Raw genomic sequence first — 57,671 nt, 5'->3', positions numbered from 1 at the left:
GACGCGCGCGGCTATGGCAGGTCGCCCGCCCCGACCGCCCCGTTCTCGCTGGTCGAGGACCTGATCGCGGTTCTTGACCACCACGGCGTGGGCCGGGCCGTCCTGGTGGGATCGAGCATGGGCGGCGCCACGGCCATCAGCCTCGCGCTCCGCGACCCCGCGCGGGTGGCGAGCCTCGCCCTGGTGGTCCCGGGGGTCACCGGCGCCGACGAGCTCCAGCCGCCCGAGTTCATGGCCGAGGTCGGCCGGCTCGCGCAGGCGGGCGACGTGGACGGCATCGTGACGATGGTGCGGCGCTCCTCCGCGGCGATGGGCACCGGCGCCGACCCCGAGGTGACGGCGCTGCTCGAGGCGGTGGTCCCGGCGTGGTTCGCCGTGCATCCGCATCAGGTGCCGGACCCGCCCGCGTACGACCGGCTCGGCGAGCTCGACGTCCCGTGCGTCCTGGTCATCGGGGAGCGCGACGCGCCCGAGGTGGTCCGCGTGAACGAGACCATGGCGCAGCGCATTCCGGGCTGCCGTCTGGTGCGGCTCGCGCACAGCGACCACTTCCCGACGGTGCGGGACCCGGACGCGGTCGTGGACGCCATCCTGGAGGCGTACGCCGAGGCGCGCTGACGGGTCGGCACGTTCGGGGCCGCCCGGCACCGGCCGCACGGTCCGCCGGACCTCCGCACAGCGCCGCGCCGCCGGGCACCAGGCCCGGACGGCGCGGCGCACGCGGCCGTCAGTGACCGTGCCGGTGGCTGTCGGCGTGCCCGTGGTCGTGCACGCCGTTCGTCGCCGCGATCTGCTTCCACGACTTCGGCTTGGCCGGGGCGGCCGCCGACCGGGCGATCCCGGCCTCGCGCACGGCGGGAGCCTCGGGGCGCGACGGCTGGTAGAGCCACGTGTCGAACAGCTCCGCGAGCGGCTTGCCCGAGATCTTCTCCGCGTACTTCACGAAGTCGCTCACCTTGGCGTTGCCGTACGCGTGCTTCTGCGGCCACCCCTTGAGGATCGCGAAGAACGTGTCGTCGCCGACCTCGTTGCGCAGGGCCTGCAGGGCCAGTGCGCCCCGGTCGTAGACCGCGCCGTGGAACTGGTTGTCGGGCCCCGGGTCGCCCGGCTTGACCTTCCAGAACGGGTCGTCGGCGGGGTGCTGGGCGTACACGTAGTCCGCCAGCTCCTGCCCCGTGCCCTCGCCCTCCTTCTCCGACCACAGCCACTGGCTGTAGCGGGCGAAGCCCTCGTTGACCCAGATGTCCTTCCAGCCGTCCACGGAGACGCTGTCGCCGTACCACTGGTGGGCCAGCTCGTGGACCACGATGGAGGCGTTGGAGCCGTTCGCGAACGCGGAGGGGCTGTAGAAGGGCCGCGTCTGGGTCTCCAGGGCGTAGCTGCTCTTCACGTTCGGGACGTAGCCGCCGAGCGCGTTGAAGGGGTACTTGCCGTAGAGCGTCTCCAGCCACTCGGCGACCTCGGTGGTCCGCTCGATGCTGGCCCGCGCCGCACCCGCGTTGTCGCCCAGGTCCTTGCTGTACGCGTTGAGGACGGGCAGGCCGCTCTCCGTCTTGTCGGTCGTGATGTCGAACTTGCCGACCGCGAGCGTCGCGAGGTAGCTGGCCTGCGGCTTGTTCGAGCGCCAGCTGTAGCGGGTCCAGCCGAGCTTGGAACTCTGCGACTGCAGCACACCGTTGGAGATCGCCTGGGTGCCGTCGGGCACGGAGACGGAGACGTCGTACGTCGCCTTGTCCAGCGGGTGGTCGTTGGACGGGAACCACCACACGGCGGCCTCGGGCTCCTGCGCCGCGACGCCGCCGTCGGGCGTGCGGTGCCAGGCCGTGTAGCCGTTGATCTTCAGCTCGGACGGCTTGCCGGAGTAGCGCACGACGACGGTGATCGGCGTGTCCTTGGGCAGTCCGGCCGGCGGCGTGATCTCCAGCTCCTGGTCGCCGGTCTTCTTGAACTTCGCCTTCTTGCCGTTGACCCGCACCTCGGAGACCTTGAGGCCGAAGTCGAGGTTGAAGCGCGAGAGGTCCTGCGTGGTGCGGGCGTTGAGCGTCGCCGTGCCTTCGAGGAGGTCGGTCTTGGGCTGGTACTTCAGCCGCAGGTCGTAGTGCGAGACGTCGTATCCGCCGTTGCCGCTCGCCGGGTAATAGGGGTCGCCGATGCCCGGGGCCCCGGGGGAGAAGTCGGCGGCCGATGCCGGGATCGCCAGCAGAAGAGAGGCCGCGAGAGCGCCCGGGGCGATGAGTCTGCGGTGCACAAGAGCTCCAAGTCGTAGGGGCACAACATCTTTTGGTCTTGAACGTGGAGCCTATTCAGCCCCTTCCGCACGCGTCATGTCCATGGCCCCACACGTCACACGATTGCCATTCGGCCGACATGTGCCTGGATGTCCCATGCACCTGTCGTTGCTGCCTGCGGCCCTCTGTCGCACAGGGGTTCACCGGTGTAGCTTCCGCGCCATGCCGATACGTGCGCGACGGACCCGCATCCTGTGGAGAACGCTGCTGACGGCGGCCCTGGCCGCCCTGATCGCCACCCTCATGTCCCCGGTCGCGGCGCAGGGAGCCGCCAGTGCTCCCCGCGCACCGGGCGAGAGCAGACCCGTGTACTCGTACGAGGACGCGATACGCGAATCCGTATGGGTCGACATAGTCAGACCCCGTGAACTCGACCGCACGGGCCGCCGGATACCCGTGATCATGGACGCGAGCCCGTACTACTCCTGCTGCGGACGCGGCAACGAGAGCCAACTCAAGACGTACGACGAGAACGGCGACCCCGTCCAGCTCCCGCTGTACTACGACAACTACTTCGTGCCCCGCGGCTACGGCTACGTCGCGGTGGACCTCGCGGGCACCAACCGCTCCGACGGCTGCGTCGACGTCGGCGGCCGCTCCGACGTCCGGTCCGCGAAGGCCGTCGTCGACTGGCTGAACGGCCGCGCCCACGGCTACACCAGCCGCACCGGCAAGGAGCGCACGAAGGCCACCTGGACCAACGGCGCCACCGGAATGATCGGCAAGAGCTACGACGGGACCGTCGCACAGGGCGTGGCCGCCACCGGAGTGCGCGGCCTCAAGACCATCGTCCCGATCGGTGCGATCTCCTCCTGGTACGACTACTACTTCGCCAAGGGCGCCCCGCTCTACGGCAGCGGCCCCGAGTGGCTGTCGAACTACGTGGAGAGCCCGGAGGCCCGCGCCCGCTGCGGTGCCGTGCAGCAGCGCCTGATCGACGGGGCGCCCCGCTCCGGCGACTGGACCCCGCTGTGGAGCGAGCGGGACCACGTCCCGGACGCCGACAAGGTGCGCGCCAGCGTCTTCGTCGTGCACGGCATGCAGGACCTCAACGTCCGCACCAAGCACTTCGGCCAGTGGTGGGACGCGCTCGCCGACAACGGCGTCGACCGCAAGATCTGGCTCAGTCAGACCGGCCATGTCGACCCGTTCGACTTCCGCCGCGCCGACTGGGTGCGCACCCTGCACCGCTGGTTCGACCACGAACTCCTCGGCCACGACAACGGAGTCGACCGCGAGCCGATGGCCGACATCGAGCGCGCCCCGGACCGCTGGAGCACCGACCGCGTCTGGCCCCCGCGCGGCACCCGCGCCGTCCAGCTCCGCCCCGCCAAGGGCACGGCGCCCGGCGTCGGCACCCTCGGCACCCGGCCCGGCAAGGGAGCCGAGACGTTCACCGACGATCCGCGCCTGAGCGAGACGGCCTGGGCCGAGCGGATCGACACATCGACACCGGGCAAGGCGGGCTTCACCAGCAAGCCGCTCGCCCGCGACCTCCGGCTGTCCGGCTCCTCCACGGTGACCGTCACCGCGACCCCGACGACCCGCACCGCCCACCTCTCCGCGGTCCTCGTCGACCTGGGCCCCGACACCATCCGGGACTACTCCGCCGCCGGAGAGGGCATCACCACGCTTCCCGAACGTACGTGCTGGGGAGCGAGCACCACGGGTGACAGCTCCTGCTTCAAGGAGACGCGCGCGAAGACCGCCGACGTCGACTACACGATCTTCAGCCGGGGCTGGGCCGACCTCGGCAACTGGGCCGACGCCGGACACGGCCGTCCGCTCACGCCGGGCAAGCCGCACACCATCACCCTCGACCTGGCCGCCACCGACCACGTCGTGCCCAAGGGCCACCGGCTCGCACTGATCGTGGCGGGCACCGACCGGAATCTGATCGAACCCCCCGCCGACACCCCGACGCTCACCCTCGACCTGGCCCGCACCTCGGCGCATCTGCCCTTGGTCGGCGGCACCGACGCGTTCACCACCTCCGCGACCGTCGTTCCCCGCGCATCCCGTCTCGACGGCGTGGCTCCGCCGCGTCGCATCAACCCCGTCCCGGGAGGCAGCACTTCATGACCCCGCGCATCCGCTCCCTGGCGCTCGTCTGCGCCACCGCCGCACTGGCCGCCCCCCTCCTGACGGCGCCCGCCCAGGCGACGCCGACCCCGCCCCGTACCGGATTCGAGGAGACGAACGGAGCGCGCTGGACCACCCAGCCCGAGGAACAGGACCTCCTCGCCACCGTGGACAGAGCCACCGAGCGGGTCTCGGTCGCCCGCATCGGCACGACCAAGCAGGACCGCCCGGTGCAACTGGTGCGCATCGGCGAACGCTCGACCAGGAACACCGTGTTGCTGATCTGCAGCCAGCACGGCGACGAACCGTCGGGCCGCGAGGCCTGTCTGTCCACGATCCGCGACCTGGCGTACGCGAAGGACAAGAAGACGAAACGCTTTCTCAGCCGCACCACGCTGCTCGTCGTGCCGACCGCCAACCCAGACGGACGCGCCGCCGACACCCGCGGCAACTCCGACGGCACCGACATCAACCGCGACCACCTCGCCCTGCGGACCGCGGAGGCCCGCGCCATGGCCGCGGTGATCCGGGACCGCAAGCCCGACGTCATCTACGACCTGCACGAGTACGGCGCCACGCCCAAGTACTACGAGAAGGACCTGTTCGACCTCTGGCCGCGCAACCTCAACACCGACGAGGCCGTGCACGGCGAGGCGCAGACGCTGTCCAAGGCGTACGTGCGACCGGCCGCCGAGAGCGACGGGTACACCACGGGCACGTACGGCATCTGGACCGACCCGGTCACCGGCGATCCCATCAAGCAGACCGCGGGCGACGGCCAGGAGCGCATCCTGCGCAACATGTCCGGCATCAAGCACGCCGCCGGACTGCTGATCGAGAGCCGCGTCGATCCCCTCACCGAGGCCGAGAAGAAGGACGAAGCGCTGAACAACCGGCGCCGCGTGACGTCCCAACGCTCCGCGCTCGGCGGCCTGCTCCACTTCACGGACGAGCGCCGCGGGACGCTGGAGGCGGCCACCGGAGCGGCCCGCGCCGAGGGCTTCCGCGACCGTGGCCCGGTCTACGTCGGCGGCGCCGACAACGACCCCGCGGAGCCGTCCGAGATCATCCAGGACCCGCCCTGCGGATACCGCCTGAGCGCCGCTCAGTACGCCGACATCAAGGACGAACTGGCCCTGCACGGAGTCACCGTGAAGCGCGCGAAATCTGGCGCATACGTGCCGCTGCGGCAATCCGCGCGGGCTCTCGTGCCGCTGCTGCTCGACGAGCGCGCGCCGTATCACATGGTCACAGGTACGCCCGACATGGCCTGTTGAAAAGGTGAGAGGTACGTCACATGTGGTAGGGGGTAACGGAGAACAAAGTCTCGACTCAATACGGACCCCTTGAAAGGTGTCACTTGTGACGCAGGATCAGCATAAAGCGGACGACGGGGGAGGGGCGTCAGAAGTCATGGCGCCCCACCACGGCGGCCGATCCCCACAGACGGACCGGGTGGTGTTCGGCGTGACCGCCGTGCTCACCCTGGCGTTCGTGGTCTGGGGCGGGGTGTCGACGGACTCGCTCGAGAATGTCTCCACGGACATGCTCAACGGTCTGATGCACAACGGCGGTTGGTTCTTCATGCTGACCGCCACCGGCTTCGTGGTCTTCGCGCTCTGGCTGGCGGTCAGCAGGTACGGGAAGATCACCCTCGGGCAGGAGGGCGAGGACCCGGAGTTCCGCACCGTTTCCTGGGTCGCCATGATGTTCAGCGCCGGCATGGGCATCGGTCTGATGTTCTACGGAGTGAGCGAGCCCCTCGCCCACTTCAAGGACCATCCGCCGGGCACCGACCCGGCGGACGCGCCCGCGGCCATGGAGACCGCGATGGCCACCACGCTCTTCCACTGGACGCTCCACCCGTGGGCGATCTACGCGGTCGTGGGCCTGGCCATCGCGTACAGCACCTTCCGCCGCAACCGCCGGCAGACCATCAGTGCCGTCTTCGAGCCGCTCATCGGCGAGAAGCACGCCCGGGGGACCTGGGGCCGGGTCATCGACATCCTGGCCATCTTCGCGACGCTCTTCGGTTCGGCCGCCTCGCTGGGTCTCGGCGCCCTGCAGATCGGCAGCGGCATCGAGGAGGTCGGCTGGATGGAGAACGCGGGCACCGGTCTGCTCGTCGTGATCATCGCCGTACTGACGCTGGCCTTCGTGGCGTCCGCCATCTCCGGTGTGGAGAAGGGCGTCCAGTGGCTCTCCAACATCAACATGGTGCTGGCCGGGCTCCTGGTCGTCTTCGTCTTCATCGCGGGCCCGACCGTCATCATCCTCGACATGGTGCCCACGTCCATCGGCGCCTACCTCAACGACCTGCCGCAGCTCATCGGGCGCACCGAGGCGTCCAGCGGCAAGGGCGTCGCGGACTGGCTGAGCAGCTGGACGGTCTTCTACTGGGCCTGGTGGATCTCCTGGACGCCCTTCGTCGGCATGTTCATCGCGCGCATCAGCCGCGGCCGTACGATCCGTCAGTTCGTCGGCGGCGTCATCCTGGTGCCGAGCACCGTCAGCCTCATCTGGTTCGCGGTCTTCGGCGGCAGCGCCATGACGGTGGCCGACCGCGGTGGGCTCAAGGGCGACACCACCCAGGAGGCCCAGCTCTTCGGTCTGCTGAACGAGTACCCGATCGCCACCGTGACCAGCCTGCTGGTCATGATCCTCGTCGGCATCTTCTTCGTCTCGGGAGCCGACGCCGCGTCCATCGTCATGGGCACGCTCTCCCAGAAGGGCGCCCTCGAACCCGGCCGGTTCGTCGTGGTCTTCTGGGGCATCGTGACCGGCGCCGTCGGCGCGATCATGCTGCTGATCGGCGACGGCTCGGACGACGCGCTCACCGGTCTGCGCAACCTCACGATCCTGGTCGCCGCGCCCTTCACCATCGTGATGATCGGCATGTGCGTGGCCCTGATGCGGGACCTGCGCCACGACCCGCTGATCGTGCGCGGCGAGCACGGCACCGAGGTCCTGGAGAAGGCCGTCATCGCCGGCCACGAGCACCACGACGGTGACTTCGAGCTCCAGATCGGCCCCGCCACCGACGACGGCGACGGTCCGGAAAAGGACAACGACCCGGTCGCACCCCGCTGACCGGTCGCCTCAGGAGGCGGCGCCCACCAGTCGCGCCGCCTCCTGGGCGCATCCCCAGGCCACCGTCACACCGCCCCCGCCGTGCCCGTAGTTGTGCACGAGCACCCCGCCCTCCGGGACCCGTGCACGCTCCAGACGCACACGGCGCCGGGCCGGCCGCAGCCCCACCCGGTGCGCGAGGACGCGGGCCCCCGCGATCTCCGGCCGCACCGCGGCACACCGCGCGACGATGGCGTCCGCCACGGCGGGGTCCGGCTCGACCGACCAGTCGCCGTCCTCCGCGGTCCCGCCGAGCACCAGACCGCCCGGCTGCGGAAGGAAGTACGTCGTCGCGTGCGACGCGGAATCGGCGGCCGTGAACCACGTCTCGACCCCCGGGTTCTCCACCACGACGAGCTGCCCCCGCACCGGATACACCTCCGCGTCCGGTACGAGATCGCGCGCACCGAGCCCCGCGCAGTTCACCACGGCGGCCGCCTCGGTCAAGGGCTCCGCGAGCCGCCCCACCGCACGCTCCTCCAGGACGCCGCCCGCGGCGCGCAGCCGCCCCCGCAGCCAGGCGAGATGAACCGGCATGTCGATGAGCGGCAGCCGTGCCCACAGCCCCCGCCCCGCGTACTCCGCCCGCTCCGCGACGCGCAGCCCGCTCACCCGCGAGGCCCACGCCCCGAGCTCGTCCAGACCCGTCTCGGCATGTACGCCCTCGACCATGCGTACGCCGGTGCGTGCGTCCCGGCCCGCCAACTCCTCGTACACGGCGAGGGAGTCCAGCGCCCAGGCGCCGGCCGACTCCTCCGGCTCGATGCGATAGGGCCACCACAGGCCGCCCGCAACGGCCGAGGTGGTCCGCTCGGCGGGCTCCCGGCTCCACACGCGCACCCGCCGCCCCAGCTCCGCCAGCACGACGGCGGTGGTGAGCCCGACGACCCCACTGCCCACCACGATCACAGCGTCATCAGCCATCCCGGGAACGTATCGGAATGTGCGATGCCGTGCTCACATCACACGTCAGGTGGGGATACTCACAGCATGTCTGCCGAGTACGCGACCTTCGGTCTGGCACCGGCCATGCGCGCCGGTGGGGTTCTCGCCAACGGTGGCTATCAAGTGCACCGCGATTTCGTCGACTTCATCGTCAACGGCCGCCCTCTCCTCTTCCAGCTGTCCGACCTCGACGCGGTGTCGCCGCTGGCCGCCGACATCCCGCCGGCGATCTTCACCGCACATGTGCGGCGCCTGCTCCTGGAGGCGCGGGCGCCGCTGGAGGAAGGGCGTTACGTCATATACGGCTGCCCCGAATGCGAGGGCCTGGAGTGCGGTGCGGTCACGGCGGTGATCGAGAAGAGCGCCGACGGCGGCGACGACTTCGTCTGGCGGGACTTCGCCTGGCAGACGACGGAACGGGCCGACCTGGAGCTCAACGGCTACCACGGCATAGGGCCGTTCCGCTTCCGCGGCGACGAATACCGGGCGGCACTGCGGCAGTTGCTCGTCGAGGACGACCCGCAGGCCCGCCGCCGGGTCCTCCTCATCGGCGCCCGGGTGGCGATCCTCGCCAAGCTGGCCGCGGCGCTCCGCACGATCGGGATCGGCGCGGAGATCGCGGCGGACGCGACAGGTGTCGCACCCGACGAGCTCCGAACGTACGGTGCGGTCGCCTTCGGCCCGACGGTGGCCGATGCCACCCGGCAGTCCGTCCGCGCGGTCTTCGACGGCGCGGACGTCCCGGTCGCCTACGTGGACGGCCTCGCCCCGATCGTCCCGCTCCTGGTCGCCCAGATCGAGTACGCCCTGGACCGCAGCCCCCACGAACAACGCCGCCTCACCCGCCTCGCCGCCGACCCCCGCTCGGCGGAGCTGGAAGTCACCTCGACCTGCCGGGTCCAGCTCACGGCGTACCGGATGGACCGCTTGTCCCGCACCCACGTCCACGAAGTCCTCGACGAGGTCCTGGAGCCGGGGCACCACCGGGTCCCCCTGGCCGCCAAGGCCACGAAGGGCTCCGCCTACGTGGTGGCCCGGACCTCCACCCACGTCCTGGTCACCCCGACGTCCCGCTAGGCACACCGCCCTCCCGGGCAGGCGCACAGCCCCCGGGACAGGCGCACCACCCGCCCCACCCGCAGACCTACAATTGCCCCCTGATGACCGCAACCCTCGTCGCCAAAGACCTCGCCGCCGGCCACGGCGACCGCACCCTGTTCGCCGGACTTGACCTCGTCGTCGCCCCCGGCGACGTCATCGGTCTCGTCGGAGCCAACGGAGCGGGCAAGTCCACCCTGCTGCGGCTGCTCGCGGGGCTGGACGCCCCCGAAGGGGGAGAGCTGAGGCTCTCGCCGCCCACCGCCTCCGTGGGACACCTCCCTCAGGAGCCGGACCGCCGCCCGGGCGAGACCATCCGCGCCTTCCTGGCCCGCCGCACCGGCGTGGCCGAGGCCCAGCGCGTCATGGACCAGGACACCCAGGCCCTCGTGGACGGTGCCCCGGGCGCGGACGACGCGTACGCGACGAGCCTGGAGCGCTGGCTCGCCCTCGGTGGCGCGGACCTCGACGAGCGGGCAGAGGAGGTCGCCGACTCGCTGGGCCTCGCCGTGAGCCTGGACCAGCCGATGACGTCGCTCTCCGGAGGCCAGGCGGCCCGCGCCGGACTGGCGTCCCTCCTCCTCTCGCGCTACGACGTGTTCCTCCTCGACGAGCCGACCAACGACCTCGACCTGGCGGGCCTGGAGCGCCTGGAATCCTTCGTCCGCGGCCTGCGCGCCGGCACGGTCGTCGTCAGCCACGACCGCGAGTTCCTCACCCGCACCGTCACCAAGGTCCTCGAACTCGACCTGGCCCAGCAGCAGATCAACCTCTACGGAGGCGGCTACGACGCCTACCTGGAGGAGCGCGAGACGTCCCGTCGGCACGCCCGCGACGAGTACGAGGAGTACGCCGACAAGAAGGCGGCGCTCCAGAGCCGCGCCCAGATGCAGCGCTCCTGGGCCGACAAGGGCGTCAAGAACGCCCGCCGCAAGGCAAAGTCGGGCGGCGACAACGACAAGATCGGCCGGAACTTCCGCAGCGACGCGAGCGAGAAGCAGGCGGCGAAGGCCCGCCAGACACAGCGCATGATCGAGCGCCTGGACGTCGTCGAGGAGCCCCGCAAGGAGTGGGAGCTGCGCATGGAGATCGCGGCCGCGCCCCGCTCCGGCGCAGTCGTCGCGAGCCTGCGCGACGCGGAGGTCCACCGGGGCGAGTTCACGCTGGGCCCGGTCACCCTGCAGATCGACTGGGCGGACCGCGTGGCGATCACCGGCGCGAACGGCTCCGGCAAGTCGTCGCTGCTGGCGGCTCTCCTGGGACGCCTGCCGCTGGACAGGGGGCATGCCGCCCTCGGCTCTGGCGTGCTGGTCGGCGAGGTCGACCAGGCCCGCGCCCTGTTCCACGGCGAGGAGTCGCTGCTCGACGCGTTCTGCGCGGCCGTCCCCGACACCGAGCCGGCCGAAGTCCGCACGCTGCTGGCCAAGTTCGGCCTCAAGGCGGATCACGTGCTGCGCTCGGCGGCCACGCTGTCCCCTGGTGAGCGGACCCGCGCGGGCCTAGCGCTGCTCCAGGGCCGCGGCGTCAACCTCCTCGTCCTGGACGAGCCGACGAACCATCTGGACCTGCCCGCGATCGAGCAGCTGGAGACGGCCCTGGAGGCCTACGAGGGCACCCTGCTCCTGGTCACGCACGACCGCAGGATGCTGGACGCGGTCCGCGTGACGCGCCGCCTGGAGGTGGCGGAGGGCAAAGTGACGGAACTGTCACTCTGACCTCCACCCCTCCTGGTCCTACGACGGGTCAGCGGCGCTTCGGGTCGACCAGCCCGGCCCGCCGCAGCGCCTCGGCCATCGCGTCGTTGGCGGGCGGCGGTCCCTGCCGCTGCGGCTTCTGTCCACGGCCACCGCCCTGCTGGCGTCGGCCCTGGCCGCCGCGCTGGCCACCGCCGTCGCCGCCGCCCTGGCCACGCTGCCGCTGCTGGGGCGGTCGACCGCCGCCCCGCCTCGGCTGCTCGCCGTCCCCGCCGGAGGCGTTCGCCTCGTCGTCGAGACGCAGCGTCAGCGAGATCCGCTTGCGCGGGATGTCGACGTCCATGACCTTCACCTTGACGATGTCGCCGGGCTTCACGACGTCCCGCGGGTCCTTGACGAACGTCTTGGACATGGCGGACACGTGCACCAGACCGTCCTGGTGGACGCCCACGTCCACGAACGCCCCGAACGCGGCCACGTTGGTCACGACGCCTTCGAGGACCATTCCGGCGGCCAGGTCGGAGATCTTCTCGACCCCGTCCTTGAAGGTCGCCGTCTTGAAGGCGGGCCGCGGGTCGCGCCCGGGCTTCTCCAGTTCCTTCAGGATGTCCGTGACCGTGGGCAGGCCGAAGACCTCGTCCACGAACGCGTCCGGCTTCAGGGAGCGCAGCGCCGCCGTGTTGCCGATCAGCGAACCGACCTCCCCGCCCGCCGACTTCACCATCTTGCGCACCACGGGGTACGCCTCGGGGTGCACGCTGGAGGCGTCCAGCGGGTCGTCGCCGCCGCGGATGCGCAGGAAGCCCGCGCACTGCTCGTACGCCTTCGGGCCGAGGCGGGCGACGTCCTTGAGTCCCTTGCGGCTCTTGAACGGGCCGTTCGAGTCGCGGTGCGCCACGATGTTCTCCGCGAGGCCCGCGCCGATGCCGGAGACCCGGGAGAGGAGCGGGGCGGAGGCGGTGTTGACGTCCACACCGACGCCGTTCACACAGTCCTCGACGACCGCGTCGAGGGAGCGCGACAGCTTCACCTCGGAGAGGTCGTGCTGGTACTGCCCGACACCGATCGACTTGGGGTCGATCTTCACCAGCTCGGCCAGCGGGTCCTGGAGGCGCCGCGCGATGGAGACCGCGCCACGGATCGAGACGTCGAGGTCGGGCAGCTCCTGCGAGGCGAAGGCCGATGCCGAGTACACGGACGCGCCCGCCTCGGAGACCATCACCTTGGTGAGCTTCAGCTCGGGGTGCTTGGTGATGAGTTCACCGGCGAGCTTGTCGGTCTCGCGCGACGCCGTGCCGTTGCCGATGGCGATCAGGTCGACGTCGTGCTCCTTGGCGAGGCGCGCGAGCGTGGCCAGGGACTGGTCCCACTTGTTGGCCGGGACGTGCGGGTGGATCGTGTCGGTCGCGACGACTTTGCCGGTCGCGTCGACGACGGCGACCTTCACGCCCGTACGGAACCCGGGGTCGAGGCCGAGCGTCGCGCGGGTGCCCGCGGGCGCCGCGAGCAGCAGGTCGCGCAGGTTCGACGCGAAGACGCGCACCGCCTCGTCCTCGGCGGCGGTCCGCAGGCGCAGCCGCAGGTCGATCCCGAGGTGCACGAGGATCCGCGTCCGCCAGGACCAGCGGACGGTGTCCTGCAGCCACTTGTCACCGGGCCTGCCGCGGTCGGCGACGCCGAAGCGGTGGGCGACGATGCCCTCGTACGACGACGGGGTGCCCGGCGTCGTGTCGGGCTCCTCGGGTTCCAGGACGAGGTCGAGGACCTCCTCCTTCTCGCCGCGCAGCATGGCGAGGACGCGGTGCGAGGGCAGATCGGTGAAGGGCTCGGCGAAGTCGAAGTAGTCGGCGAACTTGGCGCCCGCCTCTTCCTTGCCGTCCCTGACCTTCGCGGCGAGACGGCCGCGCACCCACATGCGCTCGCGCAGCTCGCCGATCAGGTCGGCGTCCTCGGAGAACCGCTCGGCGAGGATCGCCCGTGCGCCGTCCAGGGCGGCCTGCGGGTCCGCGACGCCCTTGTCGGCGTCGACGAACGCGGCGGCCGCGGCCTGCGGTTCGACGCCCGGGTCGGCGAGCAGTCCGTCCGCGAGGGGTTCGAGCCCGGCCTCGCGGGCGATCTGCGCCTTCGTGCGCCGCTTCGGCTTGAAGGGCAGGTAGATGTCCTCGAGGCGGGCCTTGGTGTCCGCCTCCCGGATCCGCGCCTCCAGCTCGTCGGTGAGCTTGCCCTGCTCACGGACCGAGTCGAGGATCGCGGCGCGCCGGTCCTCCAGCTCGCGCAGGTAGCGCAGGCGCTCTTCGAGCGTGCGCAGCTGCGCGTCGTCGAGCATTTCGGTCGCTTCCTTGCGGTAGCGCGCGATGAAGGGCACCGTGGAGCCGCCGTCGAGCAGGTCGACGGCGGCCTTCACCTGCCGCTCCCGTACGCCGAGCTCCTCGGCGATCCTGCCTTCGATGGATGCTGGGGTGGACGTCTTCAAAGCTGCCACGTTCCGGTACCGCCTTCTCGCTGAGGTTGCCGGGCAATTGTGGCAGGTGGCGCCGACAGAGGCTGATCAGACCCGGCTGCCCCGGCCCGTGTGTCCCGGTCGCCGCCCGCCCCGCCCCGCGGAACGGGACGCTCCGCCGAACAGCCGGGCCAGCGCCCGGAACGGCAGCGTGACGACGGTGGCGAGGGCGGCGCCGATCTGGCGCAGGACGTCCGCGATGGCACGGAACATGAGAGCTCCCCTTTCGTCCCCGACGCCGCCGGGAGTCGGCGGAGCCGGTGGACGACCGGGTACCTCGGACGCGCGAAGCCATGCGCGCCGGGCGGCGGGCGCCGGGCGCGCGCCCGGTCAGCGCTTGCCGAGCAGGTCCGCGGGGAACGCCCCGGCCTGCATCGCCTTTCCGACGAAGCGGGTGCCGAGCTCCGTCAGACGCTCGATGCCGGCGGCGCCGAGGTGCTCGTAGGGCGCACGGTCGAGGCGGTCCGTCTCGGCCTCGACGTCCCGGCGCAGCGCCACGCCGTCCTCCGTCAACTCGCCCTCGCCGTCCAGCAGCCCGCGGGCCCGCAGCCGGTCCGCCGCCGCGTCCCACTCCTCCTGGTTCCAGCCGCGGGTGGAGAAGACCCACTTCGGCCTGGTGCCCTTGCCGGTGGCTGTGTGGCTCACCAGGGCCTCGAGGCCGTCGAGTCCGGCGCCGAGCAGCACGGTGAGGTGGCCGTCGCCGCGGTGCTCGCGCAGCAGCGTCGCCGCGTGCCAGTAGGCGAGGTGCGGCTCCTCGGGGACGGGCAGGTCGGCGTGCGCGGCGTACAGCGGGCGCGCGCCGCGGCTGCAGGCCTCGGTGGCACGCAGCGCGAGGCCCGCGGCCTCCGCCATCTCCGGCGAGGCGACGAGCTCCTCGCCGAGCAGCCGCCGCAGCGTGGTGTCGACGCCCCGCAGGCGCGCCGCGAGGACGTCCTCGGGCGAGGCGGTCCGCCAGATCTGGGGGACGTGCGCGGCGACGAGTTCGTACTTGTAGTTGTAGAAGGCGGCGGTCACGGTCCCGGGGCCGACGGCGCCCAACGCGGCCGCGCGCACGGCGAAGTTGACGGCGCTGGGGTGCTTGATCCCGAGGCCGCTCAGTTCGCGGTTCACGTCGGGCGAGAAGTAGTGCGTGGAGTGCAGCGGGTTCAGGACGTTGTGACAGCGGCGTCCGGCCCGCGACTCCAGTGCGACGGACGGGGAGGAAGTCGTCGAAGAGGTCATGGGTGCACGTTACCTACTGGTCGGTATGTCGTGTGCGGGGTGATCCCGTGAGATGGCAGGAAAGGTGGGCTCCTCGTCATTGCGGACATCGTGGGCCGGGCGAAGAATCGAGGGCATGGCGCAGCGAATCGTCCTGGTCGTGCTCTTCGACGACGTCCAGAGCCTTGATGTCACGGGGCCCGTGGAGGTGTTCACGGGGGCCGGGCTCTGCACGGCCGACCCCCGGGGCGGGTACCTCGTCCGCACCGCCTCCCTGGACGGCGGGCCCGTACGCACGTCCAGCGGCCTCACCCTGGTCCCGGACTTCGCGCTCGCCGACGCCCCCGAGCCGCACACGCTGCTGGTCCCGGGCGGCCTCGGCACGCGAGGGCAGGACCCCGAGCTGACCGGCTGGCTGCGCGAGAACGCTCCGCGCGCGGAGCGCCTGGTGTCGGTCTGCACCGGTGCGATCCGGCTCGCCGAGGCGGGGCTCCTGGAGGGGCGCAGGGCGACGACGCACTGGGCGTACTGCGACCGGCTCGCCAGGGACCATCCGGGCATCGAGGTCGACCCCGACCCCATCTACGTGCGCGACGGCCACGTCGCGACGTCCGCCGGGGTCACCGCGGGCATCGACCTCGCCCTGGCGCTCGTGGAGGAGGACCTGGGCCGCGAGGTGGCCCTCACGGTCGCCCGGCATCTGGTGGTCTTCCTGCGGCGCCCGGGGAACCAGGCGCAGTTCAGCGTCCAGCTCGCCGCGCAGACCGCGCGGCGCGAGCCGCTGCGCGAGGTCCAGCAGTGGATCACCGAGCACCCGGCCGACGACCTCTCGGTCGACGCGCTCGCCGCCCGCGCCCGCCTCTCGCCCCGCCACTTCGCCCGTGCCTTCCAGGCGGACACCGGTCTGACACCGGGCAAGTACGTCGAGCGCGTCCGCGTCGAACACGCCCGACGCCTCCTGGAGGACACCTCCGACGGGGTCGAGGAGATCTCCCGCGCCTGCGGCTACGGCACCCCGGAGGCCATGCGCCGCGCCTTCGTGAAGCTGCTCGGCGCGGCCCCGGCCGAGTACCGCCGCCGCTTCCATCCCGTACCGCCCGTACCGCCCGAATCCCGTCCCGCACCGGCCGCACCGGCCGATGCGCCCATCCGTCACACCCACCCACACCGATAGGGACACCATGCAGATCGCCATCGCCCTGTACGAGCGCTTCACCGTGCTGGACGCCATCGGCCCGTACCAGACACTGAGCAGCCTGCCGGGCGCCGAGACCGTCTTCGTGGCCGAGCAGGCGGGTCCCGTCCGGGACGACACCGGCTCCCTCGCCCTCGTCGCCGACAAGTCCTTCGCCGAGGTCCAGCGGCCCGACATCGTCGTCGTGCCCGGTGGCCCCGGGCAGAGCGACCAGATGGAGAACGAGGCGCTCCTCGGCTGGCTCCGCGCGGTCGACGCCACGACCACCTGGACGACCTCCGTGTGCACGGGCTCGCTCGCACTGGCCGCCGCGGGCCTCCTCAAGGGCCGCCGCGCCACCTCGCACTGGCTCGCGCTGGCCGAGCTGGACCGGCTCGGCGTCGAGTCGACGGGGGAGCGGGTCGTCTTCGACGGCAAGTACGTGACCGGGGCCGGTGTCTCCGCGGGCATCGACATGGGCCTCACGCTGGCCGGGAAGATCGCCGGCGACGAGCACGCGCAGACCGTACAGCTGCTGACCGAGTACGACCCCCAGCCGCCCTACGACGCCGGGTCCCCGGAGAAGGCCCCCGCGCACATCGTCGCCAGGTTCCGCGACAAGAGCCGCTTCGGCCAGTAGGCCGGTGGGCGCCCTGCTCCGGCGGCTCAGGCGCCCGGCGCGGCCCAGGTGAAGCGGGGCTGCCTGCGCTCCAGGAACGCGGCGACACCCTCGGCGGTGTCGCCGCTGCCGCGCGCCTGGTCCGTCCAGTACGCGTCCCGGTCCGTGCGCCCCGTGGCGAACTCCTTGGCCGCCGCCTGCGTCAGCTGGGAGCGCGCCGCGAGGACACGGGTGAATTCGGCGACTCGCTTGTCCAGTTCACCGGCGGGCAGCACCTCGTCCACCAGGCCGGTGCGCAGTGCCCGCTCCGTGCCGATCAACTCCCCGGAGAAGAGCAGGAACTTGGCGGCGGCGGGCCCCACCAGGGACACCAGGCGCCGGGTGGACGACGCCGGATAGACGATGCCGAGCTTCGCCGGCGTGACGCCGAACGAGGCGCCCTCGTCCGCGAACCGCAGGTCGCACGCGCCCGCCAGCTGTGCGCCGCCGCCCACGCAGTAGCCCCGCACCGCCGCGAGCGTCGGCTTGGGGAAGGCCGCCAGGGCCTCCTCGGCCCGGACCGCGAGGTCCTGCGCCGTGCCGGAGGACTCGCGCAGCGAGGAGATGTCGGCGCCCGCACAGAAGGTGTCGCCCGCGCCGGTGAGGACGACGGTGCGCACGGCCGGGTCGGCGCCGAGGGCAGCGAAGAGCGGCGGCACCTGCCGCCACATGTCGGCGGTCATGGCGTTGCGCTTGGCCGGATGGTCGATGAGGACGGTGGCGACGCCGTCCGTGACGGCGTGCCTCAGCTGCGGCTCCATGCGCCGGATGCTATCCGCACCCCTCGAACGTACGATCAAGAAGGGGGTGGAGCAAAAGGAGCATACGGAGCAAGAGGTGCAGAAGGCTCCGCCGAGCGGGACGGAGACGCCGATGGACGGCCCCAAGGACACCAAGAACCCCGATGCCGCGGACACCGCCCGGCTCAGCCGCAGCTTCGGCTGGCTCGCCCTCTTGGGGGTGATCCTGGCCGTGGCCGGGCTCGTCGGCCTCGTCTACGCCGGTGTCGCCACGCTGACCTCGATGCTCCTGTTCGGCTGGCTGCTGCTCGTCGGCGGCATCGTCGGCCTGCTGCACGCCGTCCAGTCGCGGGGCAGCAGCTTCTTCTGGCTGGGCGTCGTGGTCGCCGCGCTGAACCTCGCGGCGGGCGTCGTGGTCATCCGCAGGCCCGAGGTGGCGGCGGAGGCGCTGACCATGTTCGCGGCCCTGCTCTTCCTGACGGGCGGTGTGTTCCGGCTGGTCGGCAGCCTGGTCGTACGCGGCCCGCAGTTCGCCCTGACGCTTCTGCAGGGCGCCTTCGGCCTGCTGATCGGCATCCTGGTCCTCGCCGGGTGGCCCAGCAGCAGCCAGTACGTGATCGGGTGCTTCTTCTCCCTGGCGCTGCTCTTCGACGGGCTCGGCCTGATGGCCACGGGAATCGGCGGGCGCCGCATCGTCAGCCTCGTACAACCTGAAGAACGCTTGAATACGGAACAACGGGGCCAGGACCAGTCGCACAGCTGACGGGGTCCGACCCAGGCGGTCAATTCCCGTCGATACTCGCTGACTTATGGTCAGTGGCGCGGTCCGGACCAGAGCGTTCCCAACACTCGATGTGTGGCAACAATCGAGCGCGAGGGCGGCGACCGGACGATGGGGAACGACGGGAGAGGGCGGCGCCCACTCCCAAGGGGCGGCGGATCGGTGCCGTACGAGGGGGTGTGGCGCTTCACCGCCCCCGCCGTCGACGCCTCAGTGCCCCAGGCCCGGCACGCGGTGCGGGACCTGCTGGCCCGGCAGGGCGTTCCGGCGTCGGATGATCTGGTCCACGGCCTGCTGCTCATCGTCTCCGAGCTGGTGACCAACGCGGTGCGCCATGCGGCCCTGCTGTCGCCGATGCTCGCGGTGGAGGTGGCGATCGGCGCCGAGTGGGTGCGGGTGTCCGTCGAGGACAACCACCCCTATCGCCCGACGGCCCTGGTGGCGGACCACGGGCAGACGGGCGGGCGCGGGCTTCTGCTGGTCCGCGAGATCACGCAGGAGGCGGGCGGCGCCTGCGACGTCGAGCACACCGCGAGCGGGGGCAAGGTCATCTGGGCGGCCCTGCCCCTGAAGCCCAACGGCGGCTGACCGCCCTGCGGGTGGGTGACTACCAGCCCGCGGAGGGGCCCGTCAGCTCCTTGACCGCGGGCCGCGCCGCGTCGAGCACGGTCATGAACCAGGCGGAGAACGGGTCCTTCTCGTGCCGCTCGGCCAGTTCCGCCGCCGTCACGAACGCGGTGCCGCCGATCTCGGCCGGGTCCGGGTTCAGCGGGGACTGCACCATGCCCACGAACAGGTGGTTGAACTCCTGCTCCACGAGCCCCGAGTCGGGGTCCGGGTGGTTGTAGCGCACCGTGCCCGCCTCGGCGAGCAGCGACGGCGAGACCCCGAGCTCCTCGTACGTACGCCGGGCCGCCGCCGCGAACGGCGCCTCGCCCGGGTAGGGGTGCCCGCAGCACGTGTTCGACCAGACTCCGGGGGAGTGGTACTTGCCGAGGGCGCGCTGCTGCAGCAGCAGCCTGCCCTGCTCGTCGAAGAGGAAGACGGAGAACGCCCGGTGCAGTTGCCCGGGCGCCTGATGCGCGGAGAGTTTCTCCGCTGTGCCGATCGTCCTGCCGTCCTCGTCGACGAGTTCGAGCAAGATCGCTTCTCCGGTGCCGTTCGACGAGCTGTTCGCCGCGGTGACAGGTGTGATCGGCATACGCATCCTTCGCTTCGGTCTTCGAGCCCCAAGTCTGCCGTACGTTCCGGACACCGCGGGCACTTACCGGACCCGCATGTCCCGCCACGCCGGAGCGCGGCGGGACATGCGGCCGAGGTCAGACCCCGAAGGCGGCCGGATAGGTGATCATGCCCCGCGGCAGTTGCGCGGAATCGTCGGATCCGTTCAGGACCAGAGCCATCATCGCCTCGTCGGGCACCTCGAAGCCCGGCCGGATTCCGTACCCGGAAGCGGGCTTGAAACCGAACCTCGGATAGTACGAGGGATGCCCCAGCACGAGGACGATCCGCTCCCCACGCGCGCGTGCCGCATCGAGCACGGCCCGCACGACCGCCGAACCGGCTCCCGTCCGCTGGTACTCGGGCAGGGTGGCGACGGGCGCGAGCGCCAGGGCGGGCGCCCCGTCCACCCGGCAGCGGGTGATCAGCGCATGCGCGGCCACCGAACCGTCCGGCGCCTCGGCGACGTACGACAGGCCCGGCAGCCAGGCCTCGGCGTCCGCACGCAGCGCGTCGACCAGGTCGGCCTCCGCGCCGGTCTCGAAGGCGGCGGTGTGCACGGCGTGCACGGCGGCGACGTCGGCCACGGTCTCCGGGCGGGTCGGCCAGGAGTCCACGGGCCGCAGCACATAGCCGGTGTAGCCGTACTCGGTCCCGTGCGCACGCCGCATCGCGAGCTCCTCGCGGGTGGCGGCCAGTGCCTCCGCCATCCCGGGAGCACCCGGGTCCGCCGCGTCCGCGCGTGCGGCCAGCGGCCCGTAGTACTCCTCCCAGTCGGACTCGGGCTGCGGATGCACGCCGAGCACGGCGTACCCGGCGCCGGTCGCGGCCCGGACGTTCGCCTCGCTCGTGCGCAGCGCGTAGTGCTGCTCCCAGAAGGCACGGGCCGCGGCGGACGGCTCGGCGGTCGTCCACTCGCACTCGGTGAGGACGAGCGCCCCGCCGGGGGCGAGCAGGCGCCGCCAGGCGCGCAGAGCGGTGTCGAAGCCGATGCTGTAGGCCGAGCTCTCGGCCCAGACGACGTCGAACGAACCGTCCGGACAGGGGAGTTCGCCCATGTCGGCGTTGACGGTGGTGATCGATCCGGTGAGGCCGCGTGCCTCGGCCTCGGCGCGGAGCTCGTCGAGGAACGGCTCGTGGAGGTCGACGGCGGTCACCTCGGCGCCGGCCTCGGCGGCGAGCAGGAGCGCGGCCCGGCCGGGACCGCAGCCCAGGTCGAGGACGCGCGGCCGCGCGGGCAGCGCACCCGCGAGGGAGAGCAGCTGCCTGGTGGTGGCATCGGAGCCGGGACCCTGCCGCGGAAGCCCGTGGTGCAGGGCGAAGAAGGCGTGGGTGATGGATGCGTTGTCAGTCAACGTGGAAATCCTTGGGTGAAGGACCCGCGGACCCGACGTACGAGTGGCGTACCAGTGACGTACGAGAGTCAGACGCGCGCCCGGAAAGTGGGGATGCACGTGTCGCCGCGCAGAGCAGCGCCGGCCACGACAGTCATCAACCCACCTCCTGGGAACTCAAGAACTCAGGCCACTTTAACACCGACCGTCACAGAGCAGCGGCGCCGATACGGGGTGCTCGGCCCCGCTACCCGTCGGCGAAGCTGTTCGCCACCACGACCTGCCGGATGCCGTTCTCGTCGTTCTGCAGGCGCTTGACCTGCATCAGGACCGTGTTCCGGTCGGTCCCGACGACCTGTACGTCCGAGCCCGAGACCTGCGGGTCGATGTGCGCCCACGGGCTGTCGAGGTCGTAGGGCCGGGCGGGCACGTTCAGGAAGAACTCGTTGCCGTCCTTCCACTGCTGGGACGGCTTGGGCCTCGGCTCGGGCGGTGTGCTCTGCTGGGCGGCGGTCGTCTTCTCGTCGCCGCCGTCGGAGAGCTCGACCCCGATGACGGCCGCGGCGACCAGAGCACGGACCCGTGAAGGGAATCCGGGCGGGCCGGGGCGTCAGTGGCAGAGCTTCGCCTCGTGCTCCGCGTGGCCGCTCGGCTCCAGCTGGAAGGTGCAGTGCTCGACGTCGAAATGGTCGCCCAGGCAGCCCTGCAGCTCGTGCAGCATCTTCTCGTGCCCGGTCGCGTCGAGGGTCCAGGAACTCACCACGACATGGGCGGAGAGGACCGGCATGCCCGACGTGATCGTCCAGGCGTGCAGGTCGTGGACCTCCTCGACGCCCGGCAGGCCGAGGATGTGCGACCGCACCTCCGCCATGTCGACGCCCTTGGGCGCCGACTCCAGGAGCACGTTCAGGGTCTCCTTGAGGAGCTTGACCGTGCGCGGGACGATCATGAAGCCGATGACGAGCGAGGCGATCGGGTCCGCGGCCTGCCAGCCGGTCAGCATGATCAGGACCGAGGCGACGATGACCGTCAGCGAGCCGAGGGTGTCCGCGACGACCTCCAGGAAGGCGCCGCGCACGTTGAGGCTGTCCTTCTGGCCGCGCATGAGCAGCGACAGCGAGATCATGTTCGCGACGAGGCCGAAGACGCCGAAGTAGAGGGCGAGGCCGCCTTGCGTCTCCGCGGGCGTGAAGAATCGCTGGACCGCCTCGTACAGCACGTACCCGCCCACGCCGAGCAACAGCAGACAGTTGGCCAGCGCGGCGAGTATCTCCGCGCGGGCATAGCCGAAGGTGCGGTTCCCCGTGGGCGGCCTGTTCGCGAAGTGGATCGCGAGCAGGGCCATGCCGAGGCCCAGCGAGTCCGTCGCCATGTGCGTCGCGTCCGCGATGAGCGCGAGGGAGTCCGCCATCACCCCGCCCACGATCTGGGCCAGCATGACCGTGATCGTGATGGTGAGAGCGATGCGGAGCCGCCCCTTGTACGCGTTGGCGGCCGTCCCCGTGGTCGGTGCCCCGTGCGTGTGTCCGTGATCGTGCCCAGCCCCCATGGAGCCGCCCTCCCGCATCCGTCGTCGGTGTGCTGTCCGCTGGTCGCGCGACCACAGTGAACTACGGGTGGGGGGTATCTGGCAACGCGGTACTGAACACCGTTATCACTACTCTGACCTGCGAAAATGGCAACGGTTGCCGACTGGGGGAGGGGGTGCAGGTCAGGGCGCCGGAACGATCACCCGCGGCGCGCGTCCGGGTGGTGCAGGCACCACCCCGCCCACGCCGACTCGACCATCTCGCGCACCCCGCGCCGGGCCGTCCAGCCGAGCTCCGTCGCCGCGCGACGGGCGTCGGCCACGGCGCGCGGGGAGTCGCCCGCGCGGGCCGGCTCCACGAGCGCGGGACGGGTGTCGCCGCTCACCTCGCCGATGACGGTGATCAGTTCGCGTACGGAAACACCCTGACCCCGCCCGATGTTCACCGTCAGATCGCCCTCGGCGCCCTCCGCGAGTCGGCGGGCCGCCGCGAGATGGGCCTCGGCGAGGTCGGAGACGTGGACGTAGTCACGGACACAGGTGCCGTCCGGTGTCGGATGGGTGTCTCCGAAGATCCGCGGCGACTCGTCCCGGCGCAACCGGTCGAAGACCATCGGGATCACGTTGAAGACCCCGGTGTCCGCGAGCTCGGGAGCCGCGGCGCCCGCCACGTTGAAGTAGCGCAGGCAGACGGTCCCGATGCCGTGCGCCCGCCCGGCCGCCCGCACCAGCCACTCACCGGTGAGCTTCGTCTCGCCGTAGGGGCTGACCGGAACGCAGGGCGTGTCCTCCCCGACGAGGTCCGCGTCCGGCGGATTTCCGTACACCGCGGCCGACGAGGAGAACACGAAGCGCTTGATGCCGGCCTCGGCCACCGCTTCGAGCAGCGTCGTGAGACCGCCCACGTTCTCCCGGTAGTAGCGCAGCGGCTGCTCCACCGACTCCCCGACCTGCTTGCGGGCCGCGAGATGCACCACACCGGTGACGTCGTGCTCGGCGAACACGCGGCGCAGCAGGTCCCCGTCCAGCGAGGACCCCTTGACGAGGGGGATGTCCGCGGGCAGTCGCTGCGGCACCCCCGACGAGACGTCGTCCAGGACGACGACGTCCTCCCCGGCACCGGCCATGACCCGCGCCACATGTGCCCCGATGTATCCCGCTCCGCCTGTGATCAGCCATGTCATGGGCGCCCACCCTAAGCGAACCGTCCGTGCACGCCCGCGGGGGCATGTGGCCGCTATGCGGGCAAGCCGGGCACCCGCGGGGGTGCGGTTTGTGGGCGCGGCCCCCCATCCACCATGATGATCGCGAAGGCCGAGGCCCTCGCAGGACGCCCTGAGAGCCTGTGTCATAACCCCGGCCGGGTGGTCGCCGCCTGGCACACACGCACCAGACGACGCCCCACTGATCCGGCCGGGGTTATGACACAGGCTCTTATCGGGGCGTGAACGGGTGATGAACGCCCGCTTCCCATCATCCGATAGCCTCTGCCGACGTGCCGCCCGGCCGCCATGGCCAGGGGCGCTCCCCTTACGCATGTGCCCGGCGCGAGCCGCGCCGGTACTCAAGGAGTGAGTTCGTCTGTCGACCGCCATCCTCACCGGTCAGCCGGTCCCCGGATCGCCGCTCGAAGGCGATCTACGGTCCCTCGGCTTCGATGTGCGGGTCGCCTCCGGCGCGACGGACGCCGAGGCGCTGCTCGCCGCCGTGCCGGGTGACCAGCGCGTCGCGGTCGTCGACTCGCGCTTCGTCGGACACGTCCACGCGCTGCGCCTCGGTCTCACCGACCCCCGCTTCGCCGCCGCCGCGGTGCCCGGCGCCGTCACGGCCAAGCCGGAGGCCCGCACGGAACTGACGCGGGCCCTGCGGGCGACCGCGGGCACCGCGACCGCCGGAGCCACGGGCGGCGTCACGACGCTCGCCCCGCTCCCGGACGACATCGCCACGGCCATGGAGTCCGGCGCGACGGACGTGCACCGCCCCGACCTCGGCACCCTCGTCGCCACCGTCCCCGACGACCCGCAGACGCGGAACGAGGCCCGTCAGGCCGTCGCCGCCGTGGACGACGAGGCGGTACGCCTGCGCACCGCGGTCAAGTCGCGCGACGGCTTCTTCACGACGTACTGCATCTCCCCGTACTCGCGCTACATCGCCCGCTGGTGCGCCCGCCGGGGCCTCACCCCGAACCAGGTCACCACCGCCTCGCTGCTCACCGCCCTGATCGCGGCGGGCTGCGCGGCGACCGGGACGCGTGCGGGCTTCGTCGCGGCCGGTCTGCTGCTGCTCTTCTCCTTCGTCCTGGACTGCACCGACGGGCAGCTCGCCCGCTACTCCCTGCAGTACTCGACGCTCGGCGCCTGGCTGGACGCGACGTTCGACCGCGCCAAGGAGTACGCGTACTACGCGGGCCTCGCGCTCGGCGCCGCACGCGGCGGTGACGACGTGTGGGCGCTCGCGCTCGGCGCGATGGTCCTGCAGACCTGCCGCCACGTCGTGGACTTCTCCTTCAACGAGGCGAACCACGACGCCAGCGCCAACACCAGCCCCACCGCCGCTCTCTCCGACAAGCTCGACAGCGTCGGGTGGACGGTCTGGGTGCGCCGGATGATAGTGCTGCCCATCGGCGAGCGCTGGGCGATGATCGCGGTGCTCACCGCGGTCACCACCCCGCGCATCACCCTCGTCGTCCTGATCATCGGCTGTGCGCTCGCCGCCTGCTACACCACCGCCGGACGCGTCCTGCGCTCGCTGACCCGCAAGGCGACCCGCACCGACCGCGCCGCCCGTGCCCTCGGCGACCTCGCGGACAACGGAACGCTCGCCTCGGCCTTCGCCGCCGCCCTCGGGCGCCGCGGACGCATCCTGCCCGCACCCGTGCTCGCCTTCGTCGGTGGCGCCGCGGTCGTCGGGGTGGCCGCGTTCACCTCCTACGGCAGCCCGTGGGTCGTCGTCGCCGCGGTGATCTACGTGGTGCTGTCCGGCCTGGCGCTCGGGCGGCCCCTCAAGGCCCCTCTGGACTGGCTGGTTCCGCCGTTCTTCCGAGCCGCCGAATACGGCACGGTCCTGATACTGGCGGCCAAAGCCGATGTGAACGGGGCGCTGCCCGCGGCTTTCGGGCTGGTGTCGGCGGTCGCCTACCATCACTACGACACGGTGTACCGCATCAAGGGCGGCACCGGCGCGCCTCCGCGCCGGCTGGTGCGGGCGATCGGCGGCCAAGAAGGCAGGACCCTCGTGGTCGCGCTGGCCGCCACCCTGCTGCCCACCACTGATTTCACCGTCGCGCTCACGGCGCTCGCCGTGGCCGTCGCGCTCGTGGTGCTCGTCGAGAGCATCCGCTTCTGGGTCGCTGCCGAGAAAAGGGGCGCACCCGCCGTACACGATGAAGGAGAACCCGCATGATCGGCCTCGTCCTTGCGGCAGGCGCCGGCAGGCGTCTGCGTCCCTACACGGACACCCTGCCCAAGGCCCTGGTGCCCGTCGATGGTGAGACCACCATCCTCGACCTGACGCTCGGCAACTTCGCCGAGATCGGTCTCACCGAGGTCGCGATCATCGTCGGCTACAAGAAGGAAGCCGTCTACGACCGCAAGGCGGCCCTGGAGGCGAAGTACGGCCTCAAGCTGACCCTGATCGACAACGACAAGGCCGAGGAGTGGAACAACGCCTACTCCCTGTGGTGCGGGCGTGACGCGATCAAGCACGACGTGATCCTCGCCAACGGCGACACCGTGCACCCGGTCTCCGTCGAGAAGACGCTGCTCGCCGCCCGCGGCAACGGTCAGAAGATCATCCTCGCCCTCGACACGGTGAAGCAGCTCGCCGACGAGGAGATGAAGGTCATCGTGGACGACGCCAAGGGCGTCCAGAAGATCACGAAGCTGATGGACCCGGCGACGGCCACCGGTGAGTACATCGGTGTCACCCTCATCGAGGGCTCCGCCGCCGACGAGCTCGCCGACGCCCTGAAGACCACCTTCGAGCGCGACCCCGACCTCTACTACGAGGACGGCTACCAGGAGCTCGTCAACCGCGGCTTCAAGGTCGACGTGGCCCCGATCGGCGACGTCAAGTGGGTCGAGATCGACAACCACGACGACCTCGCCAAGGGCCGGGAGATCGCGTGCCAGTACTGACGAGGCTCATCCCCTCGCCGGTCGTCGTCGACATCCGGCCGGGGGCGCTCGACGACCTGGCCGGTGTCCTCGCCGACCAGCGGATCTGCTCGTCGACCGGCAAGCTCGCCATCGCCATCAGCGGCGGCTCGGGCGCGGTGCTCCGCGAGCGGCTGATGCCCTCGCTGGGCGGCGCGGAGTGGTTCGAGGTCGGTGGCGGCACGCTCGACGACGCCATCAAGCTCGGCGAGGACATCCGCAAGTCGGGCCGCTACGACGCGGTCGTCGGCCTCGGCGGCGGCAAGATCATCGACTGCGCCAAGTTCGCCGCGGCGCGCGTGGGTCTGCCGCTGGTCGCCGTCGCGACGAACCTGTCGCACGACGGTCTCTGCTCGCCGGTCGCGACGCTCGACAACGACGCGGGCCGCGGCTCGTACGGTGTGCCGAACCCCATCGCGGTCGTCATCGACCTCGATGTGATCCGTGAGGCGCCCGTCCGTTTCGTCCGCTCCGGCATCGGCGACGCGCTGTCCAACATCTCCGCCATCCGCGACTGGGAGCTCGCCGCCCGCGAGCGAGGCGAGGACATCGACGGCCTCGCGGCGGCCATGGCCCGCCAGGCCGGCGAGGCCGTGCTCCGCCACCCCGGCGGCGTCGGCGACGACGGCTTCCTCCAGGTCCTGGCCGAGGGTCTGGTCCTCACCGGCATCGCCATGTCGATCTCGGGCGACTCCCGCCCGGCGTCCGGCGCCTGCCACGAGATCAACCACGCCTTCGACCTGCTCTTCCCCAAGCGCGCCGCCAGCCACGGCGAGCAGTGCGGCCTGGGCGCGGCCTTCGCGATGCACCTGCGCGGTGCCCGCGAGGAGTCGGCGTTCATGGCCCAGGTGCTGCGCCGCCACGGCCTGCCCGTGCTGCCGGAGGAGATCGGCTTCACCGTGGACGAGTTCGTCAAGGTCGTGGAGTTCGCTCCGCAGACCCGTCCGGGCCGCTACACGATCCTCGAACACCTCGACCTGTCCACCGACCAGATCAGGGACGCATACGCCGACTATGCAAAAGCCATCGGTAGCTGAGCTCCGCCCGGTTGTTCACCCCCCGGGGGTGAAGGACCGACGGAGCGGCGAACACTGGGCCGGCCGGCTCTACATGCGCGAGGTCTCCCTGCGCATCGACCGGCACCTGGTGAACACGAAGGTCACGCCCAACCAGCTGACCTACGTGATGACCGTCGCCGGCGCCCTCGCCGCCCCGGCCCTTCTGGTGCCGGGCATCACGGGCGCCGTGCTCGGCGTGCTCGCGGTCCAGCTCTACCTGCTGCTCGACTGCGTGGACGGTGAGATCGCCCGCTGGAAGAAGCAGTACTCGATGGCGGGCGTCTACCTCGACCGCGTCGCCGCCTACCTGTGCGACGCCGCGGTCCTGGTCGGCTTCGGACTGCGCGCCGCCGACATCTGGGGCTCGGGACGCATCGACTGGCTGTGGGCCTTCCTCGGCACCCTGGCCGCACTCGGCGCGATCCTGATCAAGGCGGAGACGGACCTCGTCGGCGTCGCCCGCCACCAGACGGGCAAGGAACCGGTCAAGGAGTCCGCGGCCGAGCCGCGGTCCTCCGGCATGGCGCTGGCCCGCAGGGCCGCCGCCGCGCTGAAGTTCCACCGGCTGATCCTCGGGGTCGAGGCGTCGCTGCTGATCCTGGTCATCGCGTTCGTGGACCAGGCGCGGGGCGACCTGTTCTTCTCGCGTCTCGGTGTCGCCGTGCTCGCGGGCATCGCGCTGCTGCAGACCCTGCTCCACCTCGTGTCCATCCTCGTATCGAGCAGGTTGAAGTGAGCACCCCGGCAGAGAAGCTGAAGGTCGGCGCCGTCATCATCACGATGGGCAACCGGCCGCAGGAGCTGCGCGCCCTCCTCGACTCGGTCGCCAAGCAGGAGGGCGACCCGGTCGAGGTGGTCGTGGTCGGCAACGGCGCCCCCGTGCCGGAGGTCCCCGAAGGCGTGCGGACCGTCGAGCTGCCGGAGAACCTCGGCATCCCCGGCGGCCGCAACGTCGGCATCGAGGCCTTCGGCCCCGGCGGCACCGACGTCGACATCCTGCTCTTCCTGGACGACGACGGCCTGCTCGCCACCCTGGACACGGCGCGGCTGTGCCGCGAGGCCTTCGCCGCCGACCAGGAGCTCGGCATCATCAGCTTCCGCATCGCGGACCCGGACACGGGGGAGACCCAGCGCCGCCACGTGCCGCGGCTGCGGGCCTCCGATCCGATGCGCTCCTCGCGCGTGACGACGTTCCTGGGCGGCGCCAACGCCGTCCGCACGAAGGTCCTCGCCGAGGTCGGCGGACTGCCCGGCGAGTTCTTCTACGCCCACGAGGAGACGGACCTCGCCTGGCGCGCGCTGAACGCGGGCTGGATGATCGACTACCGCTCCGACATGGTGCTGTTCCACCCCACGACGGCCCCCTCCCGGCACGCGGTCTACCACCGGATGGTGGCCCGCAACCGCGTCTGGCTGGCCCGTCGCAACCTCCCCGCGCCGCTGGTCCCGGTCTACCTCGGTGTCTGGATGCTCCTCACCCTCGCCCGACGCCCCTCGGGCCCGGCCCTGAAGGCCTGGTTCGGCGGCTTCAAGGAGGGCTGGACCACGCCCTGCGGCCCTCGTGAGCCCATGAAGTGGCGTACGGTGTGGCGGCTGACCCGACTGGGCCGACCTCCCGTCATCTGACAAGCTCGGGTCTGAGAGCATTCGGGCCATACCCCGGTCCCTGGCCCACGCCTACGCCCGACCGGCTGCGCTTTTCGAAGACGAAAGTTTCCACTCGTGAGTGAGACAACGCATGACGGCGGAGTCGCGGTGACGTCACCGTCGACTCCGTCGCCCGATGACGGGCTCTCCCGGGCCGACCTCGCCGCCAAGTACGGTCTGACCGTCAGCGGCGCCCGGCCCGGACTTTTCGAGTACGTCCGCCAGCTCTGGGGACGACGCCACTTCATCCTCGCCTTCTCCCAGGCGAAGCTGACCGCCCAGTACAGCCAGGCCAAGCTCGGCCAGCTGTGGCAGGTGGCCACGCCGCTGTTGAACGCGGCGGTCTACTTCTTCATCTTCGGGCTGCTGCTCGGTGCCAGGGAGGGCATCCCGCACGAGATCTACGTGCCGTTCCTGGTGACGGGCGTCTTCGTCTTCACGTTCACACAGAGCTCGGTCATGGCGGGCGTGCGGGCGATCTCCGGCAACCTCGGCCTGGTCAGGGCGCTGCACTTCCCGCGGGCCTCGCTGCCCATCTCCTTCGCGCTGCAGCAGCTCCAGCAGCTGCTCTTCTCGATGATCGTGCTCGTCGTGATCATGTGCGCGTTCGGGATCTTCCCCGCCCTGTCCTGGCTCCTGGTCCTGCCCGCGCTGGTGCTCCAGTTCGTCTTCAACATGGGCCTGGCGCTGATCTTCGCCCGGATGGGCAGCAAGACGCCCGACCTGGCACAGCTGATGCCGTTCGTGATGCGGACCTGGATGTACGCCTCGGGCGTCATGTTCAGCATCCCCGCGATGCTCGCGACCAAGAAGGACGTGCCCGGCTGGGTCGGGGACGTGCTGCAGTGGAACCCGGCCTCCATCTACATGGACCTGATCCGCTTCGCCATGATCGACAAGTACGACTCCTCGTACCTGCCGCCGCACGTGTGGGCCTTCGCGGTCGGCTGGGCCGTGCTGCTGGGCGTGGTCGGTTTCGTGTACTTCTGGAAGGCGGAGGAGCGGTACGGCCGTGGCTGACGAGACCACCAAGAACAGCGCCAAGAGCGACAAGGCCGACGCGAACGCCGGCAAGGGGCACATCCCCACCGTCATCGCCGACGAGCTCCACATCGTCTACCGCGTCAACGGCGCCAAGACGGGCAAGGGCAGCGCCACCTCCGCACTGAGCCGCATGCTCCGGCGCGGCGAGGAGCGCGGGGTGCGCAAGGTGCACGCCGTGCGGGGCGTCAGCTTCACCGCCTACCGCGGCGAGGCCATCGGCCTGATCGGCTCCAACGGATCCGGCAAGTCCACCCTGCTCCGCGCCATCGCGGGCCTGCTCCCCGCCGAGCAGGGCAAGGTCTACACCGACGGTCAGCCCTCGCTGCTCGGCGTGAACGCGGCCCTGATGAACGACCTGACGGGCGAGCGCAACGTCATACTCGGCGGGCTCGCGATGGGCATGTCCCGCGAGCAGATCAGGGAGCGCTACCAGGAGATCGTCGACTTCTCGGGGATCAACGAGAAGGGCGACTTCATCACCCTTCCGATGCGCACCTACTCCTCCGGCATGGCGGCCCGCCTGCGCTTCTCCATCGCGGCGGCCAAGGACCACGACGTCCTCATGATCGACGAGGCCCTGGCCACCGGTGACCGCAAGTTCCAGAAGCGCTCCGAGGCCCGCATCCGTGAGCTCCGCAAGGAGGCCGGCACGGTCTTCCTGGTCAGCCACAACAACAAGTCGATCCGCGACACGTGCGACCGCGTGCTGTGGCTGGAACGCGGCGAGCTGCGCATGGACGGGCCGACCGACGAGGTCATAAAGGAGTACGAGAAGTTCACGGGCAAGTAGCCCGATCGAGCCACCGGACCGCCACCCGTTCGGCAGCAGTGCCCCGCCCGGAGGAACCGGGCGGGGCACTGTCGTGACATGGTGTCCCCCGGGCCACTCGGTGCTCCCAACTCGCCGTGGGCAAAGGAAGATTGACGCCAATCGGTGTGTTGTTGTGATGCGCCGAACACCCCGACGATGCGCGTTGGGTTGTACAACGTAAGCTGTACAGGTGCTGATTCGCGGCAAGTGGGGCGATATCGCGCGGCGCCCCGCCTCGGAGCACGGCCCACCTCGGAGAGAGCCGGGCGGCGTGTCCGAAATAGGATGTATTGGGTCGGCAGTGTAGAACGGGAGATGTGACGGCAATGGCTACGGATGATCTCCAGCTCCGCGATGCTTCCGCCGTCCTCGCCAAGGCCGCGGACGAGAACTTTCCGGTGGCTCCCTTCTTCCTGCCCCGGAGCTGGCGCGACGACCTGATGGCCGTCTACGGCGTCGTCCGCCTCATCGACGACATCGGTGACGGCGACCTGGCCCCCGGGGCCGCCCACGCCCGGCACCTCGGTCTGGACGCCGACGCGGACGGCCCGCTGACGCTCCTCGACGCCGTCGCCGTCGACCTGGGCAAGGTCTTCGACGGCGGCGACCCCGGCCACCCACTGGTGCGGGCGCTGCGGCCGGCCGCCGAGCGCGGGACCCTGACGGCCGCCCCCTTCCTGGCCCTGATCGAGGCCAACCGCCAGGACCAGCTCGTCACGCGCTACGAGACGTACGACGACCTCGTGGCGTACTGCGCTCTCTCCGCCAATCCGATCGGCCGTCTCGTCCTGGCCATCACGGGGACGGAGACCCCGGAGCGCGTTCGCCGCTCGGACGCGGTCTGCACCGGCCTGCAGATCGTCGAGCACATCCAGGACGTCGCCGAAGACCTGCGGCGCGGCCGCATCTACCTGCCTGTCGAGGACATGAAGCGGTTCCACGTGAGTGAGTCAGATCTGGCCCTGCCGACAGCGGGCGCGTCGGTGCGCGCGCTGGTCGCGTTCGAAGTGGAACGCGCCCGCGGCCTCCTGAATGAAGGCACCCCCCTGGTGGGTAGCGTCCACGGCAGGCTGAAGCTGCTGCTGGCCGGGTTCGTGGCAGGGGGGAGGGCGGCCGCGGGGGCGATCGTCACCGCCGGTTACGACGTCCTTCCCGGACCGCCCAAGCCGACCAAGCCGCGCTTGCTGCGCGAGGCGGGTGCAGTTCTGCGAGGAGAGGGGTGAGCCGGGCCGTGGAGTCGGATCTGCACGTGTCAGCGTCCGTGCTCGCCGCGTACAGCTACTGCGAGGCCGTGACCGGCCAGCAGGCGCGCAACTTCGCGTACGGCATCAGGCTGCTGCCGACGCCCAAGCGGCGGGCGATGTCGGCGCTCTACGCCCTCTCCCGGCGGGTGGACGACATCGGCGACGGCGCGCTTCCGCCGGAGGTCAAGGCGGAGCGGCTCGACGACACCCGGGCGCTGGTCGCGCGGATCCGCGCGGGCGGGGTCCAGGAGGACGACACCGACCCGGTGGCAGTCGCCCTCGCGCACGCCGCCGCTCACTTCCCCATTCCGATGGAAGGCCTCGACGAGCTGATCGACGGCGTCCTCAAGGACGTACGCGGTGAGACGTACGAGACGTGGGAGGACCTGAAGGTCTACTGCCGCTGCGTGGCCGGGGCCATCGGGCGGCTCTCGCTCGGGGTGTTCGGCACCGAGCGGGGGGCGCTTCACGCCGAGCGCGCGCCGGAGTATGCCGACACGCTCGGCCTCGCACTCCAACTGACCAACATCCTCCGGGACGTTCGCGAGGACGCCCAGGACGGGCGGACGTATCTGCCCGCCGACGACCTCGCCAAGTTCGGCTGCTCCGCCGGGTTCTCGGGCTCCGAGCCGCCCGCCGGATCCGACTTCGCGGGCCTCGTCCACTTCGAGGTGCGCCGCGCGCGTGCCCTGTTCGCCGAGGGCTACCGCCTGCTGCCCATGCTGGACCGGCGCAGCGGTGCCTGTGTGGCCGCCATGGCCGGCATCTACCGCCGGCTCCTCGACCGCATCGAGCGGGAGCCGGAAGCGGTCCTGCGCGGCCGCGTCTCGCTGCCCGGGCGCGAGAAGGCGTACGTAGCCGTGCGCGGACTGTCCGGTCTCGACGCGCGGAACGTGTCACGACAGACCGTCCGGAGGCGTGTGTGATGCGCATCCGGAGTGATCGTGGGGCAGTTGGGACATCGTTCGCAAAGCGGCGGGCAACCCTCCGCTCCATGGTCGCGTCCCAGACTGCAACGGCCGAAGGGGTGGGTGCATGAAGGGCAAAGACATGCAGCCCGAGGGGCTGATCGAGGACGCCGAAGGCCGCTCCGCAGGGGCGGCCGCCGTAGTGGTCGGCGGCGGCCTCGCCGGTATCACCACCGCACTCGCGCTCGCCGACGCGGGCCTGCGGGTGACGCTGCTCGAAGGGCGGCCGAGGCTCGGCGGGCTCGCCTTCTCCTTCCAGCGCGGCGAACTGACCGTGGACAACGGCCAGCACGTCTATCTGCGCTGCTGCACCGCCTACCGATGGTTCCTGGACCGCATCGAAGGCGCACACCTCGCACCCGTGCAGGAACGTCTCGACGTGCCCGTCCTCGACGCCGACCGCAACCGGCTCGGACGCCTCAGGCGCACCGCGCTCCCCGTGCCGCTGCATCTCGCGGCGAGCCTCGCCACGTATCCCCATCTGTCGGTCGCCGAGCGCGCCAAGGTGGGGCGCGCGGCGCTCGCCCTCAAGGGGCTCGACCCGTCCGATCCCGTGCTCGACGGCCAGAACTTCGGCAGCTGGCTCGCCCGGCACGGTCAGTCGGCGCGCGCCATCGAGGCCCTCTGGGACCTCGTGGGCGTCGCGACGCTGAACGCCGCCGCGGGCGACGCCTCGCTCGGGCTCGCCGCGATGGTGTTCAAGACCGGTCTGCTCTCGGAACCGGGCGCCGCCGACATCGGCTGGGCCCGGGTGCCCCTCGGTGATCTGCACGACACACTGGCCCGCAAGGCGCTCGACGCAGCGGGAGTCCGTACGGAACTAAAGGCACGAGTCACCTCCATCTCCCGTACGGAGAACGGTGGTTGGCGCGTGGAGGTTCCCGGCGAAACCATCGAGGCCGAAACCGTCGTGCTCGCCGTGCCGCAGCACGAGACGCACGACCTCCTCCCCGACGGCGCGCTCGACCAGCCCGACCGGCTGCTCGACATCGACACCGCGCCGATCCTGAACATCCACGTCGTGTACGACAGGAAGGTGCTGAAGCGGCCGTTCTTCGCCGCGATCGGCACCCCCGTGCAGTGGGTCTTCGACCGGACCGAGGCCTCCGGGCTGACCGAAGGGCAGTATCTGGCGCTCTCGCAGTCGATCGCTCAGGACGAGATCGACGCGCCCGTCGCCGCACTGCGAGAGCGCTATCTGCCCGAGCTGGAGCGGCTGTTGCCCGCCGCGCACGGCGCCCGGGTGCGGGACTTCTTCGTCACCCGCGAGCGCACCGCGACCTTCGCGCCCACCCCCGGTGTCGGCAGGCTCCGCCCCGGTGCCCGCACCAAGGCCCGCGGCCTGTACCTCGCGGGCGCGTGGACCGCCACCGGGTGGCCCGCGACCATGGAGAGCGCCGTACGCAGCGGCATCAGCGCGGCCGAGGCCGCCCTCTCCACCCTCGACCGCCCCCGTGATCACCTCTTCGCGTTCGAGGAGGCGGCGGCGTGAAGCTCGACCTTCTGGGGTCAGGTCCCCAGAGAAACAGCACCGGAACAAGAGGAGAAACTGTGCCGACTGTGCCCTCGGCCGAGAAAACGGCTGCCGACACGGTGGACGTGACCTCACTGCTCGAGCAAGGAAGGACGCTGGCCACCCCGGTGCTGCGGGCCGCGGTGGACCGTCTCGCGCCGCCCATGGACACCGTGGCCGCCTACCACTTCGGATGGATCGACGCGGAGGGCAACCCCTCCGACGGCGACGGCGGCAAGGCCGTGCGTCCCGCGCTCGCCCTGCTGTCCGCGGAGGCCGCGGGCGCGCCCCCGGAGGTCGGGGTCCCCGGCGCGGTCGCCGTCGAGCTCGTGCACAACTTCTCACTGCTCCACGACGACCTGATGGACGGCGACGAGCAGCGCCGCCACCGCGACACGGTGTGGAAGGTGCACGGCCCCGCACAGGCCATCCTCGTCGGCGACGCCCTCTTCGCACTCGGCAACGAGGTCCTCCTCGAACTCGGTACCGTCGAGGCGGGCCGCGCCACCCGCCGCCTCATCACCGCCACGCGCGCGCTGATCGACGGCCAGGCACAGGACATCAGCTACGAGCACCGCGACCGGGTCACCGTCGAGGAGTGCCTGGAGATGGAGGGCAAGAAGACCGGCGCCCTGCTCGCCTGCGCCGTCTCCATCGGTGCCGTCCTCGGCGGCGCGGACGACCACACCGCCGACACGCTGGAGAAGTACGGATACCACCTCGGCCTCGCCTTCCAGGCCGTGGACGATCTGCTCGGTATCTGGGGCGACCCGGAGGCCACCGGCAAGCAGACGTGGAGCGACCTGCGCCAGCGCAAGAAGTCCCTGCCCGTGGTGGCCGCACTCGCCGCGGGCGGTCCCGCGTCGGAGCGGCTCGGTGAACTGCTCACCGCCGACTCCAAGAGCAGCGACTTCGAGAACTTCTCCGAGGACGAGTTCGCCGCCCGCGCCGCCCTGATCGAAGAGGCGGGCGGCCGCGAGTGGACCGCCAAGGAGGCCAGGCGCCAGCACGCCATCGCCATCGAGGCCCTGGACCACGTCCAGATGCCGGACCGGATCCGGGCGCAGCTCGTCGCGCTCGCCGATTTCGTCGTCGTACGAGAGAGATGATCACTATCGCGCGGATATCCGGGTTATCCGGGGGGTGACCCCCGGACCCACAGGCAGTCGCCGGCCGGCGTGACGCGTCGGCCGACGGCGGACCCACAGCAGACGTAGCCACCGCACTGCACGAAGGGGAAGCCATGACAGCGACGACCGACGGAAGCACCGGAGCGGCCACGCCCCGCGCAGCCTCGGCCAGCCAGTCCACCGAACCCGTCGACCTGACCGATACGACCGCCGCGACCGCCACGGCGACAGGCCCGCGCGACGCCGCCGCGCGCGCCATGCGGCGCTCCACCGACTTCCTGCTCTCCCGGCAGGACGCCCAGGGCTGGTGGAAGGGTGACCTCGAGACCAATGTGACCATGGACGCCGAGGACCTCCTCCTGCGGCAGTTCCTCGGCATCCGGGACGAGCACACCACGCGCGCCGCCGCCCTCTTCATCCGCGGCGAGCAGCGCGACGACGGCACCTGGGCCACGTTCTTCGGCGGACCCGGCGAACTCTCCACGACCATCGAGGCGTACGTCGCGCTGCGCCTGGCCGGCGACCGGCCCGACGAGGCGCACATGGCGAAGGCCTCCGCGTGGATCCGCGAGCGGGGCGGCATCGCCGAGGCCCGGGTCTTCACCCGGATCTGGCTGGCCCTCTTCGGCTGGTGGAAGTGGGACGACCTGCCGGAACTCCCGCCGGAGCTCATCTACTTCCCCAAGTGGGTCCCGCTCAACATCTACGACTTCGGCTGCTGGGCGCGGCAGACGATAGTGCCGCTCACCGTCGTGTCCGCCAAGCGGCCGGTGCGTCCCGCGCCCTTCGCCCTGGACGAGCTGCACACCGACGCGCGCGTTCCGAGCCCCGCCAAGCCCCTTGCCCCCGTGGCGAGTTGGGACGGCGTCTTCCAGCGCCTCGACAAGGCGCTGCACGTCTACCACAAGGTCGCGCCGCGCAAGCTGCGCAAGGCCGCGATGAACAGCGCCGCCCGCTGGATCATCGAGCGGCAGGAGAACGACGGCTGCTGGGGCGGGATCCAGCCGCCCGCCGTCTACTCCGTCATCGCGCTGCACCTGCTCGGATACGACCTGGACCACCCCGTCCTGAAGGCCGGACTCGCCTCGCTCGACCGGTTCGCCGTGTGGCGCGAGGACGGCTCCCGGATGATCGAGGCCTGCCAGTCGCCCGTCTGGGACACCTGCCTGGCGACCATCGCGCTCGCGGACGCCGGAGTGCCCGCGGACCACCCGCAGTTGGTCAAGGCCGCCGACTGGATGCTCGGCGAGCAGATCGTGCGGCCCGGCGACTGGTCGGTGCGCAGGCCGCGACTGGCGCCGGGCGGCTGGGCGTTCGAGTTCCACAACGACAACTACCCCGACATCGACGACACCGCCGAGGTCGCCCTCGCGCTGCGCCGGGTCGCGCACCCCGACAAGGCGCGCCTGGAGAACGCCATCGACCGCGGGGTGCGCTGGAACCTCGGCATGCAGTCGAAGAACGGCGCCTGGGGCGCCTTCGACGTCGACAACACCAGCCCCTTCCCCAACCGGCTGCCGTTCTGCGACTTCGGCGAGGTCATCGACCCGCCGTCCGCCGACGTCACCGGCCACGTCGTGGAGATGCTCGCCGTCGAGGGCAAGTCCCACGACCCGCGCACCCGGCGCGGCATCGAGTGGCTGCTCGCCGAACAGGAGGAGTGCGGCGCCTGGTTCGGGCGCTGGGGCGTCAACTACATCTACGGCACGGGGTCGGTGGTGCCCGCTTTGGTCACGGCCGGGCTGCCCGCCTCGCACCCGGCGATCCGGCGCGCGGTGCGCTGGGTCGAGTCGGTGCAGAACGACGACGGCGGCTGGGGCGAGGACCTGCGCTCCTACCGCGACCGGGGCTGGGTCGGACACGGCACGTCGTCCGCCTCGCAGACCGCCTGGGCGCTGCTCTCCCTGCTGGCGGCGGGCGAGGGCGAGGGCAAGGCGGCGGAGCGCGGCATCGCCTGGCTCGTCGAGACGCAGCGCGAGGACGGCTCCTGGGACGAGCCGTACTTCACCGGCACCGGCTTCCCCTGGGACTTCTCCATCAACTACCACCTGTACCGGCAGGTGTTCCCGCTCACCGCCCTCGGCAGGTACATCAACGGAGACCCCTTCGCGGGCGGCTCCGGCTCCGGCGCCGACCCCGGCAAGGGCAGCTGATGGACCGGAACCCGGCCCCGCGGCCGGGCCCCGCACCGCTGCTGATCGCCTGCGCGCTCGGCATCGAGCACCTCGCCCTGCGCACCGGCGACCGCAGCGGCGCGCCGGGCGGCATGACCGTGCTGCGCACCGGCATGGGCCCCCAGAACGCCGAGCGCGCCGTCACCGGTGCGCTCGGAACGGAAAACCTGCGCGACGCGGCCGTACTGGCCACCGGCTTCTGTGCCGGACTCGCCCCTGGTATGCACCCCGGCGACCTGGTCGTCGCCGAGGAGACCAGGGACGCGCGCGGCAGCACGCCCTGCACGGGAACCGGGCTGCTGGTCGAGGAGCTGGTGCGGGCCGTGCCCGGCCGCACCGTGCACACCGGACCGCTGACCGGCTCCGATCACGTCGTCCGCGGCCACGAGCGCGGCACCCTCCTGGCCACCGGCGCCATCGCCGTGGACATGGAGTCCGCCGCGACGCTGCACAGTGCCGTACGCACCGGTCAGCGGCCCGTTGCGGCCGTCCGGGTGGTCGTGGATGCCCCACAGCACGAACTCGTCCGCATCGGCACGGTGCGCGGTGGAATATCGGCTTTCCGCGTTCTTCGTGCCGTGCTCCCAGCTTTCTTTGAATGGCACCGTTCTTCGCTGCTCCCTCGGAGGTGAGCCAGATGGCCATGCCGCTTCGTCAGTCCATCAAGGTCGCTACGTATCTCTTTGAACAGAAGCTGCGCAAGCGCGAGAAGTTTCCGCTGATCGTCGAATTGGAGCCGCTCTTCGCCTGCAACCTGAAGTGCGAGGGCTGCGGGAAGATCCAGCATCCGGCCGGTGTGCTCAAGCAGCGCATGCCGGTGGCCCAGGCCGTGGGCGCCGTTCTGGAGTCCGGCGCGCCGATGGTGTCCATCGCCGGTGGTGAGCCGCTGATGCACCCTCAGATCGATGAGATCGTGCGGCAGTTGGTGGCGAGGAAGAAGTACGTCTTCCTCTGCACCAACGCCATGCTGTTGCGCAAGAAGATCGAGAAGTTCACGCCTTCGCCGTACTTCGCGTTCGCCGTGCACATCGACGGCATGCGGGAGCGGCACGACGAGTCCGTCGCGAAGGAAGGCGTCTTCGACGAGGCCGTCGCGGCCATCAAGGAAGCCAAGAGGCGCGGCTTCCGGGTCACCACCAATTCGACCTTCTTCAACACCGACACCCCGCAGACCATCATCGAGGTCCTGAACTTCCTCAATGACGACCTGCAGGTCGACGAGATGATGCTGTCGCCCGCCTACGCCTACGAGAAGGCGCCCGACCAGGAGCACTTCCTCGGCGTCGAGCAGACCCGGGAGCTCTTCAAGAAGGCCTTCGCGGGCGGCAACCGGCTGCGCTGGCGGCTCAACCACTCGCCGCTGTTCCTGGACTTCCTGGAGGGCAAGGCGGACTTCCCGTGCACCGCGTGGGCGATCCCCAACTACTCGCTCTTCGGCTGGCAGCGCCCCTGCTATCTGATGAGCGACGGTTACGTCCCCACGTACCGCCAGCTCATCGAGGAGACCGACTGGAGCAAGTACGGCCGCGGCAAGGACCCGCGCTGCGCCAACTGCATGGCGCACTGCGGCTACGAGCCGACCGCCGTCCTCGCCACCATGGGGTCCCTCAAGGAGTCCATCCGTGCGGCCCGCGAGACGGTCTCCGGAAACCGCGGGTGACGTCATGACCCCAGGAGAGCCCGTTTCCCTGGGCCTCCCGGAGCTGCCGGTCCGGCCGATCTCCGAGCGCCGCCTCTCGCGGCGCATAGAGGTCGGGCCGGTGGCCGTGGGGGGCGGTGCGCCGGTCTCGGTGCAGTCGATGACGACGACGCGCACGTCCGACATCGGGGCCACGCTGCAGCAGATCGCGGAGCTGACGGCTTCGGGCTGCCAGATCGTGCGGGTGGCGTGCCCCACGCAGGACGACGCGGACGCGCTCGCCACGATCGCGCGCAAGTCGCAGATCCCGGTGATCGCCGACATCCACTTCCAGCCGAAGTACGTGTTCGCGGCGATCGACGCGGGCTGCGCCGCGGTCCGGGTCAACCCGGGCAACATCAAGCAGTTCGACGACAAGGTGCGCGACATCGCGCTGGCGGCCTCGCGGACCGGCACGCCGATCCGCATCGGCGTCAACGCCGGCTCCCTGGACAGACGGCTGCTCGCCAAGTACGGCAAGGCGACCCCCGAGGCACTCGTCGAGTCCGCCCTCTGGGAGGCGTCCCTCTTCGAGGAGCACGACTTCCGCGACATCAAGATCTCGGTCAAGCACAACGACCCGGTGGTCATGGTCAACGCCTACCGCCAGCTCGCGGCCCAGTGCGACTACCCCCTGCACCTCGGCGTGACCGAGGCCGGGCCCGCCTTCCAGGGCACGATCAAGTCGGCCGTGGCCTTCGGCGCCCTGCTCTCCGAGGGCATCGGCGACACGATCCGCGTCTCCCTCTCCGCGCCGCCCGCGGAGGAGGTCAAGGTAGGCATCCAGATCCTGGAGTCGCTGAACCTCCGCCAGCGCCGCCTGGAGATCGTCTCCTGCCCGTCCTGCGGCCGCGCCCAGGTCGACGTCTACAAGCTCGCCGAAGAGGTCACCGCCGGGCTCGACGGCATGGAGGTGCCGCTGCGCGTCGCCGTCATGGGGTGTGTCGTCAACGGTCCCGGCGAGGCCCGCGAGGCCGACCTCGGCGTCGCCTCCGGCAACGGCAAGGGCCAGATCTTCGTCAAGGGCGAGGTCATCAAGACCGTCCCCGAGGCCAGGATCGTGGAGACCCTCATCGAGGAGGCCATGAAGATCGCCGCTCAGATGGCGGACGACGGCGTCCCGTCGGGGGCGCCCGACGTCACCGTGAGCTGAGAACAACCAGAGAGGGGGATCGAGCATGACCATTCTCGACACCATCCGGGGGCCACGGGACCTGAAGGGACTTTCCGGGGCCGAGCTCGACGAACTGGCAGGGGAGATCAGGGAGTTCCTGGTGCACGCGGTCGCCAGGACCGGCGGCCACCTCGGGCCGAACCTGGGGGTGGTGGAGCTCTCCATCGCCCTGCACCGGGTCTTCGAGTCGCCGGTCGACCGGCTCGTGTGGGACACCGGCCACCAGAGCTATGTGCACAAACTGCTCACCGGGCGGCAGGACTTCTCCAAGCTCCGCGGCAAGGGCGGCCTGTCGGGCTACCCCTCGCGCGAGGAGTCCGAGCACGACATCGTCGAGAACAGCCACGCCTCGACCGCGCTCGGCTGGGCCGACGGCCTGGCCAAGGCGCGCCAGGTGCTCGGCGAACGGGGTCACGTGGTCGCCGTCATCGGGGACGGCGCCCTCACCGGCGGCATGGCCTGGGAGGCGCTCAACAACATCGCGGCCGCGAAGAACCGGCCGCTGATCATCGTCGTCAACGACAACGAACGCTCGTACGCCCCGACCATCGGCGGCCTCGCCAACCACCTCGCCACCCTGCGCACTACCGACGGCTACGAGCGCGTGCTCGCCTGGGGCAAGGACATCCTCCAGCGCACCCCCGTGGTCGGACAGACGCTGTACGAGTCGCTGCACGGCGCCAAGAAGGGGTTCAAGGACGCCTTCGCGCCGCAGGGGATGTTCGAGGACCTGGGGCTCAAGTACGTCGGACCGATCGACGGACACGACATCGGAGCCGTCGAGTCGGCACTGCGACGCGCGAAACGCTTCCACGGCCCCGTGCTCATCCACTGCCTGACCGAGAAGGGCCGCGGCTACGAACCCGCACTCGCCGACGAGGCGGACCGCTTCCACACCGTGGGCGTCATGGACCCGCTCACCTGCGAGCCGCTCGCGCCGTCCAACGGCCCCTCCTGGACCTCCGTGTTCGGCGACGAGATCGTCCGCATCGGCGCCGAGCGCGACGACGTCGTCGCCATCACCGCGGCCATGCTGGGCCCCGTCGGCCTGACGAAGTTCGCGGAGGCCTACCCCGACCGGATCTGGGACGTCGGCATCGCCGAGCAGCACGCCGCGGTGTCGGCCGCCGGGCTCGCGACGGGCGGCCTGCACCCGGTCGTCGCGGTGTACGCCACCTTCCTCAACCGCGCCTTCGACCAGCTCCTGATGGACGTGGCGCTGCACCGGTGCGGGGTGACCTTCGTGCTCGACCGGGCCGGGGTCACCGGCGTCGACGGCGCCTCGCACAACGGCATGTGGGACATGTCGATCCTCCAGGTGGTGCCGGGGCTGCGGATCGCCGCGCCGCGCGACGCCGACCAGCTGCGGGCGCAGCTGCGCGAAGCCGTCGCCGTCGACGACGCGCCGACGCTCCTGCGGTTCCCCAAGGAGTCGGTGGGGCCCGCGATTCCCGCCGTGGACCGGCTCGGCGGCATGGACGTGCTGCTCCAGGAGCCGGACGCGGAGGTGCTGCTCGTCGCGGTCGGGGTGATGGCGCCGACCTGTCTGCAGGCCGCCGAGCTGCTCCGGGAGCGCGGTCTGCGCTGCACCGTCGTCGACCCGCGCTGGGTCAAGCCCGTCGACGCCGAGCTGCCCGGGCTCGCCGCACGTCATCGCCTCGTCGCCGTCGTCGAGGACAACAGCCGCTCCGCCGGGGTCGGCGCGGCGGTCGCGCTCGCGCTGGGCGAGGCCGAAGTGGACGTACCCGTCCGGCGGTTCGGCATCCCCGAGCAGTTCCTCGCGCACGCCAAGCGGGGCGAGGTCCTCGCCGATCTGGGGCTCACCCCCGTCGAGGTCGCCGGCCGGATCAGCGCCGCGCTGACCGCCAAGGAGGGCGCGGACCAGCAGGGTTCAGGCAAGGAGTACAGCGTATGACCAAGGAGTTCGACACCACGGGCGCCAAGGAGTTCGACCTCGGCAGACTCCTCGCCGAGCGGGGCGCGGAACGGTACGAACTGTACGCCCGGCACCTCAACCACCAACTGCCGCGCATGCTGCACACCATCGGCTTCGACAAGGTCTACGAACGGGCCGAGGGCGCGTACTTCTGGGACGCCGAGGGCAACGACTACCTCGACATGCTCGCGGGCTTCGGTGTGATGGGGCTCGGTCGGCACCACCCCGTCGTACGCAAGGCGCTGCACGACGTCCTCGACGCCTCGCTCGCCGACCTCACCCGCTTCGACTGCCAGCCGCTGCCCGGCCTGCTCGCCGAGCAACTGCTGAAGCACAGCCCGCACTTGGAACGGGTCTTCTTCGGCAACAGCGGCACGGAAGCGGTCGAGACGGCGCTGAAGTTCGCGCGGTACGCCACCGGGAAGCCGCGGGTGCTCTACTGCGCCCACGCCTTCCACGGGCTGACCACGGGATCCCTCTCCGTCAACGGCGAGGACGGCTTCCGGGACGGCTTCGCGCCGCTGCTGCCCGACACCGCGGTGCCGCTCGGCGACCTGGACGCGCTGCGCAAGGAGCTGGCCAAGGGCGACGTCGCCGGGCTGATCGTCGAGCCGATCCAGGGCAAGGGCGTGCACGAGCCGCCGCCCGGATACCTGCGCGCGGCCCAGGAGCTGCTGCACCGGCACAAGGCGCTGCTGATCGCCGACGAGGTGCAGACCGGCCTCGGCAGGACCGGCGACTTCTACGCCTACCAGCACGAGGAGGGCGTCGAGCCCGACCTGGTCTGCGTCGCCAAGGCGCTGTCGGGCGGCTATGTGCCGGTCGGCGCCACGCTGGGCAAGGACTGGATCTTCAAGAAGGTCTACTCGTCGATGGACCGGGTGCTCGTGCACTCGGCGAGCTTCGGTTCCAACGCGCAGGCGATGGCGGCCGGGCTCGCCGTCCTGTCCGTGATGGAGGACGAGAAGGTCGTCGAGAACGCCCGGGTCACCGGCGAACTCCTCAGGTCACGGCTCGCCGCCCTCGTCGACCGCTACGAGCTGCTGAGCGAGGTGCGCGGCCGCGGGCTGATGATCGGCATCGAGTTCGGGCGGCCCAAGTCGCTCAAGCTGCGCGGCCGCTGGACGATGCTGCAGGCCGCCCGCAAGGGTCTGTTCGCGCAGATGGTCGTCGTACCGCTGCTGCAGAAGCACCGCATCCTCACCCAGGTGTCCGGGGACCACCTGGAGGTCATCAAGCTGATCCCGCCGCTGACCGTGGGGGAGCGGGAGGTGGACCGCTTCGTGGCCGCCTTCACCGCCGTGATGGACGACGCGCACAGTGGCGGCGGTCTGATGTGGGACTTCGGCAGGACGCTGGTGAAGCAGGCGGTCGCGAACCGGTAGGGCCTCTTTTGCCTCCCAGGCAAGAAAGTTGCCCGGGAGGCAAGGCTCTGGCTGAATCAGGGTATGAGCCCTGCCGAGCCCAAGGAGCCCGCCGAGCCGCCCCAGGCGGCCGACGCGCTCCCCGCCGTGGCGCCCCAGCTGCGTGAACTGCGCCGCCGCGCCTCACTCACGCTGGAGGCCGCGGCCCGCACCGCCGGGCTCTCGCCCGCCCATCTGTCCCGCCTGGAGACCGGGCAGCGCCAGCCTTCGCTGCCGATGCTGCTCACGCTGGCACGCGTCTACGGTACGACGGTCTCGGAGCTGCTGGGCGAGACCGTCGCCGGCCGGGACGCGGTCGTCCGCGCCCCGGACATGGAGCCGACCGCGGCGGGCGGCTGGACCTACTGGCAGGCGGGCGCCCCGGGCCGCGGCATGCAGGCGCTGCGCGTGCACGTGCCGCACGGGGCGCAGGGCGACATCGTGCGCGTCCATCCCGGCGAGGAGTGGCTGTACGTCCTGAAGGGGCGGCTGCGGCTGCACCTGGGGGACACCGCGCACACCCTCGCGCCGGGCGACAGCGCGCACTTCGACTCGCTGACCCCGCACCGGATCGCCGCCGCCGACCGGGGCGGTGCCGATCTCCTCTTCGTCCACACGCTGCTGCAGAGCCCCGCCACCGCGCTGTGCCTCGGTGGCCCCACCCAGGGAGACCCGACATGACGGAACCGGAACAGCAGGGACCTGTGCGGCCGGAGCGGCCCGCCCGCAACACCATGGAGGAGAAGCTTCCCCGTGGGCTCTGGGTCCGCCTGATCATCTATGTGGCGGTGGGCCACCTCTTCGCGGCCTTCCTGTACCTGCTGTTCGAGCTGGGCGCGAACAGCCAGTAGCCGCCGCTCAGTCGAGGAGGCGCTCGCGCAGCCGCTCGCGGGTCTCGGCGCTGACCTTCAGACCCGTGGACAGGTAGGTGTCCACGTCGCCCCAGGTCTCCTCGATCGTCTCGTACGCCGCCGCCAGGTACTCGGCGCGGGCGTCGAAGAGCGGGTCGAGGAGCTCCATGACCTCGGGCGACATCGCGTTCGGGGAGCTGTCCGAGCGGTGCACCTTGTAGCGGCGGTGCTTCACGTTCGATTCGAGGTAGTCCGCCTCGATGGCGTCACGCTCCACGCCGACGGCGAGGAGCGTGACGGCTATGGAAAGGCCCGCGCGGTCCTTGCCCGCGGCGCAGTGCATGAGGGCGGGCACGCTGTCCTCGGCGAGCGCGTGCAGCACCTTGCTGTGCTCGGCGGTGCGCTCCTTGATGATCGTGCGGTACGCGACCGCCATCCGGTCGGCGCCCCGGCCGCCGGAGAGGATCGAGCGCAGCTGGTCGAGGTCGCCGTCGCGCACCATCTTCCAGAACTCCGCGCCGTCGGCCGGGTCGGTCAGCGGCAGATTCACGTTGCGCACGCCCGGCAGCTCGATGTCCGGCCCCTCCAGGCGCTGATCGGCCTCGTTGCGGAAGTCGAAGACCGTGTGCAGGCCCAGCGAGGAGAGGAACGCGGCGTCCGAGGCGGTGGCGTGCGCCAGGTGCCCGCTGCGGAAGAGCCGGCCCGGGCGGACGCGGCGGCCGTCCACCGTCGGCAGCCCGCCCACGTCGCGGAAATTGCGCACTCCGGCAAGCTCGGGCTCCGACAGCTCTGCCGGCGGGAACTGCTGCGTCACGGGCTCTCCTCGGGCTCTGCGGCCGGCGCGGCTCGCCGGTGGATGCGTCTTTGACGATACGACATGGCTTCCTGGGGCAATCAACCCTCCGCGGGCACCGTCCGGCCCGCTCACCAGGCCGGGGAACGGCGTCAGGCGAGGGGCTCACCGGTCTCCAGGAGGGTCTTGAGGCTGGAGAGGATCGCAGGCCAGCCCTGGCTGCACATCGACTGCAGCGTGCCCGTCCGGTCGAATTCGTGGGTGACCGTCAGCTTCACCTGGTCGCCCTCGGCTTCGAGGTCGAAGGTGACCCGCGAACGGCGCTCGGCCGCGAGCCGCGCGCGCAGCTCCTCGCTGATGCCGTTCGCCTCGGCCCACTGCGGACTGAAGGTGTGCCAGGTGTACGCCAGCTTGCGGTGCGGTTCGTGGACGAGGACGACCTGCTCGGGGTCCTCGGTCGTGGCGCCCGTCTCGGTCCAGGTCATCGGGGACCCGGGAGCCCAGTCGGTGCCGAAGCTCACACCCCAGTACCGGCGGGTGAAGGCCGGGTCGGTCAGGGCCTGCCAGAGCCGCTCCGGGGTGGTGCGGATGTACGTCGTGTACACGAAGGTGCTGCTGTCGGTGCTCTCGGTACTCATGGGCTCCTGCTCCAATGCTGTCTTCAGGTCCGCGAGGGCGTTGGCCCGGTCGCGGTCGAACCGGCTGATCCATCGTTCGGCGATGGCGTTGATCGGAGCGGCGTTCAGGTAGTGCAGCTTCTCCCGCCCCCGGCGCACCGTGGTCACCAGTTCGGCGGCCTCCAGCACGGCCAGGTGCTTGCTCACCGACTGCCGGGCCATGTCGAGGCTCGCGCACAGCTCCCGCAGGGTCTGTCCGTTGCGGTCCCGCAACCGGTCGAGCAGCTGCCGCCGACTCGGGTCGGCCAGCGCCTTGAACGCCGCGTCCATCACGCGTCACCCCCAGTAATGCAGCTGAATGGCTGCATCTCCATGATTGGCAGCCGAATGGCTGCATGTCAACCGGGGAGGGGTGCTGACCTGGCCGAACCGGGCGTCGTGGAGTGCTGACACTTATTCCGAAATTGGGTGAATCTTGACCGGTGGCTTATCTCACGCCCCGTCAACCCCTCCCTACGGTGGCGTAGGTCACTTAGGGAGGTGAAGGATGTGACTTCGTGAGCGCAGAGTCGACAACCTTCATCAATCACCCCATCAACAACGGCGTAATCAACTCCTACGCAGCGGTCGGCGACAGCTTCACCGAAGGCGTGGGCGACCCGGGCCCCGACGGCACCTTCGTCGGCTGGGCCGACCGCCTCGCGGTCCTGCTGGACGACCGGGTGCCCGAGCACACCTTCCGGTACGCCAACCTCGCCGTCCGCGGCAAGCTCCTCGACCAGATCGTCGAGGACCAGCTGCCGCGCGCCAAGGAGCTCGCCCCCGACCTGGTGACGTTCTGCGCCGGGGGCAACGACATCATCCGGCCCGGCACCGACCCCGACGAGGTCGCCGAGCGGTTCGAGCGCGCCGTCGCCGACCTCTCGTCGGCGGTCGGCACCGTCATGGTGACCACCGGCTTCGACACCCGTGGCGTGGCGCTGCTCAAGCACCTGCGCGGCAAGATCGCCACGTACAACATGCACGTCCGTGCCATCGCGGACCGGTACGGCTGCCCCGTCCTCGACCTGTGGTCCCTCAGGACCGTCCAGGACCGCCGGGCGTGGGACGGCGACCGGCTGCACCTCTCCGCCGAGGGACACACGCGCGTGGCGCTGCGCGCCGGTCAGGTCCTCGGGCTCGACGTGCCCGCCGACCCCGACCAGGCGTGGCCGCCGCTGCCGCCGCGCGGCACGCTGGAGGTGCGCCGCGACGACATCCACTGGGCGCGCGAGTACCTGGTGCCGTGGATCGGACGGCGCATCCGGGGCGAGAGCTCGGGGGACCACGTGGAGGCGAAGGGATTCCGCAACCTCGACGCCCTCAAGATGCAGATCGCTCCCTGAGCCGACGAACCGCCCGACGGGCGGCTCTGTGCACAGCAAAGGCGCCCTTCCCGGGGCGCCTTCGGCGTGTCCGGGCCGCTCGGCCGCCGCGCGGGATCCGCATCCGCGTGATGTGCTCCGTCCATGGCCCACGGAAGCGCAGTCGTGCCCACAACCCTCGCCCGTCCGGGGCGGTCTGGACAGGCGGGGACGGATGGCAGACGCTGCGGACAGATGCAGGGGACAGGCGTACGCGCTGCATGGCGTCGCGCGTGCGGAACGGGGGTGGCGTGAAGGAGAACGGAACGGGCGAGGCCGTCTTCGCACGGCTGCGGGCGGAGGACTTCGGATACCTCGACGAGACACGGCAGATCTATCTGGACCACACCGGCGCCGCACCGGTGCCCCGCGGCCTCGTGCAGGCGCAGGCCACGCGGCTCGGCGGCCGGGCCTTCGGCAACCCGCACACCGAGAGCCCCGCGTCCATCGCGTCGACCGAGCTGGTCGAGGAGGCCAGGCTCCGGGTCCTGCGGTTCCTGGACGCCGATCCGGCCGAGTACACGGTGGTGTTCACGGCGAACGCCTCGCAGGCCGTCAAGCTGGTCGCCGAGGCCTATCCGTTCCACCGGCGCTCGGGATCCCTGCTGCTCACCCAGGACAACCACAACTCCGTCAACGGAGTACGGGAGTTCGCGCGGGCCGCACGCGCGAAGGTGGGCCTCGTGCCGTTCGCCGGCGACGAGCTGCGGGTCTCCGCGGCGGCGCTGCGCCGGGCGCTCACCGGACGCCACCGCGGGCTGTTCTGCTATCCGGCGCAGAGCAACTTCAGCGGCGTCCGGCATCCGCTGGAGTGGGTGGCGCGGGCGCGGGCGGCCGGCTGGCACACGCTCCTCGACGCGGCGGCGTACCTGCCGACCGGGAAGCTGTCCTTACGCCGGGTGCCCGCCGACTTCGTGGTCGCGAGCTGGTACAAGGTCTTCGGCTATCCGTCCGGTGTGGGCAGCCTCGTGGCCCGGCGCGAGGCGCTCGCCGGACTGCGCCGCCCCTGGTTCGCGGGCGGCACCATCCAGGTGGTCAGCGCCCGGGCGCGCTGGCACCGCATGGCGCAGGCGCCCGCCGCCTTCGAGGACGGCACCCCCGACTTCCACGCCGTCCCGCAGATAGCCACCGGACTCGACTGGTACGAGAAGGTGGGCGCCGACGCCGTGGCCGCACACGTGAGCCGCCTGACCGGGCGCCTGCTGAAGGGGCTGTCCGGACTCCGGCACCCGGGCGGCCGACCGCTCGTGCGCGTCTACGGCCCGCGCGGCACCGAAGGACGCGGCGGGACGGTCGCCCTGAACGTCCTGGACGCCGGGGGCCGGGTCGTCGACGAGCGGATCGTGGCCCGCGAGTGCGCCGCGGCCGGCATCTCCGTCCGCACGGGCTGCTTCTGCAATCCGGGCGCGGGCGAAGAGGCCTTCACCATCGCGCCGCGCCTGCTGCGGCGCACCGGCACGGGACGGTGGCGCGCCGAGACCATCGACGGGTACATCCGGCGACTCGGACTGCCGTCCGGCGGCGCGGTCCGCGTCTCACCCGGCATCGCCAACGTCACGGCGGACATCGACCGGTTCCTGGAGTTCCTGTACGAGACCTTCGCCGCCGCCACCCCGGTCAGGGGTGAACTGGCCCCCCGTCTGACGTGCTGAGCCGGTGCGCCGACGTCGGACAGCGCCGCCGCAGCACCAGCCAGGCCACGACGAGCAGTGCGACGGCGCACCCGGCGAGGATCACCCAGCCCACCCACGCCGGGCTCCCGAAGCTGTCCCCGTACGAGTCGAGCAGCGTCCTGCCCTCCGGACCGCCACCCCGCCACAGCCCCTCCAGATCGGCCCCGGAGCCGAGCGCCTCGAACGCCCACCTGTTGGTCATCGCGACGCTGATCCAGCGCCCGCCCGCCGCCATGTTCGGCACCGGCACGAACGCCCCGGAGAACAGCACCTGCGGGAAGCACAGCAGCGGGAGCACCAGCGCGGCCTGGCTCGGTTCGGAGACGAGGGCGGAGCAGCACAGGCCGAGCGCGAGCGCGGCGAACGACGCCAGCGCCGTCGTCGCGAACAGGGAGGCGTGCACCGACAGGCCGGCGCTCGGCAGCCGGTCCAGCGCCCGCAGCACCACGAGCAGCAGCGCGTCCGCGAGGAGCAGCACCGGCCCGAGGACGGTGAGCTTGGCCAGCAGATAGGGCCAGAGGCGCAGCACGGTTCTGCGCTCCCGGCGCACGACCGCCAACTCACCGCAGATCGCCGGGAGTCCATAGGCGAGCCCGAAGAAGAACGCGCCGAACGCGATCCAGAACAGCACCATCGCGGAGGCGGCCGGTGCCGGGTGGCCGGGGTCGAAGACGCCCGGGCGGAACAGCAGCGCGAACATCGCGATGATGACGAGCGGCGACCCGATGGTGATGGCGGCGGTCAGCCGGTCGTGCCGCAGGAGCCGCAGATCGCGGCCGGTCAGGACGGCCCACTGGCGCAGTCGGCCGGTCGCGGGGGAGAAGCGGGGGCGTGCGGCGGGCGCCCGCGGTTCGTCCCGGGGTGGCGACCCACCGTCCGCTACCGGCGCCTCCACGGAGTACAGGGCCTCGAACGTCCCGTCGGGCGACAGCCGCAGCAACTCGGCCGGGGTGCCCGAGGGGCCGGGTCTGCCGTTCGGCGCGATGAACAGCACCTGGTCGCAGTGGTGCAGATCGGCGGGCGTGTGCGTGGTGAACACGACGGTGACGCCGCTCGCCGCCAGCCGGACGAGGTACCGCGCCAGCTGCGCCCCGGCGAGCGGATCGAGTCCGGACGTCGGTTCGTCGAGGAACAGGAGCCGCGGACGGGAGAGCAGCTCGATCGCGATGCTCGCCCGCTTGCGCTGCCCTCCACTGAGCGTCCGCACGGGCTGCCCGGCCGCCTCGGCGAGCCCCAACTCCTCCAGCACGAGCGGTACATCGCCGGGATCGGTGCCGCGCAGCCGGGCCGCGTACTCCAGAGCGGTCCGCAGCGGCAGCGCGCGGTGCACGATGTCGTCCTGCGGCACGAACCCGTACCGCAGCGCCTGCCGCGGTGTCTCCGCGCTGCCGACGCCCGCCGGGGCCCGGACCGAGACCCGCCCGCCGCGCGGCACCCGCAGCCCGGCCAGCACCTCCAGGAGCAGCGTCTTTCCCGCGCCGCTGCCGCCCGCGACGCCGAGCACGCGCCCGGGGCCGACCGTCGGCACGTCGATCCCGGACAGCGCCACCGCGCCGCCCGGCAGCACCAGTTCGACCCCCCGCGCCGAGAGCTCCACCCCGGGCGGCTCCACGGTGGTCACCGGTCGCCCGCCCTCAGCGACTCGGTGATCTCGTCGAGGACGCCGATGTCCTCGATCGTCGCGGGCGCGGTGTAGTCCCGGCCGTCGGCGATCGCCCGGACCGTGCCGCGCAGGATCTTGCCGGAGCGGGTCTTGGGCAGCCGCGGCACGGCCACCACGCGGCGCGGTGTGGCGACGGCGCCGATGCGGGACCGCACCAGGGTGCGCAGCTCGGCCTCGACCTCGGCGGCCGGCCGGTCCACGCCCTGGCGCAGCACGACGAGGCCGAGCGGCAGTTCGCCCTTGAGCTCGTCCGCGACCCCCACCACCGCGCACTCCGCCACGTCCGGGTGGTCGGCGAGCACCTCCTCCATGGCGCCGGTGGACAGCCGGTGCCCCGCGACGTTGATGACGTCGTCGAGGCGCCCCATCACGAAGACGTGGCCGTCCTCGTCGAAATGGCCGCCGTCGCCCGTCAGATAGTGCCCGTGGTAGCGGCTCAGGTAGGTGGCGGCGAACCGCTCGTCGTCGCGGTAGAGCGTGGTGAGGCTGCCCGGCGGGAGCGGCAGGCGCAGGGCCAGGGTGCCGTCCGTGCCGGGCGGGCACGGCTCGCCCGCCTCGTCCAGGACGCGCAGGTCCCAGCCGGGCATCGGCTTGCCGGGCGAGCCGGACTTGGCGGGCAGTGCCTCGATGCCCAGCGGGTTGGCGACGATCGGCCAGCCCGTCTCGGTCTGCCACCAGTGGTCGACGACGGGGATGTCCAGGAGCTCGCGCGCCCAGTGGTAGGTGTCGGGGTCCAGGCGCTCGCCCGCCAGGAACAGGGCGCGCAGCGACGACACGTCGTGCTCGGCGAGGTGCGCCCCCTTCGGGTCGTCCCGTTTGATGGCGCGGATCGCCGTCGGCGCGGTGAACAGGGTGCGCACCCCGTGCTCCGCGACGACCCGCCAGAACGCCCCCGCGTCCGGCGTGCCGACCGGCTTGCCCTCGTACAGGAGCGTGGTGCAGCCGGCGAGCAGCGGCGCGTAGACGATGTACGAGTGGCCGACGACCCAGCCCACGTCGGACGCCGTCCAGAAGACCTCGCCGGGCCGGGCGTCGTAGATGTGCTCCATGCTCCAGCGCAGCGCCACGGCGTGGCCGCCGTTGTCGCGGACGACGCCCTTGGGGGAGCCCGTCGTGCCGGAGGTGTAGAGGATGTAGAGCGGGTCCGTGGCGGCCACCGGCACGCAGTCGGCGGCGGGTGCCGAGCGGACCGCGGCCGCCCAGTCGAGGTCCCGGCCCGCGCGCAACTCGGCCTGTGCCTGCGGCCGCTGGAGGATCACGCAGGCGTCCGGGCGGTGCGCGCACCGGTCCAGGGCGGCGTCCAGGAGCGGCTTGTACGCGATGACGCGGTCCACCTCGATGCCGCAGGACGCCGAGAGCACCACCTTGGGGCGCGCGTGGTCGATGCGGGCCGCGAGCTCGGGCGGCGCGAAGCCCCCGAACACCACGGAGTGCACGGCGCCGATGCGCGCGCACGCCAGCATCGCGACGGCCGCCTCGGGCACCATCGGCAGATACAGGACGACGGTGTCGCCCTTGCCGACGCCGAGTTCGGTGAGCATCCCGGCGGTGCGGGCGACCTCGTCGAGCAGTCCGCGGTAGGTGTAGCTGCGGACCGTGCCGGTGACGGGGCTGTCGTGGATCAGTGCCGTGCGGTCGCCGTGGCCCGCCAGGACGTGCCGGTCCAGGGCGTTGTGACAGGTGTTCAGTTCGCCGCCCGCGAACCACCGGGGCGTGGACGGCGCGTCGGCGTCCAGGACCGCGGCCGGCGGCACGTACCAGTCGACGGCCTCGGCCGCGCGGCCCCAGAAGGCCGTCGGGTCCAGGAGGCTCTCGCGGTGGGCACTCTCGTAACTCGTCGGCCTTGGCAACCGGTCACTCCGCTCTGTCGAGGTGGCTGGACGGCATAGTGGGGCGAACGCCCGCCATCGTAAGGGGAGTCGGCCGGTGAGGTGACAGGGCGGGAGTGGCGCGGGGGCGAGCGGGCGCGCCGGTGCTGGGATGACGGCGAACCGTCCTCCGCAGGGACGGGCAGCCGGAAGGAACCCTCTCGTCATGCGCTCAGTACGTTCCGTACGTTCCGTCAGTGCTCTCGCCCTGGGGCTCGCCGCTCTCGGGCTGCCGGGCGCCCCCGCCGCCGCCCAGGCCGCCCCCGCCGCGGGCCCGGCCGCCGTCGTCGCCCCCGCGCCCGCGACGGTGACCGTGACGGGGGCGGGCAGCGCATCGGCCGCACCCGACATGGCCGTGCTCACCGCGGGCATCGAGGTCACCCGGCCGACCGCGGAGAAGGCGCTCACCGAGCAGAACGCCGCGGCCGAGGCGCTGCTGTCCGCCGTGCGCGCCGCGGGGGTCGCCGAGCGCGACATCAGGACGGAGAACCTGTCGCTGACCGCGGTGTACCGGGACCAGGCCGGCGAGCCGAACCCGTACGAGGCCGGCGGGCGCCTGACCAGGGGTGAGGGCGACCAGCTGATCGGCTACCAGGCCACGCAGATGTTCTCCCTCACCATCCGTGACATCAAGAAGACCGGCGCCGTGGTCCAGGCGGTCGTGGACGCGCCCGGCGACGCGAGCCGCATCCACTCGGTGGCCTTCGACGTCAAGGACCCGCAGGCGCTGCGAGCCAAGGCCCGCAAGTCCGCGTACCAGGACGTCAGGGAGAAGGCCGCGCAGTACGCCGGGCTCAGCGGCCGCCGTCTCGGCCGCCTGGTCTCGCTGGAGGAGAGCGATGGCGGGCGGCCGGGGCCGGTGCCGGTCCCGGTGGCCTCCTTCTCGAAGGAGGGGGTGCCGGTCGCGCCGGGACGGATCCAGGACGAGGTCTCGGTGACGGCGGTGTACGAGCTCCGATGACCGTGGGGGGCCGTCTCCCCTGCCCCGCAGGACTCAGCCGGAGCCGGTGGACATAATGGGGAGGCCCATTCACCCCCCTCAGGAGGTCCCGTGTCCCGGTCCCTGTTCCCCGGGCTGCGCTCGCTGCGGTCCGCGCCTTTCGGAGCGGATCCCGCGGGTGCCCGGCTGGCTCGAATCCGCAGGTCGCCGAATTTCTCGGTGGCCGAGGGGTCCTTCCAGAACCCCGTGGGGGCACGCACCCGGCCGACCGGTTCGTCCCTGGAGTTCGCCAAGATCTACTTCCGCAAGGAGGAGCGCGTACGCCGCGGGCCCGCCGGTACGGTCCCGGTGCACGCCACGACCCTTGCCGACCTCGCCAAGCCGCCGGTCGACGGCCTGCGGGTCACCTGGATGGGGCACTCCAGTGTCCTGGTCGAGATCGACGGGCAGCGGGTCCTCTTCGACCCGGTGTGGGGCGAACGGTGTTCGCCGTTCTCCTTCGCCGGGCCCAAGCGGCTGCACCCGGTGCCGGTGCCGCTGGAGGCGCTCGGCCCGGTCGACGTCGTGGTGATCTCGCACGACCACTACGACCACCTGGACATGCCCACGATCAAGGCCCTCACCGGCACGGACACGGTGTTCGCGGTGCCGCTCGGCGTCGGCGCCCATCTGGAGCGGTGGGGCGTGCCGGCCGACCGGCTCCGCGAGCTGGACTGGCACGAGTCGGCGAAGGTGGCGGGGCTGACCCTCACGGCCACCCCCGCCCGGCACTTCTGCGGCCGTGGCCTGCGAAACCAGCAGCACACGCTCTGGGCGTCCTGGGTGGTGGCCGGGTCGGAGCACCGCGTGTACCACAGCGGTGACACGGGCTACTTCGACGGCTTCCGGGAGATCGGCGCCGAGCACGGTCCTTTCGACGCCACGATGATCCAGATCGGCGCCTACAGCGACTTCTGGCCCGACATCCACATGACGCCCGAGGAAGGCGTGCGGGCCCACCTGGACCTCCAGGGCGGACAGCCGCGGGGCGTGCTCCTGCCGATCCACTGGGGGACCTTCAACCTCGCCCCGCACGCCTGGTCGGAGCCGGGCGAGGGCACCATGGCCGCGGCGCGCCGCCAGGGCGTCGCCCTCGCGCTGCCCTGCCCCGGCGAACCCTTCGAGCCCGGTGCGCGGTCCGTGCCCGAAGCGCCCTGGTGGCGCGGCGTCGCGCGCACGCCGGAAGGCGGCTGGCCGGAGCCGGCCGCGGCGGACGGCGGCGGGGCGGCCGGGACGCGCCCGTCTGGCACCGGTGAGCCCGAGGCGGCGCCGGTCGGATAGCGCGGCTTCGGCTTACGTTGTCCTGCGGTCCTGCGGTCCTGCGGCTCACGCCGCGCGTGCGCGGTGTCTGCGTACCGCGTCGCGGTTGGCACAGCGCTGGGAGCAGTAGCGCTGCCGCCCCGTGCGCGAGGTGTCGGCGAAGATCGTGACGCACTCCGTCACGGCGCACCGCCGCAGCCGGTGCATGCCCCGCCCCGCCAGATGCAGCGCGGTGCCCACCGCGATCAGTGAGGACAGCAGGGCGCCGAGCGGCTGCCGCTCCTCGCGGTAGTGCAGGTGCCAGCCGCTGTCCGCGTGGTCGGTCAGCCGCGGATGGGCGGCGGCCCCGGCCAGCATGGCGTTGACCAGTGCGGCCCGCTCGTGCTCGGCGGTGGCGTCGACGACCTTCTCCCAGGCGTCCAGGGTGTCCTGGGTGCGCAGCAAGTCGTCGCGTACGACAGGGCGCTCCAGCGTCAGTCCGGCGGCGCGGCACCGGTCCGCGAGCTCCTCGGCGCTGCGCGGACGGTGGTTGGCCAGCGCGGCGGCCAGGTTCACGGCGTCCTCGCCGTAAGGGTTGAGGTGCATGGCGCCATTACAGCAGGAGTGCGGGGCGCGGCGGCGGTACCGGAACCGTCCCTGCGTGCGAGACGAATCGGACCTGCGTGCGAGGTGTCATACCAGAGCGGGACGCTGCCCCGCAGACTTTGTCAACTGCCCACCGCACGTGATGCGTTGCCGACTACCGTGAGTGGCCGTCGGGCAACGCAGTGATCACGACGCAGGGCTGACGTCGCGACCTGTCGGCCGGCACGGCGATGCCGCAACCACGCCGCAAAGGGGAGTCGGGCCGAGCGCCCGACCCTCGTCGCAACGTACCGAGGACGCAGATGTCTCACCTACGCGCACCGGCCGCCCGCGCAGACCGCCGCGAGGGCGGCCGGCACGGCAGGCCCGGCAGCCGGGCCGCCGCACTGCCCGAGACCCAGATACGGCCGCAGCTCCTGCGCATCGCCGTGCTGCCGGCCGTCGCCGTGGGCCTGAGCGCCTGCGCGGCCGTGCTCTTCACCCTCCGCTCGACCGGCGCCCGGCCGGACCCCGTCCTGCTCGCCGTCCTGACCGCGGCCGCCCTGGTCGGCCTGGCCGGGATCGTGACGGCCGCCATTGCCGCCGAGCGCGCAGCGAAGTCCGTGCGCGACCGGGTCGTCATGCTGCGCCGCGCCACTGCCCGCGGCCAGGCCGAACTGCGCGAAGTCGTCGAACAGTTGCGCCGCGGCGACCAGCCGCGGACCCCCGGCGCCCCGGCCAGGACCAGGGCCGGTGGCGACGAGTTCGACCAGCTCGCCGACGAGCTGACCCGCGCCCAGGACGCCGCCGTCGGCGCCGTCGTGCAGGCCTCACAGCTTTCCAGCCACGCGGGCAGCGAACAGAAGGTCGAGGTCTTCGTCAACCTCGCCCGGCGGCTGCAGTCGCTCGTGCACCGCGAGATCTCCCTGCTCGACGAGTTGGAGAACGAGGTCGAGGACCCCGAGCTGCTCAAGGGCCTCTTCCACGTCGACCACCTCGCGACCCGCATCCGGCGGCACGCCGAGAACCTCGCCGTGCTCGGCGGCGCCGTCTCGCGCCGCCAGTGGAGCAACCCGGTCTCCATGACCGAAGTGATGCGCTCGGCCATCGCGGAGGTCGAGCAGTACTCACGCGTCAAGCTGGTGCCGCCGATCGAGGGCACCCTGCGCGGCCACGCCGTCGCCGACGTCATCCACCTGCTCGCCGAACTCGTCGAGAACGCCACGGTGTTCTCCGCCCCGCACACCCAGGTCCTGCTGCGCGCCAACCTCGTGACCGCCGGGATCGCCGTGGAGGTCGAGGACCGCGGCCTCGGCATGCCCGTCACCGAGCAGAACAAGATGAACCGCCTCCTCACCGACCCCGACCAGGTCGACGTCGCGAGTCTGCTGCAGGACGGCCGCATCGGCCTCTTCGTGGTCTCCGCGCTCGCCCGCAGGCACGGCGTCGCGGTGCGGTTGCAGACCAACATCTACGGCGGCGTCCAGGCCGTACTGATCCTGCCGCAGGACCTGTTGGGCGCCGAGCAGCAGGCCGACCCGGTCACCCGCCGCCGCCCGGCGGCCGAAGCGGCGTCGCGAGGCGCCGCCGCGGACGCGGGGGAAACAGCGGGCGACGGCGCGCGTGCTGTCGTACCTGACGACGTGCCCGCCTGGCCGGACGCCACCCCTCAGCCCCAGCCCCAGTCCCAGACC

The 57,671-nt window shown here is 71.5% G+C and carries 50 protein-coding genes (1 of these 50 running past the window's edge); 34 read left to right on the top strand and 16 right to left on the bottom strand.

What is annotated here, in order from left to right; genetic code table 11:
- Positions 1-618: the 3' portion of an alpha/beta fold hydrolase gene (locus AOK03_RS04405; protein WP_055563811.1), read on the top strand. Its footprint begins 177 nt before the window's first position; only the last 618 of its 795 coding nucleotides appear in the window; its start codon lies off the left edge, out of view; the stop codon is at positions 616-618.
- A 109-nt stretch (positions 619-727) separates the two neighbouring features.
- On the opposite strand, the gene AOK03_RS04400 is transcribed toward AOK03_RS04405, so the two are convergent.
- Positions 728-2,248 (bottom strand): M1 family metallopeptidase, encoded by a 1,521-nt coding sequence (locus AOK03_RS04400; protein ID WP_055563810.1) that lies wholly within the window; start codon positions 2,246-2,248, stop codon positions 728-730.
- A 202-nt stretch (positions 2,249-2,450) separates the two neighbouring features.
- Here AOK03_RS04400 and AOK03_RS04395 point away from each other — a divergent pair, with 202 nt between their 5' ends.
- The 3 genes from AOK03_RS04395 (at position 2,451) to AOK03_RS04385 (ending at position 7,460) form a co-directional block, all read left to right on the top strand.
- Positions 2,451-4,370, top strand: a complete 1,920-nt coding sequence (locus tag AOK03_RS04395; protein ID WP_055563809.1) for a Xaa-Pro dipeptidyl-peptidase — start codon at positions 2,451-2,453, stop codon at positions 4,368-4,370.
- Complete coding sequence (locus AOK03_RS04390; RefSeq protein WP_055563808.1) at positions 4,367-5,647, top strand: M14 family metallopeptidase; 1,281 nt, start codon at positions 4,367-4,369, stop codon at positions 5,645-5,647. The genes AOK03_RS04395 and AOK03_RS04390 overlap by 4 nt, the downstream gene beginning before the upstream one ends.
- A 136-nt stretch (positions 5,648-5,783) precedes the next feature.
- Positions 5,784-7,460: a BCCT family transporter gene (locus AOK03_RS04385; RefSeq protein ID WP_055563807.1), complete on the top strand. Its 1,677-nt coding sequence runs from the start codon at positions 5,784-5,786 to the stop codon at positions 7,458-7,460.
- A 9-nt stretch (positions 7,461-7,469) separates the two neighbouring features.
- On the opposite strand, the gene AOK03_RS04380 is transcribed toward AOK03_RS04385, so the two are convergent.
- Positions 7,470-8,423 carry an FAD-dependent oxidoreductase gene (locus AOK03_RS04380; RefSeq protein ID WP_208609497.1) on the bottom strand — a complete coding sequence of 318 codons (954 nt, stop codon included), beginning with the start codon at positions 8,421-8,423 and terminating at the stop codon, positions 7,470-7,472.
- 66 nt (positions 8,424-8,489) lie between these two features.
- On the opposite strand from AOK03_RS04380, the gene AOK03_RS04375 reads away from it, so the two are divergent.
- Both AOK03_RS04375 and AOK03_RS04370 read left to right on the top strand, forming a co-directional pair.
- Positions 8,490-9,521: a hypothetical protein gene (locus AOK03_RS04375; RefSeq protein ID WP_055563805.1), complete on the top strand. Its 1,032-nt coding sequence runs from the start codon at positions 8,490-8,492 to the stop codon at positions 9,519-9,521.
- 83 nt (positions 9,522-9,604) lie between these two features.
- Entirely contained in the window at positions 9,605-11,257 is a 1,653-nt protein-coding gene (locus tag AOK03_RS04370; protein ID WP_055563804.1) for an ABC-F family ATP-binding cassette domain-containing protein, read from the top strand.
- Between the two features lie 28 nt (positions 11,258-11,285).
- On the opposite strand, the gene AOK03_RS04365 is transcribed toward AOK03_RS04370, so the two are convergent.
- The 3 genes from AOK03_RS04365 to AOK03_RS04360 form a co-directional block, all read right to left on the bottom strand.
- A complete protein-coding gene (locus AOK03_RS04365) occupies positions 11,286-13,718 on the bottom strand; it encodes a Tex family protein (protein WP_244177477.1) in 2,433 nt (810 codons plus the stop codon).
- A gap of 66 nt (positions 13,719-13,784) precedes the next feature.
- Positions 13,785-13,949 carry an LPFR motif small protein gene (locus tag AOK03_RS43055; RefSeq protein ID WP_167355573.1) on the bottom strand — a complete coding sequence of 55 codons (165 nt, stop codon included), beginning with the start codon at positions 13,947-13,949 and terminating at the stop codon, positions 13,785-13,787.
- 117 nt (positions 13,950-14,066) lie between these two features.
- Positions 14,067-14,957: an SCO6745 family protein gene (locus AOK03_RS04360; RefSeq protein ID WP_055563802.1), complete on the bottom strand. Its 891-nt coding sequence runs from the start codon at positions 14,955-14,957 to the stop codon at positions 14,067-14,069.
- 115 nt (positions 14,958-15,072) lie between these two features.
- Between AOK03_RS04360 and AOK03_RS04355 the strand changes: the two genes are divergently transcribed.
- Entirely contained in the window at positions 15,073-16,110 is a 1,038-nt protein-coding gene (locus AOK03_RS04355) for a GlxA family transcriptional regulator (RefSeq protein WP_055563801.1), read from the top strand.
- A 7-nt stretch (positions 16,111-16,117) separates the two neighbouring features.
- On the top strand, positions 16,118-16,750 hold the full coding sequence (locus AOK03_RS04350) for a DJ-1/PfpI family protein (protein ID WP_055563800.1): 633 nt from the start codon (positions 16,118-16,120) through the stop codon (positions 16,748-16,750).
- A gap of 26 nt (positions 16,751-16,776) precedes the next feature.
- Here AOK03_RS04350 and AOK03_RS04345 read toward each other — a convergent pair whose 3' ends face one another.
- A complete protein-coding gene (locus tag AOK03_RS04345; protein WP_055563799.1) occupies positions 16,777-17,529 on the bottom strand; it encodes an enoyl-CoA hydratase/isomerase family protein in 753 nt (250 codons plus the stop codon).
- A 112-nt stretch (positions 17,530-17,641) separates the two neighbouring features.
- Here AOK03_RS04345 and AOK03_RS04340 point away from each other — a divergent pair, with 112 nt between their 5' ends.
- Positions 17,642-18,271, top strand: a complete 630-nt coding sequence (locus AOK03_RS04340; protein ID WP_055563798.1) for an HdeD family acid-resistance protein — start codon at positions 17,642-17,644, stop codon at positions 18,269-18,271.
- Positions 18,272-18,364: 93 nt separating this feature from the next.
- Positions 18,365-18,877: an ATP-binding protein gene (locus AOK03_RS04335; RefSeq protein ID WP_079074471.1), complete on the top strand. Its 513-nt coding sequence runs from the start codon at positions 18,365-18,367 to the stop codon at positions 18,875-18,877.
- A 19-nt stretch (positions 18,878-18,896) separates the two neighbouring features.
- Here the strand turns inward: AOK03_RS04335 and idi are convergent, their stop codons facing one another.
- The 5 genes from idi to galE all read right to left on the bottom strand — a co-directional run bounded on the left by idi (position 18,897) and on the right by galE (position 23,556).
- The gene (gene idi, locus AOK03_RS04330; RefSeq protein WP_055563796.1) at positions 18,897-19,490 is read right to left on the bottom strand and encodes an isopentenyl-diphosphate Delta-isomerase; all 594 of its coding nucleotides are present in this window, start codon (positions 19,488-19,490) and stop codon (positions 18,897-18,899) included.
- Between the two features lie 118 nt (positions 19,491-19,608).
- Positions 19,609-20,865: a bifunctional class I SAM-dependent methyltransferase/N-acetyltransferase gene (locus AOK03_RS04325; protein WP_055563795.1), complete on the bottom strand. Its 1,257-nt coding sequence runs from the start codon at positions 20,863-20,865 to the stop codon at positions 19,609-19,611.
- A gap of 226 nt (positions 20,866-21,091) precedes the next feature.
- On the bottom strand, positions 21,092-21,274 hold the full coding sequence (locus AOK03_RS04320; protein ID WP_055563794.1) for a hypothetical protein: 183 nt from the start codon (positions 21,272-21,274) through the stop codon (positions 21,092-21,094).
- Between the two features lie 180 nt (positions 21,275-21,454).
- The gene (locus AOK03_RS04315; protein ID WP_055563793.1) at positions 21,455-22,393 is read right to left on the bottom strand and encodes a cation diffusion facilitator family transporter; all 939 of its coding nucleotides are present in this window, start codon (positions 22,391-22,393) and stop codon (positions 21,455-21,457) included.
- A 179-nt stretch (positions 22,394-22,572) separates the two neighbouring features.
- Positions 22,573-23,556 carry a UDP-glucose 4-epimerase GalE gene (gene galE / locus AOK03_RS04310; RefSeq protein ID WP_055563792.1) on the bottom strand — a complete coding sequence of 328 codons (984 nt, stop codon included), beginning with the start codon at positions 23,554-23,556 and terminating at the stop codon, positions 22,573-22,575.
- 397 nt (positions 23,557-23,953) lie between these two features.
- On the opposite strand from galE, the gene AOK03_RS04305 reads away from it, so the two are divergent.
- From AOK03_RS04305 to AOK03_RS04215, 19 genes are all read left to right on the top strand, one after another.
- The gene (locus tag AOK03_RS04305; RefSeq protein ID WP_055563791.1) at positions 23,954-25,774 is read left to right on the top strand and encodes a DUF5941 domain-containing protein; all 1,821 of its coding nucleotides are present in this window, start codon (positions 23,954-23,956) and stop codon (positions 25,772-25,774) included.
- On the top strand, positions 25,771-26,508 hold the full coding sequence (locus tag AOK03_RS04300; protein WP_055563790.1) for a phosphocholine cytidylyltransferase family protein: 738 nt from the start codon (positions 25,771-25,773) through the stop codon (positions 26,506-26,508). The genes AOK03_RS04305 and AOK03_RS04300 overlap by 4 nt, the downstream gene beginning before the upstream one ends.
- The gene (locus tag AOK03_RS04295) at positions 26,496-27,563 is read left to right on the top strand and encodes an iron-containing alcohol dehydrogenase family protein (protein ID WP_055563789.1); all 1,068 of its coding nucleotides are present in this window, start codon (positions 26,496-26,498) and stop codon (positions 27,561-27,563) included. The genes AOK03_RS04300 and AOK03_RS04295 overlap by 13 nt, the downstream gene beginning before the upstream one ends.
- Complete coding sequence (locus tag AOK03_RS04290; RefSeq protein WP_079074470.1) at positions 27,541-28,320, top strand: CDP-alcohol phosphatidyltransferase family protein; 780 nt, start codon at positions 27,541-27,543, stop codon at positions 28,318-28,320. The genes AOK03_RS04295 and AOK03_RS04290 overlap by 23 nt, the downstream gene beginning before the upstream one ends.
- Positions 28,321-28,337: 17 nt before the next feature.
- A complete protein-coding gene (locus AOK03_RS04285) occupies positions 28,338-29,210 on the top strand; it encodes a glycosyltransferase family 2 protein (RefSeq protein ID WP_055563824.1) in 873 nt (290 codons plus the stop codon).
- A gap of 96 nt (positions 29,211-29,306) precedes the next feature.
- Positions 29,307-30,251 carry an ABC transporter permease gene (locus AOK03_RS04280; protein WP_079074469.1) on the top strand — a complete coding sequence of 315 codons (945 nt, stop codon included), beginning with the start codon at positions 29,307-29,309 and terminating at the stop codon, positions 30,249-30,251.
- 61 nt (positions 30,252-30,312) lie between these two features.
- Positions 30,313-31,065, top strand: coding sequence for an ABC transporter ATP-binding protein (locus AOK03_RS04275; RefSeq protein WP_055563823.1), 753 nt, complete (start codon positions 30,313-30,315; stop codon positions 31,063-31,065).
- A gap of 347 nt (positions 31,066-31,412) precedes the next feature.
- Positions 31,413-32,309: a squalene synthase HpnC gene (gene hpnC / locus AOK03_RS04270; RefSeq protein WP_107097918.1), complete on the top strand. Its 897-nt coding sequence runs from the start codon at positions 31,413-31,415 to the stop codon at positions 32,307-32,309.
- Positions 32,306-33,256, top strand: coding sequence for a presqualene diphosphate synthase HpnD (hpnD, locus tag AOK03_RS04265; RefSeq protein WP_055563785.1), 951 nt, complete (start codon positions 32,306-32,308; stop codon positions 33,254-33,256). Before hpnC ends, hpnD begins: the two co-directional genes overlap by 4 nt.
- A 34-nt stretch (positions 33,257-33,290) precedes the next feature.
- Positions 33,291-34,790, top strand: a complete 1,500-nt coding sequence (gene hpnE / locus AOK03_RS04260; RefSeq protein ID WP_341845779.1) for a hydroxysqualene dehydroxylase HpnE — start codon at positions 33,291-33,293, stop codon at positions 34,788-34,790.
- Entirely contained in the window at positions 34,787-35,920 is a 1,134-nt protein-coding gene (locus AOK03_RS04255; RefSeq protein WP_079074468.1) for a polyprenyl synthetase family protein, read from the top strand. Before hpnE ends, AOK03_RS04255 begins: the two co-directional genes overlap by 4 nt.
- 134 nt (positions 35,921-36,054) lie before the next feature.
- On the top strand, positions 36,055-38,094 hold the full coding sequence (gene shc, locus AOK03_RS04250; RefSeq protein ID WP_055563782.1) for a squalene--hopene cyclase: 2,040 nt from the start codon (positions 36,055-36,057) through the stop codon (positions 38,092-38,094).
- Positions 38,094-38,747 (top strand): phosphorylase family protein, encoded by a 654-nt coding sequence (locus tag AOK03_RS04245; RefSeq protein WP_055563781.1) that lies wholly within the window; start codon positions 38,094-38,096, stop codon positions 38,745-38,747. The genes shc and AOK03_RS04245 overlap by 1 nt, the downstream gene beginning before the upstream one ends.
- 5 nt (positions 38,748-38,752) lie before the next feature.
- Positions 38,753-39,775: an adenosyl-hopene transferase HpnH gene (gene hpnH / locus AOK03_RS04240; protein WP_055563780.1), complete on the top strand. Its 1,023-nt coding sequence runs from the start codon at positions 38,753-38,755 to the stop codon at positions 39,773-39,775.
- A 4-nt stretch (positions 39,776-39,779) separates the two neighbouring features.
- Positions 39,780-40,946, top strand: coding sequence for a flavodoxin-dependent (E)-4-hydroxy-3-methylbut-2-enyl-diphosphate synthase (gene ispG, locus AOK03_RS04235; protein ID WP_055563822.1), 1,167 nt, complete (start codon positions 39,780-39,782; stop codon positions 40,944-40,946).
- 25 nt (positions 40,947-40,971) lie between these two features.
- Positions 40,972-42,882 (top strand): 1-deoxy-D-xylulose-5-phosphate synthase, encoded by a 1,911-nt coding sequence (dxs, locus tag AOK03_RS04230; RefSeq protein ID WP_055563779.1) that lies wholly within the window; start codon positions 40,972-40,974, stop codon positions 42,880-42,882.
- The gene (locus AOK03_RS04225; RefSeq protein ID WP_055563778.1) at positions 42,879-44,288 is read left to right on the top strand and encodes an aspartate aminotransferase family protein; all 1,410 of its coding nucleotides are present in this window, start codon (positions 42,879-42,881) and stop codon (positions 44,286-44,288) included. Before dxs ends, AOK03_RS04225 begins: the two co-directional genes overlap by 4 nt.
- 63 nt (positions 44,289-44,351) lie before the next feature.
- The gene (locus tag AOK03_RS04220) at positions 44,352-44,987 is read left to right on the top strand and encodes a helix-turn-helix domain-containing protein (RefSeq protein ID WP_055563777.1); all 636 of its coding nucleotides are present in this window, start codon (positions 44,352-44,354) and stop codon (positions 44,985-44,987) included.
- Between the two features lie 53 nt (positions 44,988-45,040).
- On the top strand, positions 45,041-45,157 hold the full coding sequence (locus AOK03_RS04215) for a DUF6126 family protein (RefSeq protein ID WP_055563821.1): 117 nt from the start codon (positions 45,041-45,043) through the stop codon (positions 45,155-45,157).
- Positions 45,158-45,164: 7 nt separating this feature from the next.
- Here the strand turns inward: AOK03_RS04215 and AOK03_RS04210 are convergent, their stop codons facing one another.
- Both AOK03_RS04210 and AOK03_RS04205 read right to left on the bottom strand, forming a co-directional pair.
- A complete protein-coding gene (locus AOK03_RS04210) occupies positions 45,165-45,971 on the bottom strand; it encodes a tyrosine-protein phosphatase (protein ID WP_055563776.1) in 807 nt (268 codons plus the stop codon).
- Between the two features lie 131 nt (positions 45,972-46,102).
- Positions 46,103-46,897, bottom strand: a complete 795-nt coding sequence (locus AOK03_RS04205; RefSeq protein ID WP_055563775.1) for an ArsR/SmtB family transcription factor — start codon at positions 46,895-46,897, stop codon at positions 46,103-46,105.
- A gap of 227 nt (positions 46,898-47,124) precedes the next feature.
- Here AOK03_RS04205 and AOK03_RS04200 point away from each other — a divergent pair, with 227 nt between their 5' ends.
- Both AOK03_RS04200 and AOK03_RS04195 read left to right on the top strand, forming a co-directional pair.
- On the top strand, positions 47,125-47,952 hold the full coding sequence (locus AOK03_RS04200) for an SGNH/GDSL hydrolase family protein (protein ID WP_244177475.1): 828 nt from the start codon (positions 47,125-47,127) through the stop codon (positions 47,950-47,952).
- Positions 47,953-48,221: 269 nt separating this feature from the next.
- The gene (locus tag AOK03_RS04195; protein WP_244177474.1) at positions 48,222-49,622 is read left to right on the top strand and encodes an aminotransferase class V-fold PLP-dependent enzyme; all 1,401 of its coding nucleotides are present in this window, start codon (positions 48,222-48,224) and stop codon (positions 49,620-49,622) included.
- On the opposite strand, the gene AOK03_RS04190 is transcribed toward AOK03_RS04195, so the two are convergent.
- Together AOK03_RS04190 and AOK03_RS04185 are read right to left on the bottom strand one after the other, a co-directional pair.
- Positions 49,588-51,264 carry an ABC transporter ATP-binding protein/permease gene (locus AOK03_RS04190; RefSeq protein ID WP_063792417.1) on the bottom strand — a complete coding sequence of 559 codons (1,677 nt, stop codon included), beginning with the start codon at positions 51,262-51,264 and terminating at the stop codon, positions 49,588-49,590. The two genes, AOK03_RS04195 and AOK03_RS04190, sit on opposite strands and share 35 nt — an antisense overlap.
- The gene (locus AOK03_RS04185; protein WP_055563773.1) at positions 51,261-53,156 is read right to left on the bottom strand and encodes a propionyl-CoA synthetase; all 1,896 of its coding nucleotides are present in this window, start codon (positions 53,154-53,156) and stop codon (positions 51,261-51,263) included. Before AOK03_RS04185 ends, AOK03_RS04190 begins: the two co-directional genes overlap by 4 nt.
- A gap of 184 nt (positions 53,157-53,340) precedes the next feature.
- Here AOK03_RS04185 and AOK03_RS04180 point away from each other — a divergent pair, with 184 nt between their 5' ends.
- Both AOK03_RS04180 and AOK03_RS04175 read left to right on the top strand, forming a co-directional pair.
- Positions 53,341-54,135: an SIMPL domain-containing protein gene (locus AOK03_RS04180; protein ID WP_055563772.1), complete on the top strand. Its 795-nt coding sequence runs from the start codon at positions 53,341-53,343 to the stop codon at positions 54,133-54,135.
- Between the two features lie 90 nt (positions 54,136-54,225).
- Complete coding sequence (locus tag AOK03_RS04175; protein WP_055563771.1) at positions 54,226-55,434, top strand: MBL fold metallo-hydrolase; 1,209 nt, start codon at positions 54,226-54,228, stop codon at positions 55,432-55,434.
- Positions 55,435-55,479: 45 nt separating this feature from the next.
- On the opposite strand, the gene AOK03_RS04170 is transcribed toward AOK03_RS04175, so the two are convergent.
- Positions 55,480-55,998: a CGNR zinc finger domain-containing protein gene (locus tag AOK03_RS04170; protein ID WP_055563770.1), complete on the bottom strand. Its 519-nt coding sequence runs from the start codon at positions 55,996-55,998 to the stop codon at positions 55,480-55,482.
- Between the two features lie 302 nt (positions 55,999-56,300).
- Here AOK03_RS04170 and AOK03_RS04165 point away from each other — a divergent pair.
- A partial coding sequence (locus tag AOK03_RS04165) for a sensor histidine kinase (RefSeq protein WP_055563769.1) occupies positions 56,301-57,671 on the top strand: 1,371 nt, incomplete at its 3' end.

Origin of the sequence: Streptomyces atriruber (genome assembly GCF_001418325.1) — a bacterium.
GTDB classification, from domain to species: domain Bacteria; phylum Actinomycetota; class Actinomycetes; order Streptomycetales; family Streptomycetaceae; genus Streptomyces; species Streptomyces atriruber.
The sequence above is the reverse complement of the archived record's forward strand: the minus strand, read 5'-3'. Positions and strand labels throughout refer to the sequence as shown.

What these genes read in the sequence shown, in the direction of transcription:
- AOK03_RS04300 (WP_055563790.1), top strand. Translation starts at nt 25,771, where the DNA reads ATGATCGGCCTCGTCCTTGCGGCAGGCGCCGGCAGGCGTCTGCGTCCC.
- ispG (WP_055563822.1), top strand. Translation starts at nt 39,780, where the DNA reads ATGACCCCAGGAGAGCCCGTTTCCCTGGGCCTCCCGGAGCTGCCGGTC.
- AOK03_RS04385 (WP_055563807.1), top strand. Translation starts at nt 5,784, where the DNA reads ATGGCGCCCCACCACGGCGGCCGATCCCCACAGACGGACCGGGTGGTG.
- AOK03_RS04345 (WP_055563799.1), bottom strand. Translation starts at nt 17,529, where the DNA reads ATGGAGCCGCAGCTGAGGCACGCCGTCACGGACGGCGTCGCCACCGTC.
- AOK03_RS43055 (WP_167355573.1), bottom strand. Translation starts at nt 13,949, where the DNA reads ATGTTCCGTGCCATCGCGGACGTCCTGCGCCAGATCGGCGCCGCCCTC.
- AOK03_RS04220 (WP_055563777.1), top strand. Translation starts at nt 44,352, where the DNA reads ATGAGCCCTGCCGAGCCCAAGGAGCCCGCCGAGCCGCCCCAGGCGGCC.
- AOK03_RS04380 (WP_208609497.1), bottom strand. Translation starts at nt 8,423, where the DNA reads ATGGCTGATGACGCTGTGATCGTGGTGGGCAGTGGGGTCGTCGGGCTC.
- hpnH (WP_055563780.1), top strand. Translation starts at nt 38,753, where the DNA reads ATGGCCATGCCGCTTCGTCAGTCCATCAAGGTCGCTACGTATCTCTTT.
- dxs (WP_055563779.1), top strand. Translation starts at nt 40,972, where the DNA reads ATGACCATTCTCGACACCATCCGGGGGCCACGGGACCTGAAGGGACTT.
- AOK03_RS04170 (WP_055563770.1), bottom strand. Translation starts at nt 55,998, where the DNA reads ATGCACCTCAACCCTTACGGCGAGGACGCCGTGAACCTGGCCGCCGCG.
- idi (WP_055563796.1), bottom strand. Translation starts at nt 19,490, where the DNA reads ATGCCGATCACACCTGTCACCGCGGCGAACAGCTCGTCGAACGGCACC.
- AOK03_RS04315 (WP_055563793.1), bottom strand. Translation starts at nt 22,393, where the DNA reads ATGGGGGCTGGGCACGATCACGGACACACGCACGGGGCACCGACCACG.
- AOK03_RS04215 (WP_055563821.1), top strand. Translation starts at nt 45,041, where the DNA reads ATGGAGGAGAAGCTTCCCCGTGGGCTCTGGGTCCGCCTGATCATCTAT.
- AOK03_RS04355 (WP_055563801.1), top strand. Translation starts at nt 15,073, where the DNA reads ATGGCGCAGCGAATCGTCCTGGTCGTGCTCTTCGACGACGTCCAGAGC.
- AOK03_RS04375 (WP_055563805.1), top strand. Translation starts at nt 8,490, where the DNA reads ATGTCTGCCGAGTACGCGACCTTCGGTCTGGCACCGGCCATGCGCGCC.
- AOK03_RS04205 (WP_055563775.1), bottom strand. Translation starts at nt 46,897, where the DNA reads ATGGACGCGGCGTTCAAGGCGCTGGCCGACCCGAGTCGGCGGCAGCTG.
- AOK03_RS04350 (WP_055563800.1), top strand. Translation starts at nt 16,118, where the DNA reads ATGCAGATCGCCATCGCCCTGTACGAGCGCTTCACCGTGCTGGACGCC.
- AOK03_RS04395 (WP_055563809.1), top strand. Translation starts at nt 2,451, where the DNA reads ATGCCGATACGTGCGCGACGGACCCGCATCCTGTGGAGAACGCTGCTG.
- AOK03_RS04180 (WP_055563772.1), top strand. Translation starts at nt 53,341, where the DNA reads ATGCGCTCAGTACGTTCCGTACGTTCCGTCAGTGCTCTCGCCCTGGGG.
- AOK03_RS04225 (WP_055563778.1), top strand. Translation starts at nt 42,879, where the DNA reads ATGACCAAGGAGTTCGACACCACGGGCGCCAAGGAGTTCGACCTCGGC.
- AOK03_RS04245 (WP_055563781.1), top strand. Translation starts at nt 38,094, where the DNA reads ATGGACCGGAACCCGGCCCCGCGGCCGGGCCCCGCACCGCTGCTGATC.
- AOK03_RS04370 (WP_055563804.1), top strand. Translation starts at nt 9,605, where the DNA reads ATGACCGCAACCCTCGTCGCCAAAGACCTCGCCGCCGGCCACGGCGAC.
- AOK03_RS04290 (WP_079074470.1), top strand. Translation starts at nt 27,541, where the DNA reads ATGCAAAAGCCATCGGTAGCTGAGCTCCGCCCGGTTGTTCACCCCCCG.
- hpnC (WP_107097918.1), top strand. Translation starts at nt 31,413, where the DNA reads ATGGCTACGGATGATCTCCAGCTCCGCGATGCTTCCGCCGTCCTCGCC.
- galE (WP_055563792.1), bottom strand. Translation starts at nt 23,556, where the DNA reads ATGACATGGCTGATCACAGGCGGAGCGGGATACATCGGGGCACATGTG.
- shc (WP_055563782.1), top strand. Translation starts at nt 36,055, where the DNA reads ATGACAGCGACGACCGACGGAAGCACCGGAGCGGCCACGCCCCGCGCA.
- AOK03_RS04340 (WP_055563798.1), top strand. Translation starts at nt 17,642, where the DNA reads ATGGACGGCCCCAAGGACACCAAGAACCCCGATGCCGCGGACACCGCC.
- AOK03_RS04390 (WP_055563808.1), top strand. Translation starts at nt 4,367, where the DNA reads ATGACCCCGCGCATCCGCTCCCTGGCGCTCGTCTGCGCCACCGCCGCA.
- AOK03_RS04360 (WP_055563802.1), bottom strand. Translation starts at nt 14,957, where the DNA reads ATGACCTCTTCGACGACTTCCTCCCCGTCCGTCGCACTGGAGTCGCGG.